Origin of the sequence: Pseudomonas fluorescens, from assembly GCF_000967965.1 — a bacterium.
GTDB lineage: Bacteria > Pseudomonadota > Gammaproteobacteria > Pseudomonadales > Pseudomonadaceae > Aquipseudomonas > Aquipseudomonas grandcourensis.
The window spans coordinates 202,794-257,306 of record NZ_LACC01000017.1 but is presented as its reverse complement, the minus strand read 5'-3'; the positions used below and the strand labels follow the sequence as shown (position 1 = coordinate 257,306).

Annotated in this window: 48 protein-coding genes and 2 tRNA genes; 20 read left to right on the top strand and 30 right to left on the bottom strand. The window is 59.4% G+C overall.

Going from position 1 to position 54,513, the window contains the following annotated elements; genetic code table 11:
• Positions 1-26: 26 nt before the first annotated feature.
• Positions 27-1,034 carry a DUF481 domain-containing protein gene (locus tag VC35_RS15380; RefSeq protein WP_046041202.1) on the bottom strand — a complete coding sequence of 336 codons (1,008 nt, stop codon included), beginning with the start codon at positions 1,032-1,034 and terminating at the stop codon, positions 27-29.
• 163 nt (positions 1,035-1,197) lie between these two features.
• On the opposite strand from VC35_RS15380, the gene VC35_RS15375 reads away from it, so the two are divergent.
• The 4 genes from VC35_RS15375 to VC35_RS15360 all read left to right on the top strand — a co-directional run bounded on the left by VC35_RS15375 (position 1,198) and on the right by VC35_RS15360 (position 5,987).
• Positions 1,198-1,551 carry an MGMT family protein gene (locus VC35_RS15375; protein ID WP_046041200.1) on the top strand — a complete coding sequence of 118 codons (354 nt, stop codon included), beginning with the start codon at positions 1,198-1,200 and terminating at the stop codon, positions 1,549-1,551.
• Between the two features lie 44 nt (positions 1,552-1,595).
• Positions 1,596-3,155 (top strand): AmpG family muropeptide MFS transporter, encoded by a 1,560-nt coding sequence (locus VC35_RS15370; RefSeq protein ID WP_046041198.1) that lies wholly within the window; start codon positions 1,596-1,598, stop codon positions 3,153-3,155.
• Positions 3,156-3,298: 143 nt separating this feature from the next.
• The gene (locus VC35_RS15365; protein ID WP_046041196.1) at positions 3,299-5,014 is read left to right on the top strand and encodes a proline--tRNA ligase; all 1,716 of its coding nucleotides are present in this window, start codon (positions 3,299-3,301) and stop codon (positions 5,012-5,014) included.
• A 19-nt stretch (positions 5,015-5,033) separates the two neighbouring features.
• Positions 5,034-5,987 (top strand): hypothetical protein, encoded by a 954-nt coding sequence (locus tag VC35_RS15360; protein ID WP_046041194.1) that lies wholly within the window; start codon positions 5,034-5,036, stop codon positions 5,985-5,987.
• Positions 5,988-6,057: 70 nt separating this feature from the next.
• Here VC35_RS15360 and dinB read toward each other — a convergent pair whose 3' ends face one another.
• Positions 6,058-7,119 carry a DNA polymerase IV gene (dinB, locus tag VC35_RS15355; RefSeq protein WP_046041192.1) on the bottom strand — a complete coding sequence of 354 codons (1,062 nt, stop codon included), beginning with the start codon at positions 7,117-7,119 and terminating at the stop codon, positions 6,058-6,060.
• A gap of 300 nt (positions 7,120-7,419) precedes the next feature.
• Between dinB and VC35_RS15350 the strand changes: the two genes are divergently transcribed.
• From VC35_RS15350 to VC35_RS15335, 4 genes are all read left to right on the top strand, one after another.
• Positions 7,420-7,496: transfer RNA gene (locus VC35_RS15350), tRNA-Met, on the top strand.
• A gap of 232 nt (positions 7,497-7,728) precedes the next feature.
• Positions 7,729-7,805 (top strand) — tRNA-Met (locus VC35_RS15345).
• Between the two features lie 279 nt (positions 7,806-8,084).
• Complete coding sequence (gene mprF, locus VC35_RS15340; RefSeq protein WP_046041191.1) at positions 8,085-10,727, top strand: bifunctional lysylphosphatidylglycerol flippase/synthetase MprF; 2,643 nt, start codon at positions 8,085-8,087, stop codon at positions 10,725-10,727.
• Positions 10,727-12,022, top strand: coding sequence for a virulence factor family protein (locus tag VC35_RS15335; RefSeq protein WP_046041190.1), 1,296 nt, complete (start codon positions 10,727-10,729; stop codon positions 12,020-12,022). The genes mprF and VC35_RS15335 overlap by 1 nt, the downstream gene beginning before the upstream one ends.
• A 191-nt stretch (positions 12,023-12,213) precedes the next feature.
• Here the strand turns inward: VC35_RS15335 and VC35_RS15330 are convergent, their stop codons facing one another.
• The gene (locus tag VC35_RS15330; RefSeq protein ID WP_046041189.1) at positions 12,214-14,115 is read right to left on the bottom strand and encodes a potassium transporter Kup; all 1,902 of its coding nucleotides are present in this window, start codon (positions 14,113-14,115) and stop codon (positions 12,214-12,216) included.
• A 293-nt stretch (positions 14,116-14,408) separates the two neighbouring features.
• Here VC35_RS15330 and rimO point away from each other — a divergent pair, with 293 nt between their 5' ends.
• The 6 genes from rimO (at position 14,409) to tsaA (ending at position 19,583) form a co-directional block, all read left to right on the top strand.
• Entirely contained in the window at positions 14,409-15,746 is a 1,338-nt protein-coding gene (gene rimO, locus VC35_RS15325; RefSeq protein ID WP_034146797.1) for a 30S ribosomal protein S12 methylthiotransferase RimO, read from the top strand.
• A 112-nt stretch (positions 15,747-15,858) separates the two neighbouring features.
• Positions 15,859-16,332: a GNAT family N-acetyltransferase gene (locus VC35_RS15320; RefSeq protein WP_046041188.1), complete on the top strand. Its 474-nt coding sequence runs from the start codon at positions 15,859-15,861 to the stop codon at positions 16,330-16,332.
• Positions 16,333-16,521: 189 nt separating this feature from the next.
• Complete coding sequence (locus VC35_RS15315) at positions 16,522-17,232, top strand: rRNA pseudouridine synthase (protein WP_046041187.1); 711 nt, start codon at positions 16,522-16,524, stop codon at positions 17,230-17,232.
• A gap of 75 nt (positions 17,233-17,307) precedes the next feature.
• A complete protein-coding gene (locus tag VC35_RS15310; protein ID WP_046041186.1) occupies positions 17,308-17,778 on the top strand; it encodes a YehS family protein in 471 nt (156 codons plus the stop codon).
• 135 nt (positions 17,779-17,913) lie between these two features.
• Positions 17,914-18,684 carry an SDR family oxidoreductase gene (locus VC35_RS15305; protein WP_046041185.1) on the top strand — a complete coding sequence of 257 codons (771 nt, stop codon included), beginning with the start codon at positions 17,914-17,916 and terminating at the stop codon, positions 18,682-18,684.
• Positions 18,685-18,884: 200 nt separating this feature from the next.
• Positions 18,885-19,583: a tRNA (N6-threonylcarbamoyladenosine(37)-N6)-methyltransferase TrmO gene (gene tsaA / locus VC35_RS15300; protein WP_046041184.1), complete on the top strand. Its 699-nt coding sequence runs from the start codon at positions 18,885-18,887 to the stop codon at positions 19,581-19,583.
• Positions 19,584-19,764: 181 nt separating this feature from the next.
• Here tsaA and fpr read toward each other — a convergent pair whose 3' ends face one another.
• Positions 19,765-20,544, bottom strand: a complete 780-nt coding sequence (fpr, locus tag VC35_RS15295) for a ferredoxin-NADP reductase (protein WP_008054100.1) — start codon at positions 20,542-20,544, stop codon at positions 19,765-19,767.
• A 147-nt stretch (positions 20,545-20,691) separates the two neighbouring features.
• On the opposite strand from fpr, the gene VC35_RS15290 reads away from it, so the two are divergent.
• The gene (locus VC35_RS15290; protein WP_046041182.1) at positions 20,692-21,618 is read left to right on the top strand and encodes a LysR family transcriptional regulator; all 927 of its coding nucleotides are present in this window, start codon (positions 20,692-20,694) and stop codon (positions 21,616-21,618) included.
• On the opposite strand, the gene VC35_RS15285 is transcribed toward VC35_RS15290, so the two are convergent.
• The 3 genes from VC35_RS15285 to VC35_RS15275 all read right to left on the bottom strand — a co-directional run bounded on the left by VC35_RS15285 (position 21,615) and on the right by VC35_RS15275 (position 23,680).
• Positions 21,615-21,977 carry a diacylglycerol kinase gene (locus tag VC35_RS15285; RefSeq protein ID WP_007996906.1) on the bottom strand — a complete coding sequence of 121 codons (363 nt, stop codon included), beginning with the start codon at positions 21,975-21,977 and terminating at the stop codon, positions 21,615-21,617. The genes VC35_RS15290 and VC35_RS15285 overlap by 4 nt on opposite strands.
• A 75-nt stretch (positions 21,978-22,052) precedes the next feature.
• Positions 22,053-22,703 (bottom strand): response regulator transcription factor ErdR, encoded by a 651-nt coding sequence (erdR, locus tag VC35_RS15280; RefSeq protein ID WP_046041180.1) that lies wholly within the window; start codon positions 22,701-22,703, stop codon positions 22,053-22,055.
• A 218-nt stretch (positions 22,704-22,921) separates the two neighbouring features.
• Positions 22,922-23,680: a tRNA-uridine aminocarboxypropyltransferase gene (locus VC35_RS15275; protein ID WP_046041179.1), complete on the bottom strand. Its 759-nt coding sequence runs from the start codon at positions 23,678-23,680 to the stop codon at positions 22,922-22,924.
• Between the two features lie 188 nt (positions 23,681-23,868).
• Between VC35_RS15275 and VC35_RS15270 the strand changes: the two genes are divergently transcribed.
• Positions 23,869-24,291 carry a PA3611 family quorum-sensing-regulated virulence factor gene (locus tag VC35_RS15270; RefSeq protein WP_046041178.1) on the top strand — a complete coding sequence of 141 codons (423 nt, stop codon included), beginning with the start codon at positions 23,869-23,871 and terminating at the stop codon, positions 24,289-24,291.
• Here VC35_RS15270 and VC35_RS15265 read toward each other — a convergent pair whose 3' ends face one another.
• On the bottom strand, positions 24,292-24,486 hold the full coding sequence (locus VC35_RS15265; protein WP_046041177.1) for a hypothetical protein: 195 nt from the start codon (positions 24,484-24,486) through the stop codon (positions 24,292-24,294).
• Positions 24,487-24,967: 481 nt separating this feature from the next.
• On the opposite strand from VC35_RS15265, the gene VC35_RS15260 reads away from it, so the two are divergent.
• Positions 24,968-26,086: an LOG family protein gene (locus VC35_RS15260; RefSeq protein ID WP_046041175.1), complete on the top strand. Its 1,119-nt coding sequence runs from the start codon at positions 24,968-24,970 to the stop codon at positions 26,084-26,086.
• A gap of 44 nt (positions 26,087-26,130) precedes the next feature.
• On the opposite strand, the gene recX is transcribed toward VC35_RS15260, so the two are convergent.
• From recX to VC35_RS15235, 5 genes are all read right to left on the bottom strand, one after another.
• Positions 26,131-26,598 carry a recombination regulator RecX gene (gene recX, locus VC35_RS15255; protein ID WP_046041173.1) on the bottom strand — a complete coding sequence of 156 codons (468 nt, stop codon included), beginning with the start codon at positions 26,596-26,598 and terminating at the stop codon, positions 26,131-26,133.
• An 8-nt stretch (positions 26,599-26,606) separates the two neighbouring features.
• Entirely contained in the window at positions 26,607-27,665 is a 1,059-nt protein-coding gene (gene recA, locus VC35_RS15250; protein WP_046041172.1) for a recombinase RecA, read from the bottom strand.
• 83 nt (positions 27,666-27,748) lie between these two features.
• Positions 27,749-28,249: a CinA family protein gene (locus VC35_RS15245; protein WP_046041286.1), complete on the bottom strand. Its 501-nt coding sequence runs from the start codon at positions 28,247-28,249 to the stop codon at positions 27,749-27,751.
• 118 nt (positions 28,250-28,367) lie between these two features.
• Positions 28,368-28,709, bottom strand: a complete 342-nt coding sequence (locus VC35_RS15240) for a phage holin family protein (RefSeq protein ID WP_046041171.1) — start codon at positions 28,707-28,709, stop codon at positions 28,368-28,370.
• 173 nt (positions 28,710-28,882) lie between these two features.
• Complete coding sequence (locus VC35_RS15235) at positions 28,883-29,617, bottom strand: LexA family transcriptional regulator (protein ID WP_046041284.1); 735 nt, start codon at positions 29,615-29,617, stop codon at positions 28,883-28,885.
• Positions 29,618-29,826: 209 nt separating this feature from the next.
• On the opposite strand from VC35_RS15235, the gene mutS reads away from it, so the two are divergent.
• Both mutS and fdxA read left to right on the top strand, forming a co-directional pair.
• The gene (gene mutS / locus VC35_RS15230; RefSeq protein ID WP_046041169.1) at positions 29,827-32,406 is read left to right on the top strand and encodes a DNA mismatch repair protein MutS; all 2,580 of its coding nucleotides are present in this window, start codon (positions 29,827-29,829) and stop codon (positions 32,404-32,406) included.
• A 142-nt stretch (positions 32,407-32,548) separates the two neighbouring features.
• Complete coding sequence (gene fdxA, locus VC35_RS15225; RefSeq protein WP_046041167.1) at positions 32,549-32,887, top strand: ferredoxin FdxA; 339 nt, start codon at positions 32,549-32,551, stop codon at positions 32,885-32,887.
• A 675-nt stretch (positions 32,888-33,562) separates the two neighbouring features.
• Here fdxA and VC35_RS15220 read toward each other — a convergent pair.
• From VC35_RS15220 to VC35_RS15180, 9 genes are all read right to left on the bottom strand, one after another.
• Positions 33,563-34,585 (bottom strand): IS110 family RNA-guided transposase, encoded by a 1,023-nt coding sequence (locus VC35_RS15220; protein ID WP_046041165.1) that lies wholly within the window; start codon positions 34,583-34,585, stop codon positions 33,563-33,565.
• A gap of 127 nt (positions 34,586-34,712) precedes the next feature.
• A complete protein-coding gene (gene rpoS / locus VC35_RS15215; protein WP_007990225.1) occupies positions 34,713-35,720 on the bottom strand; it encodes an RNA polymerase sigma factor RpoS in 1,008 nt (335 codons plus the stop codon).
• Positions 35,721-35,825: 105 nt separating this feature from the next.
• A complete protein-coding gene (locus tag VC35_RS28940) occupies positions 35,826-36,683 on the bottom strand; it encodes a peptidoglycan DD-metalloendopeptidase family protein (RefSeq protein WP_046041162.1) in 858 nt (285 codons plus the stop codon).
• Positions 36,684-36,895: 212 nt separating this feature from the next.
• A complete protein-coding gene (locus VC35_RS15205; RefSeq protein WP_185754794.1) occupies positions 36,896-37,531 on the bottom strand; it encodes a protein-L-isoaspartate(D-aspartate) O-methyltransferase in 636 nt (211 codons plus the stop codon).
• A 41-nt stretch (positions 37,532-37,572) separates the two neighbouring features.
• On the bottom strand, positions 37,573-38,322 hold the full coding sequence (surE, locus tag VC35_RS15200) for a 5'/3'-nucleotidase SurE (protein WP_015093781.1): 750 nt from the start codon (positions 38,320-38,322) through the stop codon (positions 37,573-37,575).
• The gene (gene truD / locus VC35_RS15195) at positions 38,310-39,368 is read right to left on the bottom strand and encodes a tRNA pseudouridine(13) synthase TruD (protein ID WP_046041159.1); all 1,059 of its coding nucleotides are present in this window, start codon (positions 39,366-39,368) and stop codon (positions 38,310-38,312) included. Before truD ends, surE begins: the two co-directional genes overlap by 13 nt.
• The gene (gene ispF / locus VC35_RS15190) at positions 39,365-39,838 is read right to left on the bottom strand and encodes a 2-C-methyl-D-erythritol 2,4-cyclodiphosphate synthase (RefSeq protein ID WP_046041158.1); all 474 of its coding nucleotides are present in this window, start codon (positions 39,836-39,838) and stop codon (positions 39,365-39,367) included. The genes truD and ispF overlap by 4 nt, the downstream gene beginning before the upstream one ends.
• A 43-nt stretch (positions 39,839-39,881) precedes the next feature.
• On the bottom strand, positions 39,882-40,727 hold the full coding sequence (gene fghA, locus VC35_RS15185; protein WP_046041157.1) for an S-formylglutathione hydrolase: 846 nt from the start codon (positions 40,725-40,727) through the stop codon (positions 39,882-39,884).
• Between the two features lie 88 nt (positions 40,728-40,815).
• Complete coding sequence (locus tag VC35_RS15180; RefSeq protein WP_008054058.1) at positions 40,816-41,928, bottom strand: S-(hydroxymethyl)glutathione dehydrogenase/class III alcohol dehydrogenase; 1,113 nt, start codon at positions 41,926-41,928, stop codon at positions 40,816-40,818.
• A 107-nt stretch (positions 41,929-42,035) separates the two neighbouring features.
• On the opposite strand from VC35_RS15180, the gene VC35_RS15175 reads away from it, so the two are divergent.
• The gene (locus VC35_RS15175) at positions 42,036-42,932 is read left to right on the top strand and encodes a LysR substrate-binding domain-containing protein (RefSeq protein WP_046041156.1); all 897 of its coding nucleotides are present in this window, start codon (positions 42,036-42,038) and stop codon (positions 42,930-42,932) included.
• A gap of 6 nt (positions 42,933-42,938) precedes the next feature.
• On the opposite strand, the gene ispD is transcribed toward VC35_RS15175, so the two are convergent.
• The 8 genes from ispD to dnaE all read right to left on the bottom strand — a co-directional run bounded on the left by ispD (position 42,939) and on the right by dnaE (position 54,366).
• A complete protein-coding gene (ispD, locus tag VC35_RS15170; protein WP_046041154.1) occupies positions 42,939-43,646 on the bottom strand; it encodes a 2-C-methyl-D-erythritol 4-phosphate cytidylyltransferase in 708 nt (235 codons plus the stop codon).
• Positions 43,643-43,921: a cell division protein FtsB gene (gene ftsB / locus VC35_RS15165; protein ID WP_007970710.1), complete on the bottom strand. Its 279-nt coding sequence runs from the start codon at positions 43,919-43,921 to the stop codon at positions 43,643-43,645. Before ftsB ends, ispD begins: the two co-directional genes overlap by 4 nt.
• Before the next feature lie 171 nt (positions 43,922-44,092).
• Positions 44,093-45,382: a phosphopyruvate hydratase gene (eno, locus tag VC35_RS15160; RefSeq protein ID WP_046041152.1), complete on the bottom strand. Its 1,290-nt coding sequence runs from the start codon at positions 45,380-45,382 to the stop codon at positions 44,093-44,095.
• A 156-nt stretch (positions 45,383-45,538) separates the two neighbouring features.
• Complete coding sequence (kdsA, locus tag VC35_RS15155) at positions 45,539-46,384, bottom strand: 3-deoxy-8-phosphooctulonate synthase (protein WP_046041151.1); 846 nt, start codon at positions 46,382-46,384, stop codon at positions 45,539-45,541.
• 5 nt (positions 46,385-46,389) lie between these two features.
• Entirely contained in the window at positions 46,390-48,021 is a 1,632-nt protein-coding gene (locus tag VC35_RS15150; protein WP_046041149.1) for a CTP synthase, read from the bottom strand.
• Positions 48,022-48,295: 274 nt separating this feature from the next.
• On the bottom strand, positions 48,296-49,624 hold the full coding sequence (tilS, locus tag VC35_RS15145) for a tRNA lysidine(34) synthetase TilS (RefSeq protein WP_046041148.1): 1,329 nt from the start codon (positions 49,622-49,624) through the stop codon (positions 48,296-48,298).
• Positions 49,625-49,757: 133 nt separating this feature from the next.
• Complete coding sequence (locus VC35_RS15140) at positions 49,758-50,705, bottom strand: acetyl-CoA carboxylase carboxyltransferase subunit alpha (protein ID WP_046041146.1); 948 nt, start codon at positions 50,703-50,705, stop codon at positions 49,758-49,760.
• 139 nt (positions 50,706-50,844) lie between these two features.
• Positions 50,845-54,366, bottom strand: a complete 3,522-nt coding sequence (gene dnaE, locus VC35_RS15135; RefSeq protein ID WP_046041145.1) for a DNA polymerase III subunit alpha — start codon at positions 54,364-54,366, stop codon at positions 50,845-50,847.
• Between the last annotated feature and the right edge of the window lie 147 nt (positions 54,367-54,513).

Sequence of the window (54,513 nt, the reverse complement as noted above, 5' to 3'; positions counted from 1 at the left end):
TCGAAGGCGGCTATCTTTTTTTGCTCTTACCAGGTCACGCCAAACCCTGCGGTGTAGCGTGTCTTGTCCAGATCCGCATCGTCAGTGCCGCTGATGATATCGCGCTCCGCCTTCAGGTTCAGCGAAGCCCAGTCAGTCACCTTGTAGCGCAACCCCATCTCGGCATCGAGCGCGTAGTCGGCCACACCCGACAGCGGCTTACCAACCTCGCCATTGGTAAAGAACTCGACGCGCTTGCCGACCAGGTAGCGGTTGTAGTCCCACTTCATGGCCAGGGCGTAGAAGTTGTCTTTGCCGCCATCGGAAAATTCATAGTCCGTACGGTTGTTCAGCGAGCCCAGGGAGAACGCCCCGAGCTCGTTATCCCAGAACTGATAGCCGGGACCGGTACCGACCGTGCGTTGCCGGGAAAGGCCTTCGATCTTGTCGCGTTTGTAGACCAGGCGCCCCTGCCAGAACCATTGTTCGGTCAGGAATCGGTCGATGGAGTATTCCGCCCGCCAGTTGTCCGTGGTCACCACGTCGTCCTGGAACTCACGGTTGTATTCACCTTCAGCGGTGTGCCGCCAGCGCCCGTGTCGCGCACTGGTCTTGAAATCGATGTCGTAGTCATCGGTGTCGTTTTCCGCCCGCTGATAATCCAGCGCGACATCGACGTTGCCTTTCCACACCAGATCCTCGACCACCGGTTTTGGCTTGAGAATCTGCTGGATGCTCGCCAGTTCGACCGTCTTCGGTGCCTCGCCGTTGGCCAGCGTGACCTTGCCGTCGTCCGCCGCCTTCAGCGATTTGGCTTTCTCGCCACTGTAGGCATCCTGCTTGACCAGCAACTCCTGATCGCTGTCCAGGGTCTTGACTTGTTTCCAGTCGATCGTCACCGCACCGGCGTATTCGGTCTGGATCAGCAGCTTGCCGCCATCGAACAGCGTAATCTTGCCGCTCAGCTTGTCACCGTTCTTCAACCACACGGTATCGGCTAGCGAGGGAGTGGAAGCACCAAGGACGGCGAGACACAGCAGGGATCTGGACAACATAAGCAAAATACGGGCTCAGGCTTGCAAGAAAAGTCCGCATTATCCGTAGGAACAAAGCCCTGACAAGGACTGACCCGACTATTTCTGTTGAGTTCATTTCTCAACTTCCTGTGCGGGAATTACTCTACAGACGGTAAAGCACATTTCTTCAGGACTGACGGACGTGACCGATCCAACCGATGAACCCGAGAGCGCAGCGCAAATCCGACGCACGGCGTTGTATTTGACACTGGCACAAGTCCCCGAGGGCAAAGTCGTCAGCTACGGCCAACTGGCCGAGCTTGCAGGACTGGGTCGCGCCGCCCGCTGGGTCGGGCGCACCCTCAGTCAACTGCCCGGCGACAGCAAGTTGCCCTGGCACCGTGTTCTAGGCGCAAACGGGCGTATCAGCCTGCCGGCGGGCAGCCCTTCGGGTGATGAGCAGCGCGCACGATTACGCATGGAGGGCATCAGTATCCTGAACAATCGTGTTGATATTCAGCGCCATGGCTGGCGTCCGGTAGAGCACAGCGGTTAGAGTGCGCGCTTTGTTTCCGTATTTCTTGAGGCAGACTCCAGCCCATGCCCCGTAAAACCTGGCGCGCCGCGCTCGCCGCTTATGCCAGCCCCTCGACACTCGTGCTGTTGCTGCTTGGTTTCGCCGCCGGCCTGCCCTACATGCTGGTGTTTTCGACACTTTCAGTCTGGCTGCGTGAAGCTGGCGTGGCTCGTGAAACCATTGGCTATGCAAGCCTGATCGGCCTGGCGTATGCCTTCAAATGGGTCTGGTCACCCTTGCTCGACCAATGGCGACTGCCATTGCTCGGCAAACTCGGTCGACGACGATCCTGGCTCGTGCTGTCTCAGGCACTGGTCATCCTTGGCCTGATCGGGATGGGTTTCTGCGACCCGCAAAAGCATTTGTCCTGGCTGATCGCCATTGCCGTCGTCGTCGCTTTCGCATCAGCGACGCAGGACATCGCGGTCGACGCCTACCGCCTGGAAATCGCCGAAGACAACCGCCAGGCCGCGCTCGCCGCCAGCTACATGTCCGGTTACCGGGTCGCTGCGCTGCTGGCTACCGCAGGCGCGCTCTTCTTCGCCGAAGGCTTTGGCTCCACCGGCTTCAACTACAAGCATTCGGCCTGGGCTGGCACTTACATCCTGTTCGGTGCCCTGATGGTCCCGGCACTGCTGACCAGTCTGTTCATGCGCGAACCGCCAGTACCGTTGCGCACGCAACTGCAGGCCGGGCGCTACAGCTTCGCGCACCAACTGGCGTCGGTGTTCGTGCTGATCGTGCTGCTGGTTTCGGTGCCGGCCATGTTCACCCAGCTCTACAACACCGACTTCGCCAGCGTGCTGTTCCAGGGCGTGAGCCTGCTTGACCTGCTGCTCGAAGACCGCGCTTTCCTGCGCGCGATCCTCTACACCACCCTCACCGCCCTGTGCCTCTCGGCCATGGGCCGTCGTGGCCTGGCGCCAGTGCTTACACCGGTCAACGACTTCATTCTGCGATACCGCTGGCAAGCGCTGCTGCTGCTCGGCTTGATCGCTACCTATCGGATGTCCGATACGGTCATGGGCGTGATGGCCAACGTGTTCTACATCGACCAGGGCTTCACCAAGGACCAGATCGCCAGCGTCAGCAAAATCTTCGGCCTGATCATGACCCTGGTGGGTGCCGGCATGGGCGGCCTGCTGATCGTGCGTTTCGGCATCCTGCCGATCCTGTTCATCGGTGGTGTCGCATCCGCGGCGACCAACATCCTGTTCCTGATGCTCGCCGACATGGGCCCCAACCTGAACATGCTGGTGCTGACCATCTCCCTGGACAACTTCAGCTCGGGCCTGGCGACCTCGGCGTTCGTCGCCTACCTGTCGAGCCTGACCAACCTCAAGTTCTCCGCCACCCAATACGCCCTTCTCAGCTCGATCATGCTGTTGCTGCCACGCCTGATCGGCGGCTACTCCGGGGTCATGGTGGAAAAATTCGGTTACCACAACTTCTTCCTGATCACCGCCCTGCTAGGCGTCCCGACCCTGCTGTTGATCGCCTTGCACTGGTTCCAGGAGAACCGCCGCGCAGGCCCGACTCCGACACCGGAACCAGTACAGACCCCGGTCGCCGAAGAATCGTAGGCTCTTTACGCAGGAAGAGTCGCGGAGGGAGGAGTGAATCCCGCCCTCCTGCCACACTACCGACCGCACGCCTGTACGCCAGCGGATCTCGCCCGTACAATGCTCCGTCATTTCTCGTCATCAGCAATCGATAACGGCCAACCATGCGCACCAGTCAATTTTTGCTCGCCACACAAAAAGAAACGCCTTCCGATGCGGTCGTGATCAGCCACCAGCTGATGCTGCGCGCCGGCATGATCCGTAAACTCGCCTCGGGCCTGTACACCTGGCTGCCGATGGGCTTGCGGGTAATGCGCAAGGTCGAAGCCGTCGTTCGTGAAGAAATGAACGCCGCCGGCTCTCTCGAAGTGTTGATGCCGAGCACGCAACCGGCTGAGCTGTGGCAGGAATCCGGGCGCTGGGAAGAGTACGGCCCTGAATTGCTGCGCTTCAAGGATCGCCACGGTCGCGACTTCTGCGCAGGCCCGACCCACGAAGAAGTCATCACCGATCTGATGCGCAACGAACTGAGCAGCTACAAGCAGCTGCCGATCAACCTGTACCAGATCCAGACCAAATTCCGTGACGAAATCCGCCCACGTTTCGGCTTGATGCGCGGCCGCGAATTCATCATGAAGGACGCCTACTCGTTCCACGCTGACCAGCCTTCGCTGCAGGTTACCTACGACCGCATGCACCAGGCTTACTGCAACGTGTTCACTCGCCTGGGTCTGAAGTTCCGCCCTGTTGAAGCCGACAACGGCTCCATTGGCGGCGCCGGTTCCCACGAGTTCCACGTGCTGGCCGAGTCCGGTGAAGACGATATCGTTTTCAGCAACGGCTCCGACTACGCCGCCAACATCGAAAAAGCCGAAGCCGTGCCCCGCGAAACTTCCCGCGCCGCACCGAGCGAAGAGCTGCGCCTGGTCGACACCCCGAACGCCAAGACCATTGCGCAACTGGTCGAAGGCTTCAACCTGCCGATCGAGAAAACCATCAAGACCCTCGTGGTGCACGCTGAAGAGAAAGGCAAGCTGATTGCCCTGATCATCCGTGGCGACCATGAGCTGAACGAAATCAAGGCTGCCAACCAGCCAGGCGTTGCCAGCCCTCTGGTCATGGCATCGGAAAGCGAACTACGCGACGCCATCGGCGCTGGTGCCGGTTCCCTCGGCCCGTTGAACCTGCCGCTGCCGATCATCATCGACCGTTCGGTCGAGCTGATGAGCGACTTCGGCATCGGTGCCAACATCGATGACAAACACTACTTCGGTGTGAACTGGGAGCGCGACCTGCCTGTTCCAACCGTTGCCGACCTGCGCAACGTCGTGGCCGGCGACCCGAGCCCGGACGGCAAGGGCACCCTGGAGATCAAGCGCGGCATCGAAGTCGGGCACATCTTCCAGCTGGGCAACAAGTACAGCAAAGCGATGAAATGCGAAGTGCTGGGCGAGAACGGCAAGCCGGTCACCCTGGAAATGGGCTGCTACGGTATCGGCGTGTCCCGCGTGGTGGCGGCTGCCATCGAGCAGAACAACGACGAAAAAGGGATCATCTGGAGCGACACCCTCGCGCCATTCCAGATTGCCCTGGTGCCGCTGCGCTACGAGACCGAGCAGGTTCGCGAAGCCACCGACAAGCTGTACGCGGAACTCACCGCTGCCGGCTTCGAAGTGCTGCTGGACGACCGCGACAAGAAAACCAGCCCGGGCATCAAGTTCGCAGACATGGAACTGATCGGCATTCCACACCGGATCGTGGTCAGCGACCGCGGCCTGGCCGAAGGCAACCTGGAATACAAGAGCCGTACCGAGGCCGACGCACAAGCGCTACCGGTCGCCGACGTGCTGTCCTTCCTTCAGGCCCGCATCCGCCGCTGATAGCAGATATAGAGACGTCATGTTCAAGCGAAACACCTTAGGCCTCGGTGGTGCCGCCTTGTGCGGCGCCCTGCTGGTCAGCGGCTGTGCCAACCACATGTCGCAACGCAGCGAGCAAGAGGAACGGGTCGAGCGCAAATTGCTCGATCACAGCCTGCAGATCGATGTCGGTGAGCCCAAGGTGCTTGAGCTGCCGCAACGGCGGGTGAAAATCCACGAGCAGAAGACTTTCGAAGTCACTGAATACGAAGTCACGCGTCACTACGACCGCTATACGCCGTACCAACCCTGGCGGGAGATCTACGAAATCCCGCTGGGCGCGGTGGCCGTGGTGGCGGGTGTCGGTGCCAACGTGGTCAATGTGTTCGCCCTCGGCAATCTGCCGGACAGCGTGACCAAGGACTGGCTGAGCTACGGTTTCGCCGGGCTCAACCCGTTCATGAACACGCAGTCCCACGGTCGCGCGCAGCAGAACCTGGCCGGTATTGATGAAGTCCAGCGCGACAAGCGCACGGAGTACTCAAGCCTGCCCTGGAGCGAGCGCCCGGTCGAGGTCAAGGCCGGCAAGGAAACCTTCGAACTGACCACCGACAAAAACGGCGTGTTGCGCCTGAATCTGTTGGACAATCCGTTCGCCGAACATGACATCAATCATCTGAGCCGATTGCTGATTCGTGTCGAGGATGCCCAGGACGACGTACACACCGACTCCTCGCTAGCCGTCAGCAGCACCTTGCGCAGCAAGCTCTATGAGGCCCACGGGCTGATTTATGACGATCTCGAAGGCGACGAAGTCAATCAGTGGGTCCACCGGGTCAAGCGCTTGTCGGAGCTGGGTCTTGAAGAAGAAGCCAGCGAACTGGAACAGAGCCTGATCGAACTGACGCGCAATGATCCCGAATTGCAGACCGAATTCCTGAAATCGCTGACCCGGAATGGCGAGCGACTGGTGGCGAATCCGGGGCTGAACTAAAAAGCCAGAAGCCTTCGCGAGCCTGCTCGCGAAGGCGGCCTGACATTCACCACCAAACCTCTATCTTCCGCTACCGCTCAAACAACTCCATCTGCTCGAACCCGCCCCGCAAGTCCTCCAGCCGCACACCGACCCCCAACAACCGCACCGGTTTACCGCCGCGATTGAAGGCCTGGGTCAGCATCAACTGATAACTCCCCAGATCCCGCCCTGCCCCGGCCTGCTCCAATGTAGTCTGGGTGAAGTCGTGGAACTTCACTTTGACGAATGGCTTGCCCGGACGATAGCTGCTGTCGATTCGCGCCATGCGACCCGCCAGGGTCTCCAGCAGCTCGGGCAACTTGTCCAGGCAGCTCTTCAGGTCCGGCAGATCAACGTCGTAGGTATTTTCAACACTGATCGACTGACGACGACTGTCGTTGTGCACCACACGGTCATCGATCCCACGGGCAAGGCTCCAGAGTCGCTCGCCAAAGCTGCCGAACTCACGCACCAGCGCCAACTTGTCCCACTCGCGCAATTGGAGGCAATCGGTGATCCCCAGCTTGCCGAGCTTGTCGGCGGTGACTTTGCCGACCCCGTGCAACTTGTTCACGGGCAAACCGCTGACAAAGTCCTCGACCTGGTCCGGAGTGATGACAAACAGGCCATTGGGCTTTTTCCAGTCACTGGCGATCTTGGCCAGAAACTTGTTCGGCGCCACGCCCGCCGACACGGTGATATGCAACTGGTTGGAGACCCGGCGTCGGATGTCCTGGGCAATGCGCGTTGCACTGCCACCGAAATGCGCACTGTCCGACACATCGAGGTACGCCTCATCGAGCGAGAGCGGCTCGATGATCTCGGTGTAATCGCGAAAGATCGTGTGAATCTCCCTGGACGCTTCTCTATAGGCATCCATGCGTGGCTTGACGATGGTCAGGTCGGGGCACAGCTTCAAGGCATGCCCGGAGGACATCGCCGAACGCACCCCGTACGCCCGCGCCTCATAATTGCAGGTGGCGATCACCCCGCGCCGGTCCGCCGACCCACCTACCGCCAGTGGTTTACCGGCGAGGCGTGGGTCGTCGCGCATCTCGATGGCTGCATAGAAACAGTCACAATCGACGTGGATGATCTTGCGTTGAGTCATAGCAAAGCCGTGTTCATGGCAAAGAAAAGGCGTCATGGCGTGCCGGATAAACAGTATCTCACCGACACCTGTATATAGCACCAGTAGTCTGAATGTTCTTTTCCAATCGTAGGAAGAGTCGATTGTGAATTTGTTTTTTCAATCGAAAAGTTGCTTTCAATAGACCCACAGGCCTTGCCCTGCCTGCCTCACAGACCGATCGGCCTCCCCTTTTGAACGCTAACCGATTGAACGGGAAGAGGTTTTATCGGAAATTGAGGTTGACACCCGAGCGCATCTCTATAGAATGAGCCACACAGACGCGGGATGGAGCAGTCTGGTAGCTCGTCGGGCTCATAACCCGAAGGTCGTCGGTTCAAATCCGGCTCCCGCAACCAAACATCAAAAAAGGCTACTCGAAAGAGTGGCCTTTTTTGTGCGTGCTCATTTTGTAGCATCGAACGCCGAAACACGGCCTGGACGCTCAACGAGACCGAAATCGGAAATCGTTCTGATTCCGAAACTTAGGCCATCCCTGCGACCGTTTGACGCGATTCAACGTTTATTTGACCTGCTTCAGGATTAACGGTTGACACCCCGGCGTATCTCTATAGAATGCCGCCACACAGACGCGGGATGGAGCAGTCTGGTAGCTCGTCGGGCTCATAACCCGAAGGTCGTCGGTTCAAATCCGGCTCCCGCAACCAAACATCAAAAAAGGCTACTCGAAAGAGTGGCCTTTTTTGTATCTGTTGAAAAAGTCCTTTCGCAACAATGACCTGTCACTGTGTAGCAAGTCGTTTGGGAAGCACCCATGCGCCGGGTTCAGACTATGCTCTATTGCAGGCTGAAGCCTTCACGACTGATGACGCGCCGTCCCCGTTGCCCGGTGATAGGCGTTAATATTTGTGATTATTTTTTTCTACAGGGATTGGTAACTTGGCTGGATACCTCCATCCTGTCGCGCACAATCCAAGAGGTGATTGATGCGCGCCAACTCGTCTGATTCACAAGACACTGTCACAGCGACACAACCGATCAATGCCGAGCGCTTGCGCCTGCTTGATCGATTGAGCAAATACCGTCAACCCATTGGCCTGGCGGTCACCCTGCTATTGTTCGCGATTGCGCTGATTGCCTGTCGCCACCTGTTGAGCGAGCTCGACCTTTACGCGCTGCACGACTCAATCCTCGACGTTCCCAAACCTGCCTTGATGGGCGCACTGGCTGCAACCGTTGTGGGTTACATCATTCTGCTCGGCTACGAATGGTCGGCCAGCCGCTATGCCGGGGTGAGCCTGACACCGCGCACTTTGGCGCTGGGTGGTTTCACGGCCTTTGCCATCGGCAACGCCATCGGTCTTTCAATGTTGTCGGGCGGTTCGGTTCGCTATCGCCTCTATGCCCGTCATGGCCTGGGAGCGGCTGAAGTCGCCCGCATGACGTTGTTCGCCAGCCTCTCGCTGGGTTGCGCCCTGCCGCCGCTGGCTGCCCTGGCGACGCTCAGCGACCTGCCAGCCGCATCCACCGCCCTGGGGCTCTCCGAGACATTGCTGGGCGTGGTGGCGAGCGCCGTGCTCGTGCTGTTTTCGGTGCTGGCCATCGGTATCTACCGTCGTCGGCTGCCGGAGCAACCATACCCGGACAACCTGCTGGTCAGGGTCGGGCGTCGCACCTTGCGCCTGCCCGGGCGTCGCCTGACATTCCTGCAATTGATCATCACCGCCCTGGACGTAGCGGCCGCCGCCACCGTGCTCTATCTGCTGCTGCCGGAAACACCGCCCTTCGGCGCGTTCCTTCTGGTTTACCTGCTGGCCCTGGCCGCTGGCGTACTCAGCCATGTGCCGGGCGGTGTCGGGGTATTCGAGGCAATATTGCTGGCGGCGTTTTCCGACACCCTGGGCGCTGCGCCATTGGCGGCCGCCCTGCTGCTCTATCGCTTGATCTACGTGGTCCTGCCCTTGCTGGTGGCCTGCCTGCTGTTGCTGATCAATGAAGGCCAGCGCCTGTTCCAGACACGCCAGACGTTGCGCGCGGCCTCGGGCCTGGCGGCTCCGATACTGGCGGTGCTGGTATTCCTGTCCGGCGTTGTCCTGCTGTTCTCCGGCGCCACCCCGGAAATCGATACCCGCCTGGAACACATTGGCTTTCTGATCCCCCATCGACTGGTCGATGCCTCGCACTTCGGTGCCAGCCTGGTCGGCGTGCTTTGCCTGTTGCTGGCCCAAGGACTGCGTCGCCGGCTGTCGGCCGCGTGGATGCTGACCACCATTCTGCTGCTGGTCGGTGCCCTGCTCTCGCTGCTCAAAGGCTTCGACTGGGAAGAAGCCAGCCTGATGGTGCTGACGGCGAGCCTGCTCGGGGTATTCCGCCGCTCGTTCTATCGCCCCAGCCGCCTGACCGAAGTACCGTTCTCGCCGCTGTACCTGGTGGCCAGCCTGTGCGTGCTCGGGGCGTCGATCTGGTTGCTGCTGTTCGCCTATCAGGACGTTCCCTACAGCCACCAACTCTGGTGGCAGTTCACCCTCGACGCCGACGCCCCTCGCGGCCTGCGCTCGCTGCTCGGCGCCGCTGTGCTGCTCGTGGTGGTGTCCCTGACCTGGCTGCTGCGCACTGCACGTCCGGTCATTCACCTGCCCATGCCCGATGAACTGGAGCGCGCCAGCAAGATCCTCATGGCATCGGCTCAACCGGATGGTGGCCTGGCCCTGACCGGTGACAAGGCGCTGCTGTTTCACACCAATGACGAAGCGTTCCTGATGTACGCCCGTCGCGGCCGCAGCCTGGTGGCGCTGTATGACCCGATCGGCCCGGGCCAGCAACGGGCGGAAATGATCTGGCAGTTCCGCGACCTGTGCGACATCCACCACGCCCGTCCCGTGTTCTATCAAGTGCGCGCCGAGAACCTGCCGTACTACATGGACATCGGCCTGACCGCGATCAAGCTCGGCGAAGAAGCCCGGGTCGATCTCAAGCGTTTTGATCTCGAAGCCAAGGGCAAAGAGATGAAGGACCTGCGCTACACCTGGAACCGTGGCACCCGTGACGGCCTGTCCCTGGAAATCCATGAGCCGGGCCACGCGCCGATGGATGAGCTCAAGGTGATTTCCGATGCCTGGCTGACCGGCAAGAACGTCCGGGAGAAAGGCTTCTCGCTGGGCCGCTTCAGCGATGACTACCTCAAGCATTTCCGCATCGCGGTGATTCGTTTCGAAGGTCGCCCGGTGGCGTTCGCCAACCTGCTCGAGACCTACGGCCATGACCTGGCCAGCCTTGATCTGATGCGCGCGCACCCGGATGCCCCGAAGCTGACCATGGAGTTCATGATGGTCGGCCTGATTCAACATTATAAAAACCATGGATACGCGCGTTTCAGCCTGGGCATGGTGCCGTTGTCGGGGTTGCAACCCCGTCGCGGCGCGCCATTGACCCAGCGCCTGGGCTCGATGGTATTCCGCCGCGGTGAGCAACTGTACAACTTCCAGGGCTTGCGACGCTTCAAAGACAAGTTCCAGCCTGATTGGGAACCCCGTTATATGGCCGTGCCCGCCGGACTCGATCCGCTGGTTGCGCTGGCCGACACTGCTGCCCTGATCGCGGGCGGCTTGACCGGATTGGTGAAACGCTGATGATTCAACGCTCCTTGCGGTATGTATTGGGCACGCTGGTGATAGTGGCCCTGATTCTCGGTGGCGGTTACTGGTACCTGAAACGCCCGGCACCGGAACCGACCCTCGAATTGCTGACCCCGGCCGATGGTGCGGCGATGACCCGTGTCATCCCCGGCACCACGCCACGCGCCCAGGTGCTGGTGGCGGTCAACGAAGACCAGAAACTCAGCGACAAGCAATTGATCACCCTGAGCCGTAGCGGCGCGGCACAAATTGTCCAGGTGATCCTGCCAAAGGACTGCCTGCTGCAAAGCCGCGCCCTGCAATCAGGTCTGCGGGAACTCAAAGGCCCGGCGACCCTGGTCAGCGGCATCGGCCCTGGCGCCGTGCTGGCCTGGCGCTGGTTGTCCGAGCAAAAGGACGACAAGGCCTACGCCGTCTCGGTCGACCTGGCCCTGGAAAAGGGTGGCTGCACGCACCTGTTGCCGAAAAGCGCCGCCCACGGCCACTGGCTGGCGGCGTGGAACGACAACCCGGACGACACCAGTGCCGGCTTCGTGCGTGATCAACCGAACGCCGAGACCAGCATCAGCGACTACGACATCAACCTGCCGCAAGTGCTGAACAACGAACTGCGCAAGATCCTCGTCGGTGGCGACAAAGCCGCTGGCGGCCTGCAGATCCCGGTGGTCGAAGTGCCGGCAGGCCAGGCCAGGGACACCGTGACCCTGTTCCTGTCCGGTGACGGCGGCTGGCGCGACCTCGACCGCGACGTGGCGGGCGAGATGGCCAAGATCGGCTACCCAGTGGTTGGTATCGACACCCTGCGCTACTACTGGCAGCACAAGAGCCCCGAGCAAAGCGCGCTGGACCTGGCTGAACTGATGCAACACTACCGGCAGAAATGGGGCACCAAGCGCTTCATCCTGACCGGCTACTCGTTCGGCGCCGACGTACTGCCGGCGATCTACAACCGTCTGGCCGAATCGGAACAGCAACGCGTCGACGCCATTATCCTGCTGGCCTTCGCCCGTACCGGCAGCTTCGAGATCGAAGTCGAAGGCTGGCTCGGCAACGCCGGCAAGGAAGCCGCTACCGGCCCGGAAATGGCCAAGCTGCCAGCCGCCAAAGTGGTGTGCATCTACGGCGAGGAAGAAACCGACGAGAGTGGCTGCACCGACAAGACGGCGGTGGGCGAAGCCATCAAGCTGCCTGGCGGCCACCACTTCGACGAGAACTACCCGGCGCTGGCCAAGCGCCTGGTGGATGTGATCGAGAAACGTCAGGCGAAGGAAACGGCTGCTACAGAGTGATCTGAGCCAGCCGAAAAAAGCCCTCGTTACCTCACGGTAGCGTGGGCTTTTTACATTCGACCAATCAACGCAACCCCTTGTGGGAGTGAGCTTGCTCGCTCCCACAAGGGATCTTCACTGGCTCCAGAAAATGCATTGACCACAAAAAAGCCCCCGCTGCCGCAATGGCAACGGGGGCTTTTTGATGAGGTTTACATCTCCACCTGCGTCCCCAGTTCAATCACCCGGTTTAACGGCAGATTGAAGAAACGCAAATTGCCGTTGGCGTTCTGCAACATGAAGGCAAACAACCCTTCGCGCCAACGGGCCATGCCTTCGAGCTTGGAGGCAATGACCGTCTCGCGGCTGAGGAAGTAGGTGGTACGCATCGGACTGAAATCCAGTTCATCGAGGTGGCACAGTTTCAGTGCCTGCGGTACATCCGGCTCATCGGTGAATCCGAAATGCAGGATTACGCGGAAGAAACCTTCGCCGTAGGAGTCGACCTCGAAGCGCCGTTGTAGTGGCACCCGCGGGATGTCTTCGTACACCACCGTCAGCAACACCACTTGCTCGTGCAACACTTGATTATGCAGCAGGTTGTGCAACAACGCATGGGGCACGGCATCCGCCCGCGCTGTCAGGAACACAGCGGTGCCCTGAACTCGATGGGGCGGTTGTACGGCAATGCTGCTGATGAAGATCGGCAGCGGCAATCCACCCTCATCGATGCGCTCAACAAGCAACTGTTTGCCGCGCTTCCAGGTAGTCATCAACACAAACAGCACAATACCGGCGATCACCGGGAAAGCCCCGCCCTGGACGATTTTCGGCACGTTGGCGGCAAAGTACAGGCCGTCCACCAGCAGAAAACCGAGCAGCAGCGGAACGGCGAAAAGCGGTGGCCATTTCCACAACAGCAATATCACGGCCGACACCAGGATGGTGGTCATCAGCATGGTCCCGGTCACCGCCACACCGTAGGCTGAGGCCAGGGCACCGGAGGATTCGAAACCCAGCACCAACAGCACCACGCCGACCATCAGCGCCCAATTCACCGCGCCGATGTAGATCTGGCCCTGTTCGGCACTGGAGGTGTGCCGGATGTGCATGCGCGGAATGTAACCGAGCTGGATCGCCTGACGGGTCAGGGAGAACGCACCGGAAATCACCGCTTGCGAGGCAATCACCGTAGCCAGGGTCGACAAGCCGACCAGCGGGATCAATGCCCAGCTGGGTGCAAGCAGGTAGAACGGGTTACGGGCTGCTTCCGGGTCACCCAGCAACAAGGCACCTTGACCAAAATAATTGAGCACCAGCGCCGGCAGCACCAGGAGAAACCAAGCGCGAGCAATCGGCTTGCGCCCGAAGTGGCCCATGTCCGCGTACAGCGCTTCGGCACCGGTCAATGCCAGTACTACAGCGCCGAGAATTGTCACGCCCATGCCCGGGTGGTCGATGAAGAAGCGCACGCCCCACACCGGGTTCATCGCTTCCAGGACCTCTGGATGCTGGCTGATGCCATAGACGCCCAATGCACCCAGCACAAGGAACCAGGTGACCATGATCGGCCCGAACAGAATGCCGATGCGCGCCGTGCCGTGACGCTGGATCAGAAACAGCGCGACCAGCACCACCAGCGACAGCGGCACGACCCAATGGTCGATGCCTTCGAAGGCCAGCCCCAGGCCTTCAATCGCCGACAGCACGGAAATCGCCGGGGTGATCATGCTGTCGCCATAGAACAACGCCGCACCGATCAGTCCGCAGACCACCAGCAACGTGCGCAACTTGGCGTGCCCCGCCGCCGCCCGCCGGGCCAGTGCGGTCAAGGCCATGATCCCGCCTTCGCCCTGGTTGTCGGCGCGCAGTACAAACATCATGTACTTGATCGACACGACCCAGATCAGCGACCAGAAAATGAGTGCCAGAATCCCCAGCACCCCATCATGGTTGACCGGTACGCCGTAGCCTCCGGAAAACACTTCCTTGAGGGTGTACAACGGACTGGTGCCGATATCGCCATAAACCACCCCGACTGCCGCGACCAGCATGCCGATCGGCTTGACCGCCGAATGCTCGGCACCTGCAGCCTGACTACTTGCCTGACCCATCCACCACTCCTACTTCTCAGACCCGGGCTTCTTTGAAAGAAGCACTATGCTTTGTCGTGCAGCATGCGCTGTTTTACTTCACGTTACAGACGTTTTGTTGACTGTAAAAAATCAGTAAAGCGTAACGGCGCGAAGCATAGCGCAGCACTCGTCGTATTTCCCTGCATAAAGCTGGTCAAGTGAACGACTCATCGCTAGAATTGCGCACTTTTTGATCAGAGGCGCAGTTCAAGCGCCCGTCCGTCGGTTTTGCCCTGCCCGGCAAGCGGCGTCACAAAATACCGAGGTTAGACATGTCCACCACTCCTGCGCCGGCCAATCCAAAGGTTGGCTTCGTATCCCTGGGTTGCCCCAAAGCACTGGTCGACTCCGAGCGCATCCTTACCCAGCTGCGCATGGAAGGCTATGACGTGGTGTCCACCTACCAGGACGCCGACGTCGTGGTAGTCAACACGTGCGGCTTCATCGACTCGGCCAAGGCCGAGTCCCTGGAAGTGATCGGCGAAGCCATCAAGGAAAACGGCAAGGTCATCGTGACCGGCTGCATGGGCGTCGAAGAAGGCAACATTCGCAACGTACACCCGAGCGTGCTGGCCGTGACCGGTCCGCAGCAGTACGAGCAAGTGGTCAACGCCGTGCACGAAGTCGTGCCGCCACGCCAGGACCACAACCCGCTGATCGACCTGGTGCCACCACAAGGCATCAAGCTGACCCCGCGCCACTATGCCTATCTGAAGATTTCCGAAGGCTGCAACCACAGCTGCAGCTTCTGCATCATCCCGTCGATGCGCGGCAAACTGGTCAGCCGTCCGGTGGGCGACGTGCTCGACGAGGCCCAGCGCCTGGTCAAGTCCGGTGTCAAAGAGCTGTTGGTGATCTCCCAGGACACCAGCGCCTATGGCGTCGACGTGAAGTACCGCACCGGTTTCTGGAACGGCGCGCCGGTGAAAACCCGCATGACCGAACTCTGCGAAGCCCTGAGCACCCTCGGCGTCTGGGTTCGCCTGCACTACGTTTACCCGTACCCGCACGTTGACGAGCTGATCCCGTTGATGGCCGCCGGCAAGATCCTGCCGTACCTGGACATCCCGTTCCAGCACGCCAGCCCGAAAGTGCTGAAGTCGATGAAACGCCCGGCCTTCGAAGACAAGACCCTGGCCCGTATCAAGAACTGGCGCGAAATCTGCCCGGACCTGATCATCCGTTCGACCTTCATCGTCGGCTTCCCGGGCGAGACCGAAGAAGACTTCCAGTACCTGCTGAACTGGCTGACCGAAGCCCAGCTCGACCGCGTCGGCTGCTTCCAGTACTCGCCGGTAGAAGGCGCACCGGCCAATGACCTGGACCTGGAAGTCGTCCCGGACGACGTCAAGCAGGACCGTTGGGACCGCTTCATGGCGCACCAGCAGGCCATCAGCTCGGCGCGCCTGCAAATGCGCATCGGCCGCGAGATCGAAGTGCTGGTCGATGAAGTCGACGAGCAAGGCGCGGTGGGCCGCTGCTTCTTCGATGCCCCGGAAATCGACGGCAACGTATTCATCGACAACGGCAGCAACCTCAAGCCGGGCGACAAGGTCTGGTGTAAAGTGACTGACGCCGACGAATACGACCTGTGGGCTGAACAGATCTAAACGCAAAAAATACGCAAAGCCCCGCTCTCTTGACGAGATGCGGGGCTTTTTTACGGCTATCGTTTGCACATGGAGGGATTCCTATCAACCAACGCATAAGAGGCAGACGGGCATGCGGCAGCATTCGGTCATCCACACGCCGAAACTCGGCGACTACGAAGAACTGACCCGGGTCTGGGAGGCCTCGGTACGCGCCACCCACGACTTTCTGCCGGACAGCTACATCGAACTGCTGAAAAACCTGGTGCTGACCCGCTACCTCGACTCGGTGATGCTGATCTGCACCAAGGATTCGAGCCAGCGCATCACCGGGTTCGCCGGCGTCGCGGCCGGCAAGATCGAAATGCTCTTCATCGCCCCCGACCATCGCGGCCAGGGCCTGGGCAAGAAATTGCTGCGCTATGCCCTGGAACACCTGAACGCCAATGAGCTGGACGTCAACGAACAGAACCCCCAAGCCCTCGGCTTTTACTTCAAACAGGGCTTCGAGGTGATTGGACGCTCGGAGGTCGATGGCATGGGGCAGCCGTATCCGTTGTTGCACATGCGGATGCGTCAGGATCAACAACACGCCCAACATGGCTGACACAACACATGACCAATGTGGGAGCGGGCTTGCTCGCGAAAGCGGTGTGTCAGTCGACATCTATGTTGGGTCTGCCGGCCCTTTCGCGAGCAAGCCCGCTCCCACAAAAGCCAAACAGCGTAAATGGAACCGGGATTAACCGGCGCCAGGCAGGTACAATGCCCACCCCCTTTTTGTTACGGCCCTGACATGACTGACCCGATTCGTCTCTCCAAACGCCTCATCGAACTCGTCGGCTGTTCCCGTCGGGAGGCTGAGCTGTTCATCGAGGGCGGCTGGGTCACCGTCGACGGTGTGGTCATCGACGAGCCGCAATTCAAGGTCGACACCCAGAAAGTCGAGCTTGATCCCGAAGCCAAGGCCACCGCGCCGGAACCTGTGACCCTGCTGCTCAACGTGCCCGCCGGCATGGACGCAGACACCGCCATGGCCACCCTCGGCGCCGAGACGCTGAGCGAAGAGCACCGTTACGGCAAGCGCCCGTTGCGCGGACACTTCCTGCGCCTGACCGCCAGCACCGACCTGCAGGCCAACGCCAGCGGGCTGCTGGTGTTCACCCAGGACTGGAAAATCCTGCGCAAACTCACCGCCGACTCCAGCAAGATCGAGCAAGAGTATGTGGTCGAGGTTGAAGGCGAGATGGTGGCCCACGGCCTGAACCGCTTGAACCACGGCCTGACCTACAAGGGCAAAGAGTTGCCGGCGGTCAAGGCCAGCTGGCAGAACGAGAACCGCCTGCGCTTTGCCATGAAGAACCCGCAGCCGGGCATCATCGCCCTGCTTTGCCAGGCGGTCGGCCTCAAGGTCATCGCCATCCGTCGCATCCGCATCGGCGGCGTGTCCATCGGCAAAGTGCCGGTGGGGCAATGGCGCTACCTGTCCGGCAAAGAGAAGTTCTAAGGCTTTTCTCGCCGCCACACATTTCGGCGCCGCGCCTGGCCGCGACGCCCACAGCTGAATATCAGGACTGCCCACATGATTCATAACGACGTACTGCGCAGCGTGCGCTACATGCTCGACATCAGCGACAAGAAAGTCATCGAGATCATCAAGCTCGGCGGCCTGGACGTGACCCTGCCGGACCTGCTGACCTACCTCGACAAAAAAGAGGAAGACGAGGAAGGCTTCGTACGTTGCCCGGACGAAGTCATGGCGCATTTCCTCGACGGCCTGGTGATCTTCAAGCGCGGCAAGGACGAAAGCCGTCCGCCGCAGCCGATCGAAGTGCCAGTGACCAACAACATCATCCTGAAAAAGCTGCGGGTAGCGTTCGAGCTGAAAGAAGACGACATGCACGCGATCCTCAAGGCCGCCGAGTTCCCGGTGTCCAAGCCTGAGCTGAGCGCACTGTTCCGCAAGTTCGGCCACACCAACTATCGCCCGTGCGGCGACCAGCTGCTGCGCAATTTCCTCAAGGGCCTGACCCTGCGCGTTCGCCCGCAGTAAACGCCCGCTGGCCTTGAGCTGCATGCATGCAGCTCAAGGTCGGGCCATATGTCCCCTCATTCCGCGCAAAAATAGTGGCTCCACTTCTGGCAGCTGACGACTAGGGTGTAAAGACCTCAGTTCTCAGGATTCGCCATGCATCCCTACTTCTCCCTGCAAGGCCGCACCGCCCTGGTGACCGGCGGCACCCGTGGTATCGGCAAGATGATCGCCCAGGCCTATGTCGAGGCGGGTGCCACCGTGTACGTCTGCGCCCGCGACGTCGAAGCCTGCCTGCAAACCGCTGACGAACTCGGTGCACTTGGCCGCTGCCGCGCCATCGCGGCCAACCTCGCCACCGAAGAAGGCGTCCTGCAACTGGCCACCCGCCTGGGCGAGCAGATCACTCATCTGGACATTCTGGTAAACAATGCCGGCACCACCTGGGGCGCACCGCTGGAGAGCTACCCGATCAAGGGCTGGGAGAAGGTCATGCAGCTCAACGTGACCTCGGTGTTCAACTGCATCCAGCAGTTCCTGCCCCTGCTGCGCAAGGCCGGCTCCGAAGCGAATCCGGCGCGGATCATCAACATCGGATCGGTGGCCGGGATTTCCTCCTTCGGCGAGCAGGCGTATGCCTACGGGCCGAGCAAGGCTGCGTTGCACCAACTGTCGAGGATTCTGGCGCGCGAACTGGTCAGCCAGCACATCAACGTCAACGTGATCGCTCCGGGACGGTTTCCGAGCAAGATGACCCAGCACATCGGCAACGATGAACAGGCGCTGGCGCAGGACACGGCGCTGATCCCGATGAAGCGTTGGGGTCGCGAGGAGGAGATGGCGGCGCTGGCGATCAGCCTGGCAAGTACCGCTGGAGCCTATATGACCGGGAACATCATTCCGCTGGATGGCGGGTTCAGTCTCTGAAATCGGCGGTGCGGCCTTCGCGAGCAAGTCGGATCGCCGCACCGCCGCTCCCAAAGGGCTCTCGAGCGCACACAAAATTTGTGTCCATCACAAAACCTGTGGGAGCGTGGCTTGCCCGCGATGACGGACTGACAGGCGCCACCGAGCCAAAGGCCGTGTGGGTTATCATGCCGGCCTTAATTCCGCCTCGACCCCAAACCATGACCTACAGCGTTTCCCCCATCGGCTTCGTGCGCTCCTGCTTCAAGGAGAAGTTCGCCATTCCGCGCCAACCCCAACTGGCCCCGGCTGCCCGTGGCGTGCTGGAACTGGTGGCGCCATTCGATCAAGGGGACGCGGTGCAAGGCCTGGAGCAGGTCAGTCACGTGTGGCTGCTATTCCTGTTCCACCAGGCCCTGGAGGAAAAACCTCGCTTGAAGGTTCGCCCTCCTCGCCTCGGCGGGAATAAATCCATGGGCGTGTTCGCCACCCGCGCCACCCACCGCCCCAATGGCATCGGGCAGTCGGTGGTGAAACTGGACAAGGTCGAAGCCGGCCGGTTGTGGATCTCGGGCATCGATCTGTTGGATGGCACGCCGATTCTCGATATCAAACCCTACGTGCCCTACGCCGACATCATCGATACAGCCACCAACAGCATCGCCAGCGCTGCGCCACAGCTGATTCCCGTGCAGTGGATGGACACAGCACTGCAACAGGCTCACGAGCATGCCCAGCGCCTTGCAGAGCCCTTGGTCGAGTTGATCGAGCAATGCCTGGCGCAAGATCCACGCCCGGCCTATCAAACGCCTGCACCGGAGCGGGAGTACGGCGCGCAGTTCTGGGATGTCGATGTGCGTTGGCACTATCCGACACCGGAGCTGATCCGCGTGCTGGAAGTCATTCCCGCGAAAACCTGAACCCCGGAAACAAGAAAGCCCGCGTCACCTTCTCAGGTCACGCGGGCTTTCTTTGTGCTACGCAGCAACTGTAGGAGCTGGCTTGCCAGCGATGAACTCGAATACACCGCGTTTAACCGGTAAACACGCGTTATCGTCGACGACCATCGCGAGCAAGCTCGTTCCTACACGTGACCTGCGGTCACTTTTCGACGAACGCACGCTCGATCAGGTAATCACCCGGCTCGCGCATCCGCGGCGAAACCTTCAGGCCGAAGCTGTTCAGCACTTCGCTGGTCTCGTCGAGCATGCTCGGGCTGCCGCACAGCATGGCGCGGTCGTCCTGCGGGTTGATCGGTGGCAGACCGATGTCGCTGAACAGCTTGCCGCTGCGCATCAGGTCGGTCAGGCGACCTTCGTTCTCGAACGGCTCACGGGTCACGGTCGGGTAGTAGATCAACTTGTCACGCAGCGCGTCGCCGAAGAACTCGTTCTGCGGCAGGTGCTCGGTGATGAACTCGCGGTAAGCGACTTCGTTGACGTAACGCACGCCGTGGCACAGGATCACTTTTTCGAAACGCTCGTAGGTTTCCGGGTCCTGGATGACGCTCATGAACGGCGCCAGGCCGGTACCGGTGCTGAGCAGGTACAAATGTTTGCCAGGCTTCAAGTCATCCAGTACCAGCGTGCCGGTAGGCTTCTTGCTGATGATGATCTCGTCGCCTTCCTTCAGATGCTGCAACTGCGAAGTCAGCGGACCATCAGGCACCTTGATGCTGAAGAACTCGAGATGCTCTTCCCAGTTCGGGCTGGCAATCGAGTAAGCGCGCATAAGCGGGCGGCCGTTGGGCTGTTGCAGGCCGATCATCACGAACTGACCGTTCTCGAAGCGCAGGCCCGGATCACGGGTGCACTTGAAGCTGAACAGAGTGTCGTTCCAGTGATGAACACTGAGGACACGCTCGTGGTTCATGTTGCTCATGTACGTGGGACTCCTGGAGATTTGTCTGCGCGTGTTCGGCGCCTGCTCTGCAAAAAAGCCAGCTCTGCGCAATTGCATCGCATTCTAAAGGCAGAGACAATATCTGTTAAATGGATTATTAAGATAAGGGTTATCGGTTATATCGATATGCGATTTACTCTCCGTCAACTTCAAGTATTCGTCGCCGTCGCCCAGCAGGAAAGCGTGTCCCGTGCCGCGGGCCTGCTCAACCTCTCGCAATCGGCGGCGAGCACCTCGATCACCGAACTGGAGCGCCAGTGTAGCTGCCAGTTGTTCGACCGTGCCGGCAAACGGTTGAGCCTGAACGCCCTCGGTAAACAGCTGTTGCCGCAAGCGGTGGCGCTGCTGGACCAGGCCAAGGAAATCGAAGACCTGCTCAACGGCAAGTCCGGTTTCGGCTCGCTGGCCGTGGGCGCGACCCTGACCATCGGCAATTACCTGGCCACCTTGCTGATCGGCAGTTTCATGCAGCGCCACCCGGAAAGCCAAGTGAAGCTGCACGTGCAGAATACTGCCAATATCGTGCAGCAAGTGGCCCACTATGAAATTGATCTGGGTCTAATCGAAGGCGACTGCAGCCACCCGGACATCGAAGTGCAAAGCTGGGTCGAGGACGAACTGGTGGTGTTTTGCGCCCCTCAGCATCCGTTGGCCAAGCGTGGCACGGCCACCATGGACGAATTGAGCCACGAAGCCTGGATCTTGCGCGAGCAGGGCTCAGGCACGCGGTTGACCTTCGATCAAGCCATGCGCCATCACCGCACTTCGTTAAACATCCGCCTCGAGCTTGAGCACACCGAAGCGATCAAACGCGCGGTGGAATCAGGTTTGGGGATTGGCTGTATTTCCAGGCTGGCTTTGCGCGACGCATTCCGCCGTGGCAGCCTGGTGCCTGTCGAGACGCCGGATCTGGATCTGGCGCGACAGTTTTATTTCATCTGGCATAAACAGAAATATCAGACCTCGGCGATGCGCGAGTTTCTCGATCTGTGCCGCGCCTTCACCGCCGGGGTCCAGCGCAGCGACGAGATCGTGCTGCCGACAATCGCTTAGAGCAGAATCACCGCCCACACCAGGGCAATCATGCTCAATGCCACGAACTGGGCGGCACTGCCCATGTCCTTGGCATTCTTGGACAGCGGGTGCCGCTCAAGGGAAATTCGATCGATGGCCGCTTCCACCGCCGAGTTGAGCAACTCGACGATCAACGCCAACAGGCATACAGCGATCAACAACGCCCGTTCGACCCGGCTGACATTCAGGAAGAACGACAAAGGAATCAGGATGACGTTGAGCAACACCAATTGCCGAAAGGCGGCTTCACCGGTGAAGGCTGCGCGCAGGCCGTCCAGCGAATAACCGGAAGCATTGAGAATACGTTTCAGGCCGGTCTGGCCTTTGAAAGGTGACATAGAGTGGGCAACTGGCAAAAAAGAAGTGGGAAAGCTAGTTCAACCAAAGTCAAAAAAGCGTGAATTTGCCAGCCTTTAATGGCTGGAAATTGACTCAAGTTGTTGCAAGAGCAGCGCGGCCTGAGTCCGGGTCCGCACATTCAGTTTACGGAAAATCGCGGTCACGTGCGCCTTGATAGTGGCCTCGGAAACGCTCAGCTCGTAGGCGATCTGCTTGTTCAGCAAGCCTTCGCAGACCATGGTCAGCACGCGGAACTGTTGCGGGGTGAGGCTGGCAAGACCTTCGCTGGCCGCCTTGGCCTCATCCGAGACGCTGACCGCTTCGAACGCCTGCGGCGGCCAGAACACATCGCCGTCAAGGACTGCACGCACGGCCTTCTGGATCACACTCAAGTCGCTGGATTTGGGAATGAAGCCACTGGCGCCGAATTCACGAGATTTGACCATGATGGTCGCCTCTTCCTGGGCCGAGACCATGACCACCGGAATCTGCGGGTACTGGCCGCGCAGCAGGACCAGCCCGGAAAAACCGTAGGCCCCTGGCATGTTCAGGTCCAGCAGCACCAGATCCCAGTCGGACTTTTCCGTCAGGCGGACTTCCAGTTCGGCGATGCTCGCCACTTCCACCAGACGGACGTCCGGGCCAAGGCCCAGGGTCAGCGCTTGATGCAAGGCACTACGAAAAAGTGGGTGGTCATCGGCAATCAGGATTTCGTATGTGGCCATTTTTCAAATGATCCTGTTTTTCATGGGACGCCCGATGAATTCGGACCTCGCCAAAGCAAGTCAAGACACAGCCACGGAGCTGCACTGACAAGGCACGCTCAACGCAAAAAACGGCGTCGAAAATTCCGACCGCACCCTAATCGGCGCCAAGCATGCCCAGCGAAGCCGGGGTGGTCAAGCAGCATGGCCGGTACACTTTATTGCAGTATTCGCGACAATCAGTCCATCAATGGGGAGACCGACCGGACATAGGGCATCAACTCGGCGTGCGCCGGGGTCGAAACGTTCATGTCCAACTGGTGTTTGGCGTCGAGGTAATGCTGGCTGAACACATCGAAATAGGCGTCCAGCGCCGAAGCGGCGGCGACATCGCCTGCAAGGTCGAGGCACAGCGCCGCCACTTCCGCGGTGCACAGATGCTCGCTGCGGGTCGAGCGGCGCAACCGGTAGCGGGAGAGCTTCTCCGGCAGCAGGCTGAGGATCGGCAATCGATCGAAATAGGGGCTCTTGCGAAAGATCTTTCGCGCTTCGGTCCAGGTCGCATCCAGCAGAATGAACAGCGGGCGCTTCGTGCCATCGACGTCAACGCTGTTTGTCACGCGCTCAGGTTCGACGTACTCACCCGGAAACACCAGGTAAGGCTGCCATTGCGGGTCGGACAACAGCGCCAGCAACTTCGGATCGGTCTCGGTGCGGGACCAGATGAAGGCATGGTTGTCAGGTACCACGTCGGCGATCAGCCAACCGGTGTTGCTCGGTTTGAACACTTCCTTATTGGTCATGATCAGGCACACGCCGGAGCGGGTAGCGACCTGCGGGCGCCATGCGCACAGGCAGTGGCTCTCGATCACCCGGCAGTCACGGCAGCGCGTCGCGCGCCAGCCGCGGGCCTGAATCGGCTTGATGCCCTCCTCCTCACGCTGATCGCGCAAGCGGGCTACGGCATTCAAGGCAAAGCGCGCGGGGGTATGACTCATAGCGGGCAACGCCCACAGAGAAGGGAAATCGACACGAAAAACACTCGACAGGGTAAAAAGTGCCAGCAGTTTACCAGACCGCCCGGCGCAAGCCTGTACCGTCCAGCCCGCCTCCCCTATAATTCGCCGCCACTGAACGCACAGCCACGTGACGGGTCCAACCCCCATCACTGAACCAGGAGAGTTTCATGCTGCGCCTTATCGTTCCTACCGCGGCCATTTTGCTGGCGTCGTCCTTCAGCGCCCAGGCTGCGTCCTTGAAAGACACGGAACTGAACAAAATGCTGCAAAACGTCGCCACCCAGAGCAGCGTCGGCACTCCTCGAGCGATCAACGAAGACATCCTTGATCAAGGCTACACCGTTGAAGGCAAACAGCTGATCAACCATCTGAGCGTGCAGAGCAGCCACGCCGACAAGATGCGTTCAGACCCGAAAGCCGTGTACTTCCAGTTGGGAGCTTCTGTCTGCCGAAACGAAGGGTTTCGCAAGCTGATGGCCAAGGGCGCGATCATGCGTTACGACTTCACCGAGGTGAAGACCAACCGCCCGGTCGGCTCCGCAAGCTTCCAGGAATCGGATTGCCTGCAACCGGCCAAGAAGAAAAAGTAATCACCTGGTATTGGCGCGCCGTTGTTCATCTTCGGCGCGCAGTTCTGCCAGCAGCGCCTGCAAGTAATGTGAACGGCGTTCGCCACCGCGCAAACGCCGGCAGCACTCCTCTTCGAGACTCAAATGATGGGTCTCGGCTGATGACTTCAGCAATCGATACAGTTGCGTATCGATCTCCAGAACGACTCTGGCCATGGTTTCCCGCCTCCCTGCACTCCACTCATGTTTGAGTGATAAATCCTTGAACCGCTTGTACCGTGCGCCTTGCCGTTGACGCAAAGTTGTCGTGTGACACCTGTAACTTAGTAAATCAGAGTGCAGCACATGCGACGTGCGTTCAGACGAGCGGTGAAAGCACCTTGCAAATCGTCAATAAGCGGTTGCCAGGAAAGACTTTGTGGCGCAATGATCAAGGCAACGCAAATCACTGTGAAGGTCTAGATTTCAGGGTATCCACCTATACTTCTTCAAGGCTGGAAAGGGGCTGGCCGTCGCTTGTCGTGTTATGCGAACGTTTCTTTTATCCAAGGGAAAACAGAGCCTGTTTGGATGATCCGATGCCTTTCGGGTCAAGTAGGTCGCCCAGGCATGGGCCTGGGCAGACAGCGACACATGAAGTGTCGTGGCACCGACTTACGTTGTCGGGCCGAGGGTTCTGTGCATAAGGAGAAGTTGAATGCCTTACCAACCGAATGACCTCCTGAGCCGTCATTTTGAAGAAAGCGGCCACGACCTCATCAGCAAGGTCGAAGAACAACTCAAGCTGATTTCACCCAACAGCCCGAACATCCCGATCTACCGCGACATGGTCCTGACCGTGCTGCGCATGGCCCAGGAAGACCACAATCGCTGGAATGCCAAAATCACCCTACAAGCCCTGCGCGAACTGGAACAGGCTTTCCGCGTGCTCGAACAATTCAAGGGGCGGCGCAAGGTCACTGTTTTCGGCTCGGCCCGTACCCCCATGGAACATCCGCTCTACAGCATGGCCCGGGAAATCGGCGCTGCGCTGGCGCGCTCGGACATGATGGTGATCACTGGCGCCGGCGGCGGCATCATGGCCGCCGCCCATGAGGGCGCAGGCCTGACACACAGCCTGGGCTTCAACATCACCCTGCCCTTCGAGCAGCATGCCAACCCCACTGTCGACGGCACGACCAACCTGTTGCCCTTCCACTTCTTCTTCACCCGCAAGCTGTTCTTCGTCAAGGAAGCCGATGCCTTGGTGCTGTGTCCGGGTGGCTTCGGTACGCTGGATGAAGCACTGGAAGTGCTGACGCTAATCCAGACCGGCAAGAGCCCATTGGTACCCGTGGTGCTGCTCGACGCGCCGGGCGGCAAGTTCTGGCAAGGCGCACTGGACTTCATTCACCAGCAACTGGAGGAAAACCACTACATCCTGCCCACTGACATGAAGCTGGTGAAACTGGTCTACAACGTCGAAGAAGCGGTAGAGCATATCAACCAGTTCTACAGCAACTTCCACTCCAGTCGCTGGCTCAAGCATCAGTTCCTGATTCGCATGAATCACACACTCAGCGACCACGCACTCGAACACATGCAGGAGGCTTTCGCCGACCTGTGCCTGAGCGATCACTTCCATCAGCGCGCTTACAGTGGTGAGGAACATGACGAAGCCGAGTTCAGCCATCTGGTGCGGCTAGTCTTCAACTTCAACGCCCGCAATCATGGACGTCTGCGCGAGCTTGTGGACTACATCAACCTGCCGGAAAACTGGGCACAATCAAAACCCCAAGTACAACAACGCACCCGGGAACCGTCAAAGGTTTCATGAGGCATAAAAAACGGCCCGCTATCGAAATAGCGGGCCGTTTCAGTTCAATCATCCATTCCTCGACCACTGAAGAGGCGGTTGATCATTTCCATGGAGTATCCCCGATACGCCAGGAACCTGCCTTGCTTGGCTCGCTCCCGGGCGTCTGCCGGCAATTGCCCGGAGAACTTGCGCCGCCAGGTATCGATCAATTGCTCCTGCCAGTCGAAACCGCTCTCACGCAGGGCGAGTTCAATATCGGTGCGCTGCAGGCCGCGCTGGCCCAACTCTTCACGAATGCGTAAAGGGCCATAACCGGAACGGGCGCGGTAGGAAACGAAACTTTCGAGGTAACGGCTTTCGGACAACAACCCCTCTTCCGTCAACCGGTCGAGTGCTGTTTCGATCATTTCGGGAATGGCGCCGCGCTGACGCAGTTTACGCGTCAGCTCGACACGACCGTGCTCGCGCCGTGCGAGCAGGTCCATTGCAGTTCGCCGCACCGCGACGAGTGTATCGAGTACGGCGGTCATCGCTTCGATCAGATATCAGCGTCAGCCAGGTCGTCTTCGGTCTCTTTGACCGCAGAAGCTTTGGCGTCTGCTACCGACGAAGGGGACAGCAGCTTGTCACGCAGTTGCTTCTCCAGCTTTGCCGCGACTTCCGGGTTGTCTGCCAGGAACTTGGCCGAGTTGGCCTTGCCCTGACCGATCTTGGTGCCTTCATAGGCATACCAGGCACCGGACTTCTCGACGAAACCGTGCAGAACACCCAGGTCGATCATCTCACCGTTGAGGTAGATGCCCTTGCCGTAAAGAATCTGGAACTCGGCCTGACGGAACGGCGAAGCCACCTTGTTCTTCACAACCTTGACGCGGGTTTCGCTACCGACGACTTCATCACCTTCTTTCACCGCGCCAGTGCGGCGGATGTCCAGACGAACCGATGCGTAGAACTTCAGTGCGTTACCACCGGTGGTGGTTTCCGGGCTACCGAACATCACGCCGATTTTCATACGGATCTGGTTGATGAAGATCACCAGGCAGTTGGCGTTCTTGATGTTACCGGTGATTTTACGTAGCGCCTGGGACATCAGACGGGCTTGCAAGCCCACATGCATGTCACCCATTTCGCCTTCGATTTCAGCCTTTGGCACCAGGGCGGCCACGGAGTCGACGATGATCACGTCAACCGCGTTGGAACGCACCAGCATGTCGGTGATTTCCAGGGCCTGTTCGCCGGTGTCCGGCTGGGAAACCAGCAGGTCGTCGACGTTGACGCCCAGCTTGCCGGCGTACTCAGGGTCGAGGGCGTGTTCGGCGTCGACGAATGCGCAGGTCGCGCCGGCTTTTTGAGCCTGGGCGATCACGGACAAGGTCAGCGTCGTTTTACCGGAAGATTCAGGACCGTAGATTTCAACGATACGGCCTTTTGGCAGACCGCCGATGCCGAGAGCAATGTCCAGACCCAGAGAGCCAGTGGAGATGGCCGGGATCGCCTGACGGTCCTGATCGCCCATACGCATTACGGCACCCTTGCCGAATTGACGTTCGATCTGACCCAGGGCCGCAGCCAAGGCTTTCTTCTTGTTGTCGTCCATTAAAGTCCTCACGTAATCAATAAGGCCTGACGGCCAACACCTGTATAAGTAGCCAGTATTATTCCACAGCGATTCCGGATCGCCTACCCCTGATTTGAGATTTCTGCCGCGGCATACCGCAGCAGCCCCTCTAGCGCGGCCCTCACCGTTTGTCGGCGGACGTCGTCGCGATTACCCGGGAAGTGCTGCCGCTCACAGAACACTTGGTCTCCAACGCCCCAGGCCAGCCATACCGTGCCAACCGGCTTGTTCGCCGTTCCACCATCCGGTCCGGCGATGCCACTGACCGCCACGGAGAAATACGCGCTGTTTTTCTTCTGCGCCCCCCGCACCATGGCCTCGACCACCTCGCGACTGACCGCGCCCACGGTGGTGAACAATTCCACCGGGACATCCAGTTGCAGGGTTTTCTGCCGGTTGGAGTAGGTGACATAACCGGCCTCGAACCAGGCCGAACTCCCGGGGATACGGGTGATTGCCTCGGCGATGCCTCCGCCGGTGCAGGACTCCGCCGTGGTGACGTGGGCATTGAGAACCTGCAGGCGTCTGCCGAGTTCGGCGGCGAGCTGGGTGATTTCGTTCACGGTCATCTCCTGATCGGGCGGGATGAGGTTAACCGTACACGAGCAGACCGCACTTGCAAGCAACAGGAGCGATCAAAATGTAAAGAACCAAAGGCTCTGGAAAAGGCCTGTCGGGGAATCAATCTTCGGCGTCACCGGACGGGGCATGACCGACCCCCATACGCTTGGCCACCCAACGCTCATACAACCCCAGAACTACTTCTGTCCCGGCCATCGCCGCTAAACAACCACCCGCACAGGCAGCCCAAATGGAAACATTGGCGGCGTGCAGCAGCATGATGACCGAGGCGCCGCAGATCATGCTGGAGCCAGATCGCAGGCTCAGGCGTCGGACAAGGAGCCAGCCACGAACGCCCTCTTTATCGGCACGCCACATTTCACCAGTAACGCCACCGAGTATTGGCAGACTGATGACCAGCCACAGAGGCATGTCCAGCAACGCATATTGCTCAGCGGTCATTTCATGCCTCCTTGAGTGAACGGTCACACCGTGTTCTTGCCTAGATAGGCAAGCAGGTTATGCATCAATGCATATTTAGTCAATGCGTTAACGCATTGAAAAGATGATCCAATGTTTTCAGCACGCGAAAAAAACCCGCTCGGGAAGCGGGTTCTATCTGAACGCAGGGAGTGTTAGCGGGCGTACATACCCCACCAGAAAACATGCCCCAGGATAACAATCGGCTCCTCCTGGACTTCCTGAAAGGTGTAATCTTCGTCCGGATGCTCATCACGATTGAAGCTGCGCAAACGAATCCCGGTCGGCAGGCGATACAGCTGCTTCACCCGCAATTGGCCGTTGTGATTGATTGCATAAAGGTCGCCATCAACGATATCGCCAATGCCACACTTGCCGGCATTGACCCCGACCGTGGCGCCATCGCGCAGTACCGGCAACATGCTGTTGCCCCGCACTGTCACGCACTTGGCCTGGTCGAACTGCACGCCATTATGGCGCAGGCTTCGCTTGCCGAAGCGCAGGCTAGAGCGCTCGCTCTCCTCGATAACGAATCTTCCTGATCCTGCAGCCAATTCAACCTCGCGAAGAAAGGGGACCGACACCTCGTCGTCATCGACAGGGGTATCGTCATCCCACAGACTTATATCCTTGAGTTCCGAATGCACTGGAGCGCGCCCGGCATTAGCGGCAGACGAGACGTCCGCGCGGCCACGCAACTGGTCGGTACTCAAGGAGAAATACTCGGCGATCTTCGAAATATGTTTATCCGAAGGATCGACGATCTTCCCGCTGAGAATGCGCGAGAGCGTGGATTGAGGCACGCCGGTGCGACGGTGAAGCTCCGTGGGGGAGATCCCGTGCTGATCGAGCAATGCTCTTAATACGGTAGATACGTTGCGTTTATGCATAACCCGCATAGTGCTTGGTCTTCTCAAAGAAGACAATGCCGATTTGCATAATCGGTGCATAACATGATTTTTACATCGTAAAAGATGTCACCCGGCCGTGGCGCCTGCGTTGGGTAGACCGCCCATGGTAACCTTGCGCCCATCGCGGAAAAGCCCGGCCGTAGCCCCGCTTTTGCCCCACCTCTTTCAACGAGCTTCCCGACAATCCGATGAATAAAGCCGTCTCCGACCTGTCCTCCCACACCCCGATGATGCAGCAGTACTGGCGCCTGAAAAACCAGCACCCGGATCAGCTGATGTTCTACCGCATGGGCGACTTCTACGAGATCTTCTATGAAGACGCGAAGAAGGCCGCCAAGTTGCTGGACATCACCCTGACGGCCCGCGGGCAGTCGGCTGGCCAGGCGATTCCGATGTGCGGGATTCCTTACCACGCCGCCGAGGGTTACCTGGCAAAGCTGGTGAAGCTTGGCGAATCGGTGGTGATCTGCGAGCAGGTCGGCGACCCGGCCACCAGCAAAGGGCCGGTGGAGCGGCAGATCGTGCGCATCATCACGCCGGGGACGGTGAGTGACGAGGCGTTGCTCGACGAGCGTCGGGACAACCTGATCGCCGCCGTCCTGGGCGATGAGCGCCTGTTCGGCCTGGCGGTGCTGGACATCACCAGCGGCAACTTCAGCGTGCTGGAAATCAAGGGTTGGGAAAACCTGCTGGCGGAACTGGAGCGGGTCAACCCGGTGGAACTGCTGATCCCGGATGACTGGCCCAAGGACTTGCCGGCGGAAAAACGCCGTGGTGTGCGTCGCCGCGCGCCGTGGGATTTCGAGCGCGATTCGGCGCTCAAAAGCCTGTGCCAGCAATTCTCGACCCAGGATCTCAAGGGCTTTGGCTGCGAAAACCTGACCCTGGCGATCGGCTCCGCCGGTTGCCTGCTGGCCTACGCCAAGGAAACCCAGCGTACCGCCCTGCCTCATTTGCGCAGCCTGCGTCATGAGCGCCTGGACGACACCGTGGTGCTCGATGGCGCCAGCCGTCGCAACCTGGAGCTCGACACCAACCTGGCCGGGGGGCGCGACAACACCCTGCAATCGGTGGTGGACCGCTGCCAGACCGCCATGGGCAGCCGCTTGCTGACCCGCTGGCTGAATCGCCCGTTGCGCGATTTGACGGTGCTGTTGGCGCGTCAGACTTCGATCACTTGCCTGCTCGACGGTTACCGCTTCGAAAGGCTGCAACCGCAGCTCAAGGAAATCGGCGACATCGAGCGAATTCTTGCGCGGATCGGCCTGCGTAATGCCCGCCCCCGCGACCTCGCCCGCTTGCGTGACGCCCTCGGCGCACTGCCGGAATTGCAAGTGGCAATGACGGAGCTCGAAGCCCCGCATCTCCAGCAACTCGCCACCATCACCAGCACCTACCCGGAACTGGCGGCATTGCTGGAAAAAGCCATCATCGACAACCCGCCCGCCGTCATTCGTGATGGCGGCGTGCTGAAAACCGGCTACGACAGCGAACTCGACGAACTGCAGTCGCTGAGCGAAAACGCCGGGCAATTCCTGATCGACCTTGAAGCACGGGAAAAGGCCCGCACCGGCCTGTCGCACCTGAAGGTCGGTTACAACCGCATCCACGGCTACTTCATCGAGCTTCCAAGCAAGCAGGCGGAATCGGCACCGGCCGACTACATTCGCCGCCAGACGCTCAAAGGCGCCGAGCGTTTCATTACGCCGGAACTCAAGGCGTTCGAAGACAAGGCACTGTCAGCCAAGAGCCGTGCCCTGGCCCGCGAGAAGATGCTGTACGAAGCGCTGCTCGAAGACCTGATCAGCCAGCTGCCACCGCTGCAGGACACTGCTGGCGCCCTGGCCGAGCTGGATGTATTGAGCAACCTGGCCGAACGTGCGCTGAACCTCGACCTGAACTGCCCGCGCTTCGTCAGTGAACCGTGCATGCGCATCACTCAAGGTCGCCACCCGGTGGTCGAACAAGTGCTGACCACGCCGTTCGTGGCCAACGACCTGAGCCTGGACGACAACACCCGCATGCTGGTGATCACCGGTCCGAACATGGGCGGTAAATCCACCTACATGCGTCAGACCGCCTTGATCGTGCTCCTGGCCCACATCGGCAGCTTCGTGCCGGCAGCCAGTTGCGAACTGTCGTTGGTCGACCGCATCTTCACCCGGATCGGCTCCAGCGATGACCTGGCCGGCGGGCGTTCGACCTTCATGGTGGAAATGAGCGAAACCGCGAACATCCTGCACAACGCCACCGAGCGCAGCCTGGTGCTGATGGACGAAGTCGGGCGCGGCACCAGCACCTTCGACGGTCTGTCCCTGGCATGGGCCGCTGCCGAGCGCCTGGCGCATCTGCGTGCATACACGCTGTTCGCCACCCACTACTTTGAACTGACCGTCCTGCCGGAAGCACAGCCGCTGGTGGCCAACGTGCACCTCAATGCCACCGAGCACAACGAGCGCATCGTGTTCCTGCACCACGTGCTGCCAGGGCCGGCCAGCCAGAGTTATGGCCTGGCCGTTGCGCAACTGGCAGGCGTACCGAGCGAAGTCATCACCCGCGCTCGAGAGCATCTGAGCCGCCTGGAAGACACCGCCCTGCCCCATGAAACACCGGCACCAGCCAAAGGCAAACCGGCGGCTCCGCAGCAAAGCGATCTGTTTGCCAGCCTGCCGCACCCGGTGCTGGATGACTTGGCCAAGCTCGACCTGGACAACATGACGCCACGTCGTGCTCTCGAAATGCTCTATACACTAAAGACACGGATCTAACGCAGCGGCTTGCAAGCTGTTAGAATCTCGCGCGGTTTGGGATGCTGCTGGCTAATAGCCTGGCCAGCAGACTATCGCTCCCGAACCTGGCGACCCCTACGAGAAGGGGCGCAGCAAGCCGCGCCTGAGGAGAAAATTAGAAATGACCTTCGTCGTCACCGACAACTGCATCAAGTGCAAGTACACCGACTGCGTAGAAGTCTGTCCGGTGGACTGCTTTTACGAAGGCCCGAATTTCCTGGTGATCCACCCGGATGAGTGCATCGATTGCGCGCTGTGCGAACCTGAATGCCCTGCTGTAGCTATCTTCTCCGAAGATGAGGTTCCGGCCGGCATGGAGAACTTCATCGAACTGAACGCTGAGTTGGCCGATATCTGGCCGAACATCACCGAGAAGAAAGATTCGATGCCTGATGCAGAAGACTTTGATCGCATCATCAACAAATCTGTAGGCAGCAAGATCGCAGACCTCGAACGCTGATTACCCCCGCGTTCGCGAAAAAGGCCCCACAAGGGCCTTTTTGCTTTTCTGCAGGCAAAAAAAGGGGCGGTTTGACCCGCCCACATTTTTTCCCTATTCCCTGTGTTCCTTTTCATCGTCCTGATGAATCGCGTCCTGCGATATCCATATCCTTCATCCATGAAGGACGTGTCTGTCCGTCGACACAAGCTGAATATTAGAGTTTTCCCCTGCGGGATCAATCGCCCCTTGGTACGAACTCTAACTGTCACACGTCTTTAATAATAAAAAATATCTATATAAATCAATAAGATATAGTAACAAAGCGCTCAGCATGGACGACTGCCAGGGTGTAAAAATAACGAACACTTACGCAACAGTAAGCCTAGGCTTACAGCACGGAACCAAAATCCCGAGGGGACTCGACCTCCTGGCCAGGCAATAAATGTATGCTCAGCCCATCTCCTGCAACCCCATAGGCTGTTTTCGGTAAAGCTGGCTTGCGCTAATGTATCCGGGCTCGTTGTGAGCGTTGCTGTAACAACGCTCGGCCCTCGATGAGTAGCCGCTCCCGACTGTCCTGAAAAAACCCTCAGCCTCTAAAGCTGATTTTATTGCCAGGTTCTCAGTCGGGCCGTTTGCCGTTTACTGTCATCAGTCAGTGACGTCGCAAAAGCCGGTGGCAAAGCTGTACGTTCAAGCGTTCGGATGTGGGTCGTACTGGCCGCCTTTGGCCAGTACCGCCCACACGATTCGCGCCAGTTTGTTCGCCAGCGCGCACGCGACGACATTGGAGTGGCGACGCGTCAGCAGCTCTCGAACCCAAGGTCCAAGGGCGTCTTCACGCTTGTCGATATGTTGCATGATGGCCCGCGCACCCTGCACCAGTAGCCGGCGTATGTGCTTATCGCCGCGTTTTGTAATCCCCAGCAGCACTGTCTTTCCGCCGGTTGAATGCTGCTTCGGCACCAACCCCAACGAAGCCGCGAAATCACGTCCACTGCGATAATTCGATGCGTCCCCTATATCCGCCAGCAGCGCGCTGGCAGTAATCGGGCCGATGCCTGGAATACTCTGCAAGCGACGCGCGGCATCGTCTTCTTCCAACTGCTGCTTCAAGTCGGACTCGATGTCCTTGATTTCATCATTAAGCTGTTGGATTTGATAATAGAGGCGCATCACCAGGCCCTTGAGGCGCAATGGAACCGGGTGTTGTGGGTCATCCAGCAACGCTGGCACGCGGTGCAACGCAGTGACCCCAATAGGCAGGCTGATCCCGAACTCCAACAGAAAACCGTGGATCTGATTAGTCGCCTCGGTGCGATGGCCAATCAATGAATCACGAACACGGTGCAGGGCTGAAAGCGTTTGCTGCTCTTCGGTTTTGATCGAGCAGAAGCGCATCGCGGGGCGGCTCGCCGCCTCGCAAATCGCTTCGGCATCAATGAAGTCGTTTTTGTTGCCTTTGACGAACGGTTTGACGTACTGCGGGGCGATCAGCTTCACCTCGTGGCCCAATGCACCGATCTGTCGAGCCAGCCAGTGGGCGCCGCCGCAGGACTCCATCACCACCGTGCAGGCTGGCAGTTGGGCCAATGTGCTGAGCAACTGGCTGCGGTTGGTTTTTTTGCGCAATACCTGATGGCCTCTGGCGTCCTGGCCATGCAGGTGGAAACTGTGTTTGCCAATGTCGATACCGAGAAGTGTCATCGTGTTCATGAGAGATCCTCCGCCCGAAAACGAGAAAAGCCCTGCAAGCGTAAACCTGCAGGGCTTCTCGGTCAGGCTGACCATCTCATTAAACCCCGAGCCAGTCGGGGTTTTTCATGCCATCGCAGTGAGTGCCTTATTGGAACAGCGACTCGCTCGACAGACCATTTTTTTCCAGGATCTCGCGCAGCCGCTTCAAGCCTTCCACCTGAATCTGTCTGACTCGTTCACGGGTCAGGCCGATTTCCAGGCCTACGTCTTCAAGGGTGCTGCTTTCATGACCGCGCAGGCCAAAGCGGCGTACAACCACTTCGCGTTGCTTGTCGGTCAGTTCCGAGAGCCATTGATCGATGCTCTGGGACAGGTCGTCGTCCTGCAACAGTTCGCATGGATCGGTTGGACGGTCGTCAGTCAGGGTATCGAGCAGGGTTTTATCCGAATCCGGACCCAGCGAGACGTCGACCGAAGAAACCCGTTCATTTAGGCCGAGCATACGCTTGACCTCTCCCACCGGTTTTTCCAGCAGGTTGGCGATTTCTTCGGGAGAGGGTTCATGGTCGAGTTTTTGCGTCAGCTCCCGCGCGGCCCGCAGGTACACATTCAGCTCCTTGACCACATGGATCGGCAGCCGGATGGTCCGGGTCTGATTCATGATTGCGCGTTCGATGGTCTGGCGAATCCACCAGGTCGCGTAGGTCGAGAAGCGGAAGCCGCGTTCCGGATCGAACTTCTCCACCGCCCGGATCAAGCCGAGGTTGCCCTCTTCGATCAGGTCCAGCAGCGACAGCCCACGATTGACGTAGCGTCGGGCGATTTTCACCACCAGGCGCAGGTTGCTTTCAATCATGCGTTTGCGCCCGGCCGGATCGCCACTTTGCGACAGGCGCGCAAAATGAACTTCTTCTTCGGGTGATAGCAGGGGAGAGAAACCAATTTCATTGAGATACAGCTGCGTGGCATCAAGTGCCCGCGTGTAGTCAATGTACTTGTGTTGTTTCAACGATGCGGAGTGTTTGGATTTGGCACGAACGGAAGGTGGAGCCGCCCCTTCATCATTCGACATCGAATCCGTATCGATGCTGCTCTCCATCAGGAGAACCTCATCGTCGATGTCAAACTCCGGCACTTCTTTACTGAGAGCCATTGTTATAGTCCTTTGGTGAGTTCGACCTCAAGCTCAAGCGGCGCCTTTCTCCCTGGCAACGCTGGAGCCTGTCCCCTCTACGCGACGGAACAGGCTGGTAAGCGATCAACGACGTGGCAGGAATTGCAGCGGATCTACAGGTTTACCTTGGCGGCGAATCTCAAAATGCAGTTTCACCCGGTCTGTACCCGTTGACCCCATTTCGGCAATTGTCTGTCCGACCTTGACCTGCTGCCCCTCCCGAACCAACAGCCTGCGGTTATGTCCGTAGGCGCTTACGTAGGTTTCACTGTGCTTGATGATTACTAACTCGCCGTAGCCCCTTAAGCCACTCCCGGCGTATACCACCGTCCCATCAGACGCAGCTAAAACAGGCTGTCCCAAATCTCCGGCGATATCAATTCCTTTATTCAAACTACCGTTTGAAGAGAATTTTCCAATAAGAATGCCATTAGATGGCCATCCCCAGCCGGTCGGGGCTGGTCCGGGAGGGGGCAATGGAGCGGGTTCAGACTTGCTCGCGACGGACGGTACAACCGTCGTTGTGCTGGTGGTCGTACCGTTTGCCGAACGACGGATGACCGTGGTTTTACTCGACGACGAAGGCGTTGAACTGGACGAACTGACCACCGCCGTCGACGTTGAATCGGTACGACCATCAAAGCGAATCGTCTGACCCGGACGGATGGTGTAAGGCGCAGGAATGTTGTTGCGTGCCGCCAGGGCCTTGTAGTCCCAGCCGTAACGGAAGGCGATGGAGAACAGGGTGTCCTTGGGCCGAACGACGTATTGTCCGGTGGTCACGGCCGGACGCTGGGGTGCGGCGTTGTTGCGGTCGACGACACGAACATCGCTGGATTTGTTGCTGGAACAACCGACCAGCAACGTGCTCAAGACAAGGCCAGTCACCAGGCGCTGAAAGCTCGTTTTACTCATACGCTGCGCAATGACTGTGAGACTCACCCGCCGCTCCCTCTGTGGTGGCTGAAAATGTGAAATACCGGAGTCCGGTAATGAACTGTCGCAAGTATAACGGGCCGTGCACGCTTTACCTTTAATGTAGCGAGTCGGTGTCGCGCACACGTTTGCTGCCTGACGATGAATCCCGTTTAACACAACGATGCCGCTGTAAGACAAAGGCAATCGAAGAGAATTCAGCGTGCCGAAACAAATGCTCAGGCCAGTGGCCCATTGAGCAATGGCACGAAGCGCACAGCCCCCAGGACATGCCTGGAAAAACCTTGTTCCTCGCGAACGATCAGCATCAATTGCTGGACTTCGCCAGCCCCGACCGGGATCACCATTCGGCCTCCCGGCGCCAACTGGTCAAGCAGTGCCTGGGGCACGTCGGTCGCCACTGCGGTGACGATAATCCCGTTGTAAGGTGCCAGTGCCGGCCAGCCTTCCCAGCCATCGCCCCAGCGGAACACCACGTTGCGCAGGTTCAGTTCGACCAGACGTTCCTTTGCCCGATCCTGCAGAACCTTGATGCGCTCGACCGAGAACACACGCTCGACCAGTTGCGACAGCACCGCCGTCTGATAACCCGACCCGGTGCCGATCTCCAGCACCTTGTCGAGGGGACCGGCCTCCAGCAGCAGCTCGCTCATGCGCGCCACCATATAAGGCTGGGAGATGGTCTGGTTGTTACCAATCGGCAGCGCGGTGTCTTCATAGGCGCGGTGTGCCAGCGCTTCGTCGACGAACAGGTGGCGCGGGGTCCGGCGAATGACCTCCAGTACCCTGGCGTTGGAAATGCCTTCTTCGTAAAGGCGCTGGATCAGCCGCTCCCGGGTTCGCTGGGAGGTCATGCCGATGCCGCGATGCAGGATATCGTCTTGTTCGCGACCCATCAGCGCAGCCCCTCCAGCCAGCCGTCCAGACTTCTGAAGGCATCATTGAAGGTGCGATCCAGTTGCAGCGGCGTGATCGAAACATAACCCTGCATTACTGCATGGAAATCGGTACCCGGGCCGCCGTCTTCGGCATCCCCGGCCGCCGCGATCCAGTAACCGGACTTGCCCCGAGGATCCACCACTTTAATCGGTGCCGCGGCCCGGGCGCGATGGCCCAGGCGAGTCAGCTGGATACCGCGGATACGGTCCAGCGGCAAATTGGGGATGTTCACATTCAGTACCGTACGCGGTGGCAGATCCAGGTCAGCATGGGCTTCAACCAGTTTGCGCGCGAAATGGGCAGCTGTGGGAAGGTTCTCTACCTGGCGTGAGACCAGCGAAAAGGCAAACGAAGGGTGTTTCAGGAAACGCCCCTCGAGGGCCGCCGCCACCGTGCCGGAATACAGGACATCGTCCCCCAGGTTCGCGCCCAGGTTGATACCGGAAACCACCATGTCCGCTTCGCGCTCCAGCAGGCCGTTGAGGCCCAGGTGCACACAATCGGTTGGCGTGCCGTTGAGGCTGATAAAGCCGTTGGCCAGGGTTTGCGGGTGCAACGGACGGTCGAGCGTCAGCGAACTGCTGGCGCCGCTCTTGTCCTGGTCCGGGGCGATAACCACGCACTCGGTGTAATCCGCCAGCGCAGCATAAAGCGCGGCGAGACCGGGTGCTGTTACCCCATCGTCGTTAGAAATCAGAATACGCATGGGCTGTCCGTCTGCCCCACCGGCACCAGATCAACAAGCTCGCGCACCAATACGGTGGCGAAGCATCCGGCCGGCAGGACGAATTCCAGTTGCAGAATGTCAGGCTCGGGATAATGCCACGTCAACCCGCCAATGGGCAGCCGCAGGATGCGACGTTCGTGGCTCATTCCGGCGTTGATCAACCAGTCACGCAAATCCGCTTCGCGTGCGGCGATGGCCTGCTCCAGTTCATGGACAGCGCCCGCTGCCGGCGAGTCACCTTCGCCCCACTGCGGACCGGTCGGGTGCAGATCGAGAATCGCCAGGCGCGGGTCGCTGCACTCGGCTTCACCTGCCGGGAAAAAGCTGCGGCTGTCGGTGAACGCCAGCAGATCGCCCACCTGGGCACGCTGCCAGGTGCCATCGGTGACACGCGCGGCCAGCACCTGATTGAACAGAAAACTGCGCGCCGTGGAGAGCAGACGCGAGCGCACGTTGCGCTGCTCCGGCAGCGCCTTGCGCGCGGCCCAGGCACGAGCATCGACGACGTTGCCGCCGTCATGGCCGAAACGCTGGGCACCGAAATAATTGGGGATGCCTTGTTTCGCGATCAGTTGCAGACGCTCTTCAAGCGCGGCCTTGTCGCCGGCGAATTGCGTCAGGCGCAACGTAAAGCCGTTGGCCGAGTGGGCACCGCGTTGCAGTTTGCGCTTGTGGCGGGCGGTCTTGAGGATCTTCAGCGTATCGTTTTCTGCCACTGACAGATCAGGGTCGGCCTTGCCCGGCAGTTGCACGCTGAACCACTGGCGAGTCAACGCCTGACGGTCCTTGAGCCCGGCATAACTGACGGTGCGCAATGGCACGCCGGCAGCCTTGGCAATCCGTCGCGCTGCTTCTTCTGTGTTCAGGCCGCGCTTTTCCACCCAGATCCACAGGTGTTCGCCTTCGCCGCTGAGGGGAATGTCGAGGACTTCGTCGACCTGGAAATCTTCCGCGATCGCTTTCAGGACCGCCGTGCCGAGGGCTTCACCGTAAGCCCGCGGGCCGAGCAATTGCAGTTCGTTCATGCGCGCAACAACAAGGCAACGGAGTGCACGGCAATGCCTTCTTCGCGACCGACAAAGCCGAGCTTTTCGGTGGTGGTAGCTTTCACGTTCACTTGATCCAACTCTACTTGAAGATCCGCGGCAATCAGCGCGCGCATCGATTCGATATGCGGGGCCATTTTCGGCGCCTGGGCGACGATGGTGTTATCGACGTTGCCGACTTTCCAGCCTTTGGCATGAACCAGTGCGACGACGTGACGCAACAGCACACGGCTGTCGGCGCCCTTGAATTTCGGGTCGGTATCCGGGAAATGCTTGCCGATGTCGCCCAGCGCTGCAGCGCCGAGCAAGGCATCGCTCAAGGCGTGCAAGAGGACGTCACCGTCAGAGTGAGCGAGCAGCCCGAAGCTGTGTGCAATGCGCACGCCGCCCAGAGTGATGAAATCGCCTTCAGCGAAACGGTGCACATCATAGCCGTGGCCAATACGCATAAAAAAACGCCCCGATTTTTGTCAGGGCGTGATTCTACCTGCATTAACCAACCAGAGCATGCGCGTGATGCCGTAAGTGCTCATCGATGAAACTGGCAATAAAGAAATAGCTGTGGTCATAGCCCGGTTGCAGGCGCAACGTCAGCGGGTGACCTGCCAGTTTGGCCGCCTGCTGCAAGGCTTCCGGCTTTAGTTGGTTGGCGAGGAAATCGTCGCGATCACCCTGGTCGACCAACAGCGGCAGCTTTTCATCGGCCTCGGCAATCAACGCGCAGGCATCCCATTCGCGCCATTTCGAACGGTCCTCTCCCAGATAGCGGGAGAAGGCTTTCTGCCCCCACGGGCAATCCATCGGATTGTTGATTGGCGAGAACGCCGACACCGATAGATAGCGCCCCGGATTGCGTAATGCGCAGACCAGCGCACCGTGGCCGCCCATGGAGTGACCACTGATGCCGCGCTTGTCCGACGCAGGGAAATGGGCTTCAACCAATGTCGGCAATTCCTGCACGACATAGTCATGCATCCGATAGTGGCGCGACCAAGGCTCCTGAGTGGCATTCAGGTAAAACCCGGCGCCGAGACCGAAGTCCCAGGCGCCATCCGGATCGCCCGGCACATCGGCGCCGCGAGGGCTGGTGTCCGGTGCGACGATGATCAGCCCCAGCTCGGCGGCCATGCGCATGGCGCCGGCCTTTTGCATGAAGTTCTCGTCGGTGCAGGTCAGGCCGGACAACCAGTACAACACCGGCAACTTGCCGCCCTGCTCCGCCTGCGGCGGCAGGTAGACGGCGAACACCATGTCGCAACCGAGCACTTCCGAGCGATGGCGGTAGCGCTTGTGCCAGCCGCCAAAACTTTTCTGGCAGGAGATGTTTTCCAAACTCATTGCAAACTCCTCACTGAAAACCAAAACCTCAAGCGCCAGGCCAACTCAATCAGCTTGCCGCTTGAAGCTTGTGGCTTGCAGCTGCTTCTCAGAAATGAATGACGGAGCGGATGCTTTTTCCTTCATGCATCAGGTCAAACGCCTTGTTGATATCTTCCAGGCCCATGGTGTGGGTGATGAAGGTATCCAGCGGAATCTCACCGGTCTCGGCCATTTCCACATAGCTTGGCAACTCGGTACGGCCGCGCACGCCGCCGAACGCCGAACCGCGCCAGACGCGGCCGGTGACCAACTGGAACGGACGGGTCGAGATTTCCTGACCGGCACCGGCAACGCCGATGATGACCGATTCGCCCCAGCCCTTGTGGCAGCATTCCAGCGCAGCGCGCATCAGTTGCACGTTGCCGATGCACTCAAAGGAAAAGTCCACGCCGCCATCGGTCATGTCGACGATGACTTCCTGGATCGGACGATCGAAGTCTTTCGGGTTCACGCAATCGGTTGCGCCCAGCTGTTTTGCGATTTCGAATTTCGCCGGGTTGATGTCGATGGCGATGATGCGGGCAGCCTTGGCTTTGACAGCGCCAATGACAGCCGACAGGCCGATGCCGCCGAGGCCGAAAATGGCCACGGTATCACCCGGTTTCACCTTGGCGGTGTTGAGCACTGCACCGATACCGGTAGTGACACCGCAGCCCAGCAGGCAGACTTTTTCCAGTGGCGCTTCTTTAGCAATCTTGGCCACGGAGATTTCCGGTAGCACGGTGTACTCCGAAAAAGTGGAAGTACCCATGTAGTGGAAAATCGGCTGGCCCTTGTAGGAAAAACGCGAAGTGCCGTCCGGCATCAAGCCTTTGCCCTGGGTCGCGCGAATCGCCTGGCAGAGGTTGGTTTTACCTGACAGGCAGAATTTGCACTGACGGCATTCAGGGGTGTACAGCGGGATCACATGATCACCGACCGCAACGGAGGTCACGCCTTCGCCGATGGCCTCGACAATCGCACCACCTTCGTGGCCGAGGATCGACGGGAAGATGCCTTCAGGATCAGCGCCAGACAGTGTGTAGGCATCGGTATGGCAAACACCGGAGGCCACCACGCGCAGCAAGACTTCGCCGGCCTTGGGCATGGCGACATCGACTTCAACGATTTCGAGGGGCTTCTTGGCCTCGAAGGCAACGGCGGCGCGCGACTTGATCATGATGACTCTCCAGTGAATTAAAACGAGACAGGGAGTGTAATACATGGCTCAACGATGAATAATCGATGCAAATGCAAAATATTATTGCCGCACAGGGATAATCATTGATGTCCGAAAATCGCTGGGAAGGGATCGACGAGTTTGTCGCCGTTGCCGAATGCAGCCAGTTCACTGCTGCTGCGGAACGGCTGGGCGTTTCTTCCTCACACGTCAGTCGACAAATCGTACGCCTGGAAGAGCGTTTGCAGACTCGTCTGCTCTACCGCAGTACCCGTCGGGTCGCGTTGACCGAGGCTGGACAAACCTTCCTGCAACATTGCCAGCGTTTGCAGGATGGTCGCGAAGAAGCGCTGCGTGCGGTCGGTGACTTGACCAGCGAACCCAAGGGCATGCTGCGCATGACCTGCGCAGTGGCTTACGGCGAGCGCTTCATCGTGCCGCTGGTGACCCGCTTCATGGGGCTGTTTCCGCAACTGCGTATCGACATCGAACTGACAAATCGCCAGCTTGACCTGGTGCACGAAGGCCTCGACCTGGCGATTCGCCTCGGGCGCTTGCAGGATTCACGGCTGGTCGCCACCCGCCTCGCACCGCGGCGTATGTTTCTCTGTGCATCGCCCGCCTACCTTGAGCGCTACGGTCGCCCGCACAGCCTGTCGGAACTGAGCCGCCACAACTGCCTTATCGGCAGCTCCGACCTCTGGCAACTGGAACAGAACGGGAGGGAATTTTCGCAAAGGGTGCAGGGAAACTGGCGTTGCAACAGTGGGCAAGCCGTACTGGATGCAGCGCTACAGGGCGTAGGGCTGTGTCAGTTGCCGGACTATTACGTGCTGGAGCATTTGAATAGCGGCGCGTTGATTTCGTTGCTGGAGGCGCATCAACCGCCGAATACCGCCGTTTGGGCGTTGTATCCGCAGCAGCGGCATCTGTCGCCGAAGGTGCGCAAGTTGGTGGACTACTTGAAAGAGGGGTTGGCCGAACGGCCGGAGTACAGGTTTTAAGATCCTCTAGTGACGATTGGCCCAACGCTGTCTCAACCACTCAAGGTCTTCAGGACGCGTAACCTTGAGGTTGTCGGATCGCCCTTCGATCAGGCGCGGCGCCGAACCGGCCCACTCCATGGCCGAAGCTTCGTCGGTAACAACGGCATCCGCCACCAGACTGTCCGCCAAAGCCCGATGCAACGCTCCAAGGCGAAACATCTGCGGCGTGTAGGCCTGCCAGATCACACTGCGGTCCACAGTCTCGACAACGCGACCGTGTTTATCGACCCGCTTGAGCGTATCCCGCGCCGGGACAGCCAGCAGTCCGCCAACAGGATCGTCAGCCAGTTCAGCCAGCAGCTTGTCCAGATCGTCACGACTGAGGTTCGGCCGTGCGGCATCGTGAACCAGTACCCAATCCTCATCATCGGCGCCCTGCGCATGCAAGTGCAGCAAGGCATTGAGCACCGACCCGGAACGTTCGGAACCACCCTCGACCCGGGCAATACGCGGATCACTGGCACATGCCAGGTTCGGCCAATAAGGATCATCAACAGCAAGACTGACCACCAAGCCTTTCAGGCATGGATGATCAAGGAAACAGCCAAGGCTGTGTTCGAGAATAGTGCGCCCGCCCAGTTGCAAGTATTGCTTGGGACGGTCCGCGGCCATACGGGCACCGACGCCCGCGGCAGGAATCACGGCCCAGAAGGCCGGTAACGAATTAATCATTGGGCCAACTGGTAAAGGGTTTCACCGTCCTTGACCATGCCCAACTCATGACGAGCCCGCTCTTCAACGGTCTCCATGCCCTTTTTCAATTCACTGACTTCGGCGTCCATCACCCGGTTGCGCTCCAGCAAGGCCTGGTTCTCAGCTTGCTGATCGGCAATCTGCTGAGTCAACTCGGCCACTTGCGCCAGGCTGCCATTTCCCACCCACAGGCGGTACTGCAAGCCAGCCAGCAGCAAAAGCAGGATGAGGAACAACCAATTGGGACTGCGCATCGAATATCAGGTATCCAGTGAAAAAAGACAGCCATGCCAAAACGTGAAGCTTCTGATAGCACGAAGCCTGGAAGAACCAGGCTTGTGCATATAAGGCATCAGATTAGTGGCAAAAACGTCGCTGTAGCGATTTTTTCGACACAATCCGGTGTCTTTTTTACCATGTACTGCTTAGCCGCGGAACTCGCTGCGACCGTTGTACTTGGCTTTGCCGTTCAACTGCTCTTCGATACGCAGCAGTTGGTTGTACTTGGAAACGCGGTCGGAACGGCACAGGGAGCCGGTCTTGATCTGGCCAGCCGAGGTGCCCACGGCCAGGTCGGCAATGGTCGAATCTTCGGTTTCGCCGGAGCGGTGCGAGATCACCGCAGTGTAACCAGCCGCCTTGGCCATCTGGATGGCTTCCAGGGTTTCGGTCAGGGTGCCGATCTGGTTGAACTTGATCAGGATCGAGTTGGCGATCTTCTTGTCGATGCCTTCTTTCAGGATCTTGGTGTTGGTGACGAACAGGTCGTCGCCCACCAGCTGGGTCTTCTCGCCGATCTTGTCGGTGAGGATCTTCCAGCCAGCCCAGTCGGACTCATCCAGGCCATCTTCGATGGAGATGATCGGATAACGCTCGGTCAGGCCTTTCAGGTAATCAGCGAAACCTTCAGCGGTGAACACCTGGCCTTCGCCGGACAGGTTGTACTTGCCGTCTTCGTAGAATTCGCTGGCTGCGCAGTCCAGTGCCAGGGTCACGTCGGTGCCCAGCTTGTAACCGGCGTTGGCCACGGCTTCGGAGATCACTTTCAAAGCGTCTTCGTTGGAAGCCAGGTTCGGTGCGAAACCACCCTCGTCACCGACGGCAGTACTCAGGCCACGGGCCTTCAGCACAGCTTTGAGGTGATGGAAAATCTCGGTGCCCATGCGCAGGCCTTCCGAGAAAGACTTGGCGCCAACCGGCTGAACCATGAATTCCTGGATGTCGACGTTGTTATCGGCGTGCTCGCCGCCGTTGATGATGTTCATCATCGGAACCGGCATCGAGTAGACACCCGGAGTGCCGTTCAGGTTGGCGATGTGAGCGTACAGCGGCAGGTCCTGGTCCTGTGCTGCTGCCTTGGCCGCGGCCAGGGAAACGGCGAGGATCGCGTTGGCGCCCAGGGAACCTTTGTTTTCAGTACCGTCGAGCTTGATCATTGCCAGATCGAGCGCTTTCTGGTCGCTTGGGTCCATGCCTTTCAACAGGTCGCGGATCGGACCGTTGATGTTGCCTACGGCCTTCAGAACGCCCTTGCCCAGGTAACGGCTCTTGTCGCCATCACGCAGCTCGAGCGCTTCACGCGAGCCAGTGGAAGCACCGGACGGCGCGCAGGCACTGCCGATGATGCCGTTGTCGAGAAGCACGTCCGCTTCCACGGTGGGATTGCCACGGGAGTCGAGAACTTCACGACCTTTGATGTCGACGATTTTAGCCATTGTTGTAAACACTCCAAAGTTGACGAAAACGACGCAGCTGTAGGAAATCTTTGATCGTCGGCAAGTGAGGTGCAGCGGGCAGTCTTGCAGACGACAAGGCTCAGGCCCGAGGGCCTGGGCGTTAAATCGTGCGGTACTTTACCGGAGAATTGAGGATTACGCGGTTTCTACCGTCGGAAAACTCTTCACCAGTTCGTCCAAAGCCTTGAGCTGGGCCAGGAATGGCTCCAGTTTGTCCAGGCGCAGGGCGCAAGGACCGTCGCATTTGGCGTTGTCCGGATCCGGGTGGGCTTCCAGGAACAGGCCGGCCAGCGACTGACTCATGCCGGCCTTCGCCAGATCGCTGACCTGGGCGCGACGACCGCCGGCGGAATCGGAGCGACCACCAGGCATTTGCAGCGCGTGGGTCACGTCGAAGAACACCGGGTATTCGAACTGCTTCATGATGCCGAAGCCGAGCATGTCGACGACCAGGTTGTTGTAGCCGAAGCTCGAACCACGCTCGCAGAGGATCAACTGATCGTTACCCGCTTCCACGCATTTGCTCAGGATGTGTTTCATTTCATGAGGTGCGAGGAACTGGGCTTTCTTGATGTTGATCACAGCGCCGGTCTTTGCCATAGCGACCACGAGGTCGGTCTGGCGCGACAGGAAGGCCGGCAACTGGATGATGTCGCAGACTTCAGCGACAACCGCGGCCTGATCAGGTTCGTGGACGTCGGTGATGATCGGCACGCCGAAGGCTTGCTTGATGTCCTGGAAGATGCGCATGCCTTCTTCCAGGCCAGGACCACGATACGAGGTCACAGAAGACCGGTTGGCCTTGTCGAAACTGGCCTTGAACACGTAAGGGATACCGAGCTTTTCGGTGACCTTCACATACTCTTCGCAAACCTGCATGGCCATGTCACGGCTTTCCAGCACGTTCATGCCGCCGAACAGCACCATGGGCTTGTCGTTGGCAATCTCGATGTCGCCGACGCGGATGATCTTCTGTGCCATCGGAGTTACGCCTTCTTCTGGTGTTGAGTCAACGCTGCCTTGACGAAACCGCTGAACAGCGGGTGACCGTCGCGTGGCGTCGAGGTGAACTCAGGGTGGAACTGGCAAGCGACGAACCATGGATGATCCGGTGCTTCAACCACCTCAACCAGTGCGCCATCACCGGAACGACCGGAGATTTTCAAACCAGCTTCCATGATTTGCGGCAGCAGGTTGTTGTTCACTTCATAGCGATGACGGTGACGCTCGACGATCACGTCCTTGGCGTAGCAATCGTGCACCAGAGAGCCTGGCTCAAGCAGACAATCCTGAGCGCCGAGGCGCATGGTGCCGCCCAGATCGGAGGTTTCGGTACGGGTTTCGACTGCGCCGGTGGCATCTTCCCACTCGGTGATCAGGCCCACGACCGGGTGACCGCTAGCACGATCGAACTCGGTGGAGTTGGCGTCTTTCCAGCCCATCACGTTACGTGCGAACTCGATAACGGCCACTTGCATGCCCAGGCAGATACCCAGGTACGGAACCTTGTTTTCGCGAGCGTATTGAACGGCAGTGATCTTGCCTTCAACACCACGCAGACCGAAGCCGCCTGGTACCAGGATAGCGTCGACGCCTTCCAGCAGCGCGGTGCCCTGGTTCTCGATGTCTTCGGAATCGATGTAGCGCAGGTTGACCTTGGTACGGTTGCTGATGCCGGCGTGACTCATCGCTTCGATCAGCGACTTGTAGGCGTCCAGCAGCTCCATGTATTTGCCGACCATGGCGATGGTGACTTCGTGCTCAGGGTTGAGCTTGGCGTCGACCACGGCTTCCCACTCGGACAGATCGGCACCGCCGCATTGCAGGCCGAAACGCTCGACGACGAAATCGTCCAGGCCCTGGGAGTGCAGGATGCCCGGGATCTTGTAGATGGTATCGGCGTCTTCCAGCGCGATCACCGCACGTTCTTCAACGTTGGTGAACTGCGCGATCTTGCGACGCGAGGAAATATCGATCGGGTGATCGGAGCGGCAGACCAGCACGTCCGGTTGCAGGCCGATGGAACGCAGTTCCTTCACCGAGTGCTGGGTTGGCTTGGTCTTGGTTTCGCCGGCAGTGGCGATGTACGGCACCAGTGTCAGGTGCATCAGCATCGCGCGCTTGGCGCCGACTTCGAAACGCAGCTGGCGGATGGCTTCGAGGAACGGTTGCGACTCGATGTCACCCACGGTGCCGCCGATCTCGACCATTGCCACGTCAGCGTCGCCAGCACCCTTGATGATGCGGCGCTTGATTTCGTCGGTGATGTGCGGGATCACCTGGATGGTTGCGCCCAGGTAGTCACCACGGCGCTCCTTGCGCAGGACGTGTTCGTAGACACGGCCGGTGGTGAAGTTGTTGTTCTGGGTCATGGTCGTGCGGATGAACCGCTCGTAGTGGCCCAGGTCCAGGTCGGTCTCGGCGCCGTCGTGAGTGACGAACACTTCACCGTGCTGGAACGGGCTCATGGTGCCCGGGTCGACGTTGATGTACGGGTCCAGCTTCAGCATGGTGACCTTAAGTCCCCGCGCCTCCAGGATGGCCGCCAATGATGCCGATGCAATGCCTTTCCCCAATGAAGAAACAACACCGCCCGTGACGAATATGTAGCGCGTCATGAAAAACCCTAGAAGTCTGCGTTAAAGCGGTCCGAGCCGCCGGGGAAAGCGAAGGAAGGCCGAAGCCCCCGATCACCTGCATTAATCACAGTGCACCTTTCAAAAAAACCGCCGCGTTGTGACAGACCGGAAAATGAAACACCGGTTCGTTGCTCGCTACACATTTTTTGGAATCGCCCAGCAAAGACTGCTTGGTAATCGGCAACTCCTGCAATTCAGGCGAATCCACAGAAGTTGTATCAAGAAGGGAGCGTAGTCTACCGGAAAGCCCCTTTCAGCTCAAACCTTGATCTTCGTTCAGTGGCTGCCAATGCAAATGCCAGTCGCCGGGCGCACCGCCATCGAGCCCCTTGAGGTTCGCTACCGCCAGCAGTTGCCCGTCTTTGTAGAGCAGCGGCAATCTGCCGCGTACGAAGGACGGTACAGCGCTTTCATTGAGCAAACGTTTCAGGTCCCGATGGCCGCGGCCTGGCAATGCCATGACCTCTCCCCCTTCACGATAGCGGATATGCAGCGGGCCATCGGGGATTTGCCCGGTGAGCGAAAGCACGCCGTTGCCCGGGATAGACAGTGGTGACGCCGGATCCAGCCACGCCCCGGCGCCGGGCAGTGGCCGCAGCCAGCGGCCGGACAGCCACCAGATCCGTCCGCCCGCCCGATGCAGTTCGCCATCGGCCAACCGCCATACCGGGCAGGCATCGCCGGTGGCGTCGCGCAGATTATCCCAACCCGACCAATGGTCAGTATCCGGCAGGCGGGTCAGCGGTTCGAGCCAATGACTCAAGGCATTGCGCTGCCGGGCATCAGACAATTGCGCAAGCGGTGCCAGCTCGAGGGATCGCAAGCCCAGCCAGTCGAACTCACTGGCAGAGCTGGCCTCACGCAAATCCATATCCGCCAGCTCTTCGAGCAGCCCCTGCGCTTCAGTCAGATGCGCCGCACTGCGGGCCATGGTCGCCACCGCTTGCGGCCAGCGCTGGACCAGTACGGGCAAGACTTGATGCCGCAGGTAATTGCGCGAGTACTGCCGATCCTGGTTCGAGGGATCTTCGATCCAGCTCAAGCCATGCGCACTGGCATAAGCCTCCAGTTCAGCCCGCGTGACATCAAGCAATGGCCGCAACAAATGCCCCTTGCCCAACGGGCGCTGACGCGGCATCCCGGACAATCCGCGTACGCCCGCTCCGCGCAACAAACGAAACAACAGGGTTTCCGCCTGATCGTCGCGGTGCTGGGCCGTCAGCAGCACTTCGCTGGCCTGAAGGGCTTCAGTGAAGGCGTGATACCGCGCATCCCGGGCTGCACGTTCAAGGCTGGCACCCGGTTGCACCTGCACACGAACCACTTGCAGCGGAACGCCCAGCGCAGCGCACACGGAACGACAATGTTCCGGCCACGCATCGGCCACAGCCTGAAGGCCGTGATGAACATGGATGGCGTTGAGCGCCGGCAGGGATTCGGTTTTGGAGAGTGTTGCCAGAAGGTGCAGCAGGACAGTGGAGTCCAGGCCGCCGGAGAAGGCGATGTGCCAAGTGGCGGCATTGCGCCACGAGACAAGATTCAACAAGAGTCTGGCGGGCAGATCAATATTGGACCGTCTCATATCCATCACCTTGCACAAATCAAATGTGGGAGCGAGCCTGCTCGCGAAGACGGCTCAACATTCAACACAATCGTTGGCTGTTATACCGCTTTCGCGAGCAGGCTCGCTCCCACATGGGCACTGCGTGTTCGGCTTAGAGACCGTAGCTCATCAGTCGATCGTAGCGGCGCTTGAGCAGCGCGTCGTTATCGAACTTCTTCAGCATCGCCAGTTGCGAGCTCAGCTCGGCGCGGATCGATGCGGCTGCGGCGGCCGGGTTGCGGTGCGCGCCGCCCAGTGGCTCGCCAATCACCTTGTCCACGATGCCCAGGCCTTTGAGGCGCTCGGCGGTGATGCCCATCGCTTCTGCGGCATCCGGTGCTTTCTCGGCGGTTTTCCACAGAATCGAAGCGCAACCTTCCGGCGAAATCACCGCGTAGGTCGAGTATTGCAGCATGTTCAACTGGTCGCAGACACCGATCGCCAACGCACCACCGGAACCACCCTCACCGATCACGGTGGCGATGATTGGGGTTTTCAGGCGGGCCATGACACGCAGGTTCCAGGCGATCGCCTCGCTCTGGTTACGCTCTTCAGCGTCGATGCCAGGGTAAGCGCCCGGAGTGTCGATGAAGGTCAGGATCGGCATTTTGAAACGTTCGGCCATTTCCATCAGGCGGCAAGCCTTGCGGTAGCCTTCCGGACGCGGCATGCCGAAGTTGCGGCGAACTTTCTCGCGCACTTCACGGCCTTTCTGGTGACCGATGATCATCACCGGCTTGTCGTCCAGACGGGCAATACCGCCAACGATGGCAGCGTCGTCCGAGAAGTGACGATCACCGTGCAGTTCGTCGAACTCGGTGAAAATATGTTCGATGTAGTCCAGGGTATACGGACGTTTCGGGTGACGCGCCAGACGTGCGATCTGCCAGCTGGTCAGCTTGCCGAAGATGTCTTCGGTCAGCGTTTTGCTCTTGTCCTGCAGGCGGGAGATCTCATCGCCGATATTCAGCGAATTGTCATTACCGACCAAGCGCAACTCTTCGATCTTGGCTTGCAGGTCGGCGATCGGCTGTTCGAAATCTAGAAAATTCGGGTTCATAGGCGTCCGTCTTGGGTCGAGTCCCAAGGGTTCTTGGGCCGGCCGGTTGTCTATTCGCGCCCTACCTTAAGGGACAGGCGCGTTGAGGTCGAGATTAAAAATTCAGGTCAAGGTCAGGGCAATCTGATAGCACTGACCGTCAACGGTATTGGAGGAAGACGTTGTCTCGCCCGAACTGGTCACGCAGGGCTTGAATCAACGCATCCGCCGGATCGATTCGCCAGCCTTCGCCGAACTGCAACATGGCCTTCGCATCGGGGCTGGTGTAGTCCATGGTGACCGGGCACGCGCCGCGGTGACGCTTCAACAGTTCACCCAGCCAGCGTAGCTGATCGCCCTTGAGGTCCTTGGCATGCAACTTCAGGCGCAGGCTTTCGGCCAGATTGGTGCGCGCATCTTCCATGCTCATCACCCGCTTGACCCGCAATTTCAGGCCACCGGAGAAGTCGTCGTTGCTGACTTCGCCTTCAACCACCACCATCGCGTCGGTCTGCAACAGCGACTGCGCGGAATGGAACGCCTCGGAAAACAGCGAGGCCTCGATCCGTCCGGAGCGGTCGTCGAGGGTGATGAACCCCATCTTGTCGCCCTTTTTGTTCTTCATCACCCGCAAGGCGATGATCATCCCGGCAACCGTCTGGGTATCACGCGCCGGTTTCAGATCGATGATGCGCTGGCGGGCGAAGCGACGGATTTCACCTTCGTATTCGTCAATCGGGTGACCGGTCAGGTACAGGCCGAGGGTATCTTTCTCCCCTTTCAGGCGCTCCTTGAGGGTCAGCTCCTTGGCCTTGCGGTGATTGGCGTAGACGTCGGCGTCTTCTTCGACAAACAGACCGCCAAACAGGTCGGAGTGACCGCTGTCCTGGGTGCGCGCGGTCTGTTCGGCCGCCTTGATCGCTTCTTCCATGGCCGTCAGCAGCACCGCGCGATTGCGGTCGATGTTGGCCTGGTAGGCTTTCTGCTCATCGTGGAAATACGGCCCGAGGCGATCCAGGGCACCGCTGCGGATCAAACCGTCGAGGGTGCGCTTGTTGATGCGCTTGAGGTCGACCCGTGCGCAAAAATCGAACAGATCCTTGAACGGACCGGCCAGACGCGCTTCGGTGATCGCCTCGACCGGGCCCTCACCCACACCCTTGATGGCGCCCAGGCCGTAAATGATCCGGCCTTCGTCGTTCACCGTGAACTTGAATTCGGACGTGTTCACGTCCGGCGCGTCGAGACGCAGCTTCATGGTCCGCACTTCTTCGATCAAGGTCACGACCTTGTCGGTGTTGTGCATATCCGCCGAGAGTACCGCGGCCATGAACGGCGCCGGGTAGTGCGCCTTCAGCCATGCGGTCTGGTACGACACCAGTCCATAGGCGGCGGAGTGGGATTTATTGAAGCCGTAACCGGCGAATTTTTCCACCAGGTCGAAAATGTTACCGGCGAGGTCGGCATCGATATTGTTGGTGGCGCAACCTTCAATGAAACCGCCACGCTGCTTGGCCATTTCCTCGGGTTTTTTCTTACCCATGGCTCGACGCAGCATGTCCGCACCACCGAGGGTGTAGCCGGCCATGACCTGGGCAATCTGCATCACCTGTTCCTGATACAGGATGATGCCGTAAGTCGGTGCCAGTACCGGCTTGAGGCCTTCGTACTGGTAGTCCGAGTGCGGATACGCCAGCTCGGCACGACCGTGCTTACGGTTGATGAAGTCGTCCACCATGCCCGATTGCAGCGGGCCCGGACGGAACAGTGCCACCAGTGCGATCAAGTCTTCCAGGCAGTCGGGCTTGAGCTTTTTGATCAGCTCCTTCATGCCCCGGGATTCAAGCTGGAACACCGCCGTGGTTTCGGCTTTTTGCAGCAAGGTGTAGGTCGGTTTGTCATCCAGCGGGATGAACGCGATATCCAGCGGCGGTTCGTTGACCTTGGCGCGGTCGCGGTTGATGGTTTTCAGCGCCCAGTCAATGATCGTCAGGGTCCGCAGACCGAGGAAGTCGAACTTCACAAGGCCGGCCGCCTCGACGTCGTCCTTGTCGAACTGGGTTACCAGGCCATCACCGGCCTCGTCGCAATAGATCGGCGAGAAGTCGGTCAGCTTGGTCGGCGCGATCACCACACCACCGGCGTGCTTGCCGACGTTACGCACAACGCCTTCGAGCTTGCGGGCCATCTCCCAGATTTCCGCGGCCTCTTCATCGACCTTGATGAAGTCGCGCAGGATCTCTTCCTGCTCGTAGGCCTTTTCCAGGGTCATGCCGACTTCGAACGGAATCATCTTCGACAGGCGATCCGCCAGGCCATAGGACTTGCCCTGCACCCGCGCCACGTCGCGGACCACAGCCTTTGCCGCCATGGAACCGAAGGTGATGATCTGGCTCACGGCGTTGCGGCCGTACTTCTCGGCCACGTAGTCGATTACCCGGTCGCGACCGTCCATGCAGAAGTCGACGTCGAAGTCGGGCATGGATACCCGTTCCGGGTTGAGGAATCGTTCGAACAGCAGGTCATATTCCAGCGGATCGAGGTCGGTGATCTTCTGTACGTAGGCCACCAGAGATCCGGCACCCGATCCACGGCCAGGGCCCACCGGTACGCCGTTGCTCTTGGCCCACTGGATAAAGTCCATCACGATCAGGAAGTAACCGGGGAACCCCATCTGGATGATGATACCCAGCTCGAAATTCAGCCGGTCGACATAGACCTGACGCTTGGCTTCGTAGTCTTCGGTGGTGTCTTTGGGCAGCAGAACGCTAAGCCGCTCCTCCAGACCGTCGAAGGACACCTTGCGAAAGTACTCGTCGATGGTCATGCCATCGGGGATCGGGAAGTTGGGCAGGAAGTGCGTGCCCAGCTTCACTTCGATGTTGCAGCGCTTGGCGATTTCGACGGTATTTTCCAGCGCTTCGGGAATATCGCTGAACAGCTCGGCCATTTCATCGGCGCTTTTGAGGTACTGCTGATCGCTGTAATTCTTCGAGCGCCGCGGGTCGTCGAGGGCTCGGCCCTCACCGATGCACACACGGGTTTCGTGGGCGGCGAAGTCTTCCTGCTTGATGAAGCGCACATCGTTGGTCGCCACCAGCGGCGCACCGAGCTTCTCGGCCAGAGCCACGGCGCCGTGCAGTTGTTCTTCATCGTTGGGGCGATTGGTGCGCTGGATTTCCAGATAGAAACGATCCGGAAACACTTCCATCCATTCGCGAGCCAGGGTTTCGGCTTCGGCGGGGTTGCCGCTGAGCATGGCCTGGCCGATCTCACCTTCTTTGGCCGCCGACAGCATGATCAAGCCTGAGTTGGCTTCAGCAACCCATTCGCGTTCGATGATGACCGCGCCGTTACGCTGACCGTCGATGAAGCCGCGGGAAATCAGCTCGGTAAGGTTGCGATAGCCTTCGGCGTTCATCACCAGCAGGCTGATCCGGCTCAGGGGGTTGTCCGGATCCTTGTTCGACAGCCACAGGTCGGCGCCGCAGATCGGCTTGATCCCGGCACCCATGGCGTTTTTATAGAATTTGACCAGGGAACACATGTTGTTCTGGTCGGTGACCGCTACGGCAGGCATGTTCATGCCGACCAGGGTCTTGACCAGCGGTTTGATCCGCACCAGACCGTCGACCAGGGAGTATTCAGTGTGCAGGCGTAGGTGAACGAATGAAGCCGGCATAGTGATCCTGTCTATAAACATGAAGACAACAAGGCCCGGATTGTACCGGGCCTTGGTAAAAAAAATCAGCCTTGCGATCAGGGGGCGTTCTCAACTAGTTTCCCCACCGCGTTGTCGCCTTAAAGCGGGCCAGGCAAGGCGCAGGCC

Bases quoted from the DNA above. Each gene is read 5' to 3' on its own strand.
- VC35_RS15380 (WP_046041202.1), bottom strand. From the start codon at position 1,034: ATGTTGTCCAGATCCCTGCTGTGTCTCGCCGTCCTTGGTGCTTCCACT.
- VC35_RS15370 (WP_046041198.1), top strand. From the start codon at position 1,596: ATGCCCCGTAAAACCTGGCGCGCCGCGCTCGCCGCTTATGCCAGCCCC.
- VC35_RS15365 (WP_046041196.1), top strand. From the start codon at position 3,299: ATGCGCACCAGTCAATTTTTGCTCGCCACACAAAAAGAAACGCCTTCC.
- VC35_RS15360 (WP_046041194.1), top strand. From the start codon at position 5,034: ATGTTCAAGCGAAACACCTTAGGCCTCGGTGGTGCCGCCTTGTGCGGC.
- dinB (WP_046041192.1), bottom strand. From the start codon at position 7,119: ATGACTCAACGCAAGATCATCCACGTCGATTGTGACTGTTTCTATGCA.
- mprF (WP_046041191.1), top strand. From the start codon at position 8,085: ATGCGCGCCAACTCGTCTGATTCACAAGACACTGTCACAGCGACACAA.
- VC35_RS15335 (WP_046041190.1), top strand. From the start codon at position 10,727: ATGATTCAACGCTCCTTGCGGTATGTATTGGGCACGCTGGTGATAGTG.
- VC35_RS15330 (WP_046041189.1), bottom strand. From the start codon at position 14,115: ATGGGTCAGGCAAGTAGTCAGGCTGCAGGTGCCGAGCATTCGGCGGTC.
- rimO (WP_034146797.1), top strand. From the start codon at position 14,409: ATGTCCACCACTCCTGCGCCGGCCAATCCAAAGGTTGGCTTCGTATCC.
- VC35_RS15320 (WP_046041188.1), top strand. From the start codon at position 15,859: ATGCGGCAGCATTCGGTCATCCACACGCCGAAACTCGGCGACTACGAA.
- VC35_RS15315 (WP_046041187.1), top strand. From the start codon at position 16,522: ATGACTGACCCGATTCGTCTCTCCAAACGCCTCATCGAACTCGTCGGC.
- VC35_RS15310 (WP_046041186.1), top strand. From the start codon at position 17,308: ATGATTCATAACGACGTACTGCGCAGCGTGCGCTACATGCTCGACATC.
- VC35_RS15305 (WP_046041185.1), top strand. From the start codon at position 17,914: ATGCATCCCTACTTCTCCCTGCAAGGCCGCACCGCCCTGGTGACCGGC.
- tsaA (WP_046041184.1), top strand. From the start codon at position 18,885: ATGACCTACAGCGTTTCCCCCATCGGCTTCGTGCGCTCCTGCTTCAAG.
- fpr (WP_008054100.1), bottom strand. From the start codon at position 20,544: ATGAGCAACATGAACCACGAGCGTGTCCTCAGTGTTCATCACTGGAAC.
- VC35_RS15290 (WP_046041182.1), top strand. From the start codon at position 20,692: ATGCGATTTACTCTCCGTCAACTTCAAGTATTCGTCGCCGTCGCCCAG.
- VC35_RS15285 (WP_007996906.1), bottom strand. From the start codon at position 21,977: ATGTCACCTTTCAAAGGCCAGACCGGCCTGAAACGTATTCTCAATGCT.
- erdR (WP_046041180.1), bottom strand. From the start codon at position 22,703: ATGGCCACATACGAAATCCTGATTGCCGATGACCACCCACTTTTTCGT.
- VC35_RS15275 (WP_046041179.1), bottom strand. From the start codon at position 23,680: ATGAGTCATACCCCCGCGCGCTTTGCCTTGAATGCCGTAGCCCGCTTG.
- VC35_RS15270 (WP_046041178.1), top strand. From the start codon at position 23,869: ATGCTGCGCCTTATCGTTCCTACCGCGGCCATTTTGCTGGCGTCGTCC.
- VC35_RS15265 (WP_046041177.1), bottom strand. From the start codon at position 24,486: ATGGCCAGAGTCGTTCTGGAGATCGATACGCAACTGTATCGATTGCTG.
- VC35_RS15260 (WP_046041175.1), top strand. From the start codon at position 24,968: ATGCCTTACCAACCGAATGACCTCCTGAGCCGTCATTTTGAAGAAAGC.
- recX (WP_046041173.1), bottom strand. From the start codon at position 26,598: ATGACCGCCGTACTCGATACACTCGTCGCGGTGCGGCGAACTGCAATG.
- recA (WP_046041172.1), bottom strand. From the start codon at position 27,665: ATGGACGACAACAAGAAGAAAGCCTTGGCTGCGGCCCTGGGTCAGATC.
- VC35_RS15240 (WP_046041171.1), bottom strand. From the start codon at position 28,709: ATGACCGCTGAGCAATATGCGTTGCTGGACATGCCTCTGTGGCTGGTC.
- VC35_RS15235 (WP_046041284.1), bottom strand. From the start codon at position 29,617: ATGCATAAACGCAACGTATCTACCGTATTAAGAGCATTGCTCGATCAG.
- mutS (WP_046041169.1), top strand. From the start codon at position 29,827: ATGAATAAAGCCGTCTCCGACCTGTCCTCCCACACCCCGATGATGCAG.
- fdxA (WP_046041167.1), top strand. From the start codon at position 32,549: ATGACCTTCGTCGTCACCGACAACTGCATCAAGTGCAAGTACACCGAC.
- VC35_RS15220 (WP_046041165.1), bottom strand. From the start codon at position 34,585: ATGAACACGATGACACTTCTCGGTATCGACATTGGCAAACACAGTTTC.
- rpoS (WP_007990225.1), bottom strand. From the start codon at position 35,720: ATGGCTCTCAGTAAAGAAGTGCCGGAGTTTGACATCGACGATGAGGTT.
- VC35_RS15205 (WP_185754794.1), bottom strand. From the start codon at position 37,531: ATGACCTCCCAGCGAACCCGGGAGCGGCTGATCCAGCGCCTTTACGAA.
- surE (WP_015093781.1), bottom strand. From the start codon at position 38,322: ATGCGTATTCTGATTTCTAACGACGATGGGGTAACAGCACCCGGTCTC.
- truD (WP_046041159.1), bottom strand. From the start codon at position 39,368: ATGAACGAACTGCAATTGCTCGGCCCGCGGGCTTACGGTGAAGCCCTC.
- ispF (WP_046041158.1), bottom strand. From the start codon at position 39,838: ATGCGTATTGGCCACGGCTATGATGTGCACCGTTTCGCTGAAGGCGAT.
- fghA (WP_046041157.1), bottom strand. From the start codon at position 40,727: ATGAGTTTGGAAAACATCTCCTGCCAGAAAAGTTTTGGCGGCTGGCAC.
- VC35_RS15180 (WP_008054058.1), bottom strand. From the start codon at position 41,928: ATGATCAAGTCGCGCGCCGCCGTTGCCTTCGAGGCCAAGAAGCCCCTC.
- VC35_RS15175 (WP_046041156.1), top strand. From the start codon at position 42,036: ATGTCCGAAAATCGCTGGGAAGGGATCGACGAGTTTGTCGCCGTTGCC.
- ispD (WP_046041154.1), bottom strand. From the start codon at position 43,646: ATGATTAATTCGTTACCGGCCTTCTGGGCCGTGATTCCTGCCGCGGGC.
- ftsB (WP_007970710.1), bottom strand. From the start codon at position 43,921: ATGCGCAGTCCCAATTGGTTGTTCCTCATCCTGCTTTTGCTGCTGGCT.
- eno (WP_046041152.1), bottom strand. From the start codon at position 45,382: ATGGCTAAAATCGTCGACATCAAAGGTCGTGAAGTTCTCGACTCCCGT.
- kdsA (WP_046041151.1), bottom strand. From the start codon at position 46,384: ATGGCACAGAAGATCATCCGCGTCGGCGACATCGAGATTGCCAACGAC.
- VC35_RS15150 (WP_046041149.1), bottom strand. From the start codon at position 48,021: ATGACGCGCTACATATTCGTCACGGGCGGTGTTGTTTCTTCATTGGGG.
- tilS (WP_046041148.1), bottom strand. From the start codon at position 49,624: ATGAGACGGTCCAATATTGATCTGCCCGCCAGACTCTTGTTGAATCTT.
- VC35_RS15140 (WP_046041146.1), bottom strand. From the start codon at position 50,705: ATGAACCCGAATTTTCTAGATTTCGAACAGCCGATCGCCGACCTGCAA.
- dnaE (WP_046041145.1), bottom strand. From the start codon at position 54,366: ATGCCGGCTTCATTCGTTCACCTACGCCTGCACACTGAATACTCCCTG.